The organism is Caulobacter sp. SRI_008 (assembly GCF_057586355.1).
In genome coordinates this window covers 1-51,022 of the sequence record NZ_JBYCZS010000035.1, presented here as the reverse complement: position 1 = coordinate 51,022, position 51,022 = coordinate 1, and the positions used below count along the sequence as shown (strand labels likewise).

Here is a 51,022-nt window from a genome sequence, read left to right as displayed (position 1 = left end):
GGTGACGATCCGCAGCCCGATCGCCGGCGTGGTGCTGGCCCTGCCGGTCGCGCCGGGCGGCTTCGTCGCCCAGGGCGGAGCGGTCGCCGAGGTCGCCGATCCCGGCCAGGTCGAGGCGGTGTTCAACGCGCCCGCAGAGGCGCTAGCCGCGCTGAGGGTCGGAACGTCGCTAAGGATCCTCGGCCCCGACGGAACCGAGACCGAGGCCGTGATCGTCGGCGTCGCCCCCATGGCCCAGGACGCCACCGGGGCCGCCGTAGTTCGCGCCCGGCCGCGCACCGGCAGGCTGGCGGCGGGCGCGGCGGTCAGCGCCGCCTTCGCCACCGGAAGCGGCGGCGCCCTCGCCGTGCCGTCCGAAGCCGTCCAGACCCTGGAAGGCGCGCCGGTGGTGTTCGTCGCCGAGGCCAAGGGCTTCCGCGCCCGGCCGGTGACGGTGGGCAAGTCGGGCGCCGGCCTGACCCAGATCCTGTCGGGCCTGAAGGCCGGGGAGCGGGTCGCCGGCCGCGGGGCTTTCGTGCTGAAGGCCGAACTGGCCAAGGGCGAAGCCGGGCATGGGGATCACTGAGCCATGCTGAGCAAACTTGTAGCCTTTTCGGTCCGCCACCGCTTCGCCGTGGTGGCCGCGACCCTCGCCGTCGCCGCGTTCGGGGTCGTTGAGCTGTTCAAGCTGCCGATCGACGCCACGCCCGACATCACCAACAAGCAGGTGCAGGTGACGACGGTCGCCCCCGCCCTTTCGCCCGAGGAGATCGAGCAGCGGGTGACGACGCCGGTCGAGACGGGCCTCGGCGGCGTGCCCGGCCTGGTCGAGACCCGCTCGATCTCGCGCAACGGCTTCAGCCAGATCACCGCCGTCTTCGAGGAAGGCGTCGACATCTATTTCGCCCGCCAGCAGGTGGCCGAACGGCTGGAGGCGGTGCGCGCCGACCTGCCGGCCGACGCCAAGCCCGCCATCGCCCCGGTGACCACCGGCCTGGGCGAGGTGATGATGTGGACCGTCGAATACCGGCCGGTGAAGTCGCCGCGCGCCGGCGTTCCTGGTCCGCAGCCCGACGGCAGCTACCTGACGCCCGAGGGCGAACGGCTGGTCGGCGAGAAGGACAAGGCCACCTATCTGCGCACCGTGCAGGACTGGATCGTGACGCCGCAGCTGCGCACGACCAAGGGCCTGGCCGGGGTCGACGCCATCGGCGGCTACGTCAAGGAGTACGCCGTGCGGCCCGATCCGGCGCGGCTGGCGGCCTATGGCGTGGGCCTGAACGAACTGGTCGAGGCTGTCGAGCACGCCAACACCGTGGCGGGCGCGGGCTATGTCTCGCGCGGCGGCGAGGCCTTCGTGGTGCGGGCCGACGCGCGGGTGACCTCGCTGGCGGACCTGGCCTCGGCGCCGGTGACCAGCCGGGGCGGCCTGGTGGTGCGCGTCGCCGACGTCGCGGCGGTCGAGATCGGCCAGGCCGCGCGTCTGGGCGCGGCCCAGGAGAACGGCGAGGAGGTGGTGATCGGCACGGCCCTGATGCGGGCCGGCGAGAACAGCCGCACGGTGGCCAAGGCGGTCGGCGAGCGGCTGAAGGCCATCGCCCCGTCCCTGCCGGCGGGTGTGGCGGTCAAGACGGTGCTGGACCGCACCGATCTGGTCGACCGCACCATCGCCACCGTGCGTCGGAACCTGGCCGAAGGCGCCCTGCTGGTCGTGGTGGTGCTGTTCCTGCTGCTGGGCAATGTGCGGGCGGCGATCATCACCGCCCTGGTCATCCCGCTGGCCTTCCTGGTCGGGGTGATCGGCATGAACCGCTTCGGGGTCAGCGGAAACCTGATGAGCCTGGGGGCGCTGGACTTCGGCCTGCTGGTCGACGGGGCCGTGGTGGTGGTCGAGAGCACCCTGACCCGCATGGGCGCGCGGCGCGCGCTGGAAAGCCGCGACCTGACCCTGGCCGAGCGGCTGGAGGAAGCCGCCGGCGCCGCCGCGAAGATGGCCAAGCCGGCCGCCTTCGGCCAGGCGGTGATCCTGCTGGTCTACGCCCCGCTGCTGGCGCTGGAGGGCGTCGAGGGCAAGATGTTCCAGCCGATGGCGGCGACGGTGATGCTGGCCCTGGCCGGCGCCTTCGTGCTGACCTTCACCTTCGTGCCGGCGATGACCGCGCTGCTGGTGAAGGCGCCCAAGACCGCGCACCAGGAGACCAAGGTCGAGAGCCTGGCGCGACGGCTGGTCGAGCCCGCCACCCGCTGGGCGGTCGATCGGCCGCTGGTGGTCGGACTGGGCGCGGCCGGCGCGGTGCTGGTCGGCCTGCTGACCTTCCTGTCGCTGGGGCGGGAGTTCATGCCCACCCTGGATGAGAAGGACGTGCTGGTTCAGGCCCTGCGCACGCCCAGCGCCTCGCTCGAGCAGTCGATCGAGATGCAGGGAAGGCTGGAGAAGGCGCTGCTGAAGGTTCCCGAGGTGGCCTTCGTGTTCTCCAAGACCGGCACGGCCGAGATCTCCACCGACCCGATGCCGCCGTCGATCAGCGACACCTTCGTGGTGCTGAAGCCGACGCGCGACTGGCCCGACCGCGGCCTGAAGAAGGCCCAGGTGGTCGAGAAGATCGAGCAGGCGGCCGCCGGCCAGATCGGCTCGGCCTACGAGATCACCCAGCCGATCCAGATGCGGTTCAACGAACTGATCTCGGGCGTGCGCTCGGACGTGGCGGTGAAGATCCATGGCGACGACCTGGCCGCCATGGAACGGACGGCCGGCGAGGTGGCCGCCGCCCTGGGCAAGATCCGGGGCGCGGCCGACGTGCGGGTCGAGCAGGTCTCGGGCCTGCCGATGATCACCGCCGAGGTCGATCGCGCGGCGGCCGCTCTATACGGCCTGCACGCGGCCGACGCCGCCGACGCCGTGCAGATCGCCCTGGCCGGACGCGAGGCCGGCCGGGTGTTCGAGGGTGACCGGCGCTTCGACGTGGTGGTGCGGCTGCCCGACGCCGCCCGCAACGACCTGGCCGTGGTCGCCCAGACCCCGCTGGCGATCAACGACGGGGCGGGCTTCGCGCCGCTGGGCTCGGTGATCCGCTTCAAGGAGGGCGAAGGCCCCAACCAGATCAGCCGCGAGAACGGCAAGCGCCGCATCGTGGTGCAGGCCAATGTGCGCGGCCGCGACCTGGGCGGTTTCGTCGACGAGGCGCGTGCGGCGATCGGTCGCGAGGTCGAGTTGCCGCCCGGGTCCTGGGCGAGCTGGGGCGGGCAGTTCGAGAACCTGCAACGGGCCGAGGCGCGGCTTGGCCTGCTGGTTCCGGCCGTGGCCCTGCTGATCGGCGGGCTGCTCTATCTGGCGCTGGGCTCGGCCCGGCAGGCGGCGCTGGTGTTCGCCTGCGCGCCCCTGGCGCTGGTGGGTGGAACCCTGGCCCTGGCGGCCCGGGGCATGCCGTTCTCGGTGTCGGCCGCCGTCGGCTTCATCGCCGTATCGGGAATCTCGACCCTGAACGGCCTCGTGCTGCTGCAGGCCATCGGCGAGCGGCTGGAAGCTGGCCTGGCCCCAGCTGTCGCCGCCGTCGAGGGGGCGATGTCACGGCTGCGGGCGGTGCTGACCACCGCCCTGGTGGCCATGCTGGGCTTCCTGCCGATGGCCCTGGCCCACGGCGCGGGCGCGGAGGTGCAGAAGCCCCTGGCCACGGCGGTGATCGGCGGCCTGGCCGTGGCCACCCTGCTGACGCTGGTGGCCCTGCCGAGCCTGGCGGCCCGGCTGGCGCGCCCGACGGCGGCTCGCGACGTCTGACGCCCGGTCGCGGCGTCCGGGGAAAGTCGGCGCGCCGACAACCCTGCGACGCCGCGACCAGCTACACACGTAGAGATGTATTCACCCGAGACGCGACCATTACCCCTCCAGTACTGCAAAATAGTGCGCATCACATACGCGCCCCAGAAAACCGTAGCGCTTTTTAATTAGGCCGATCGGTGTATTTACTTACCAATCCATTAAGATCTTAATTGCATGCGAAGGGGGAAACCTCTTCTTCGCCCGTAACAAAAGAAGCTCGGGCAGGACATTAAGAGGAGGAAATGCGAATGAATACTCTGCGCAATCTGATCTTGGAGGAAGACGGCGCCGCGGCTGCGGAATACGCCCTCATCCTGGCGATCATCGGCAGCGCCATCGCCGTGGCGGCCGTGCTGCTGGGCACCAACATCGGCACCGCCATCACCGACGCCGCCACCTGCGTGGCCAATCCGTCGGCCGCCAACTGCTGAACCAAGTCGTCGGCGACGCGGGCGGCAAGCCGTGTCGCCGACCCATGGCGAAGGGCTAGGACAGGCCCGACGTCGACGTGGGGAGGGGGTCGAACCATGCAGACCAAGACCATCATATCCCTGGGCGCAGCCGCGGTGCTGGGCCTGGGCGCCGTGCTCGCCGCGCGTGTCTACATGAGCGCCGGGCGCGATGACGCCCCGGCCCTGAAGGAAACCGGCTCGACGCCTGTCGTCGTCGCCTCGCAACCCCTCGCCAGGGGCTTCAAGCTGCAAGGCGCGGTGCTGAAGGTCGCGCACTATCCGGCCGACGCCGTGCCCCAAGGCGCGTTTCGCACCATTCCCGAGGCCGCTTCCGGCCCCGGCGGCGCCCGCATCGCGCTGAAGGACATCGCCGCCAACGAGCCGATCCTGGCCGACCGGGTCTCCGGTTCGGGCGGACGCTCCAACCTCGCCAGTTCGCTGGGCGAAGGCATGCGGGCGGTGTCGCTGCGCGCCAACGACGTGGCCGGCGTCGGCGGCTTCGTGCTGCCCGGCGACCGGGTGGACGTCATGCTGACCCGCAGCAAAGACAACAACCAGCCCGAGACCAGCCTGACCCAGGTGCTGGCCGAGAACGTGCGGGTCGTGGGCGTCGACCAGTCCGACGACCAGAGCGCCGACAAGCCCGTGGTGGTCAAGGCGATCACCGTCGAGGTGACGCCCGACCAGGCCCAGGCCATTACCCTGGCCCAGGCCGTGGGCGCGCTGTCGCTGGCCCTGCGCCAGATCTCCGACCAGTCGCCGCTGGGTCGCCGGACCATGACCCTGGCCGACCTGTCGCGTGGCATGGGCCCAACGCCCGTCTCCAGCCCGGCCGCGGCCGCGCCGGTGCGGGCCTCGGCGCCGCGCCGTCCGCCCGTCCGCCGTCCCGCGACGACGACCATGCCGCCGATGTCGACCGAGGTCCGCGTGACGCGCGGCGTCGAGACCACCGGCTATCGGGTGGGGCTGTGACCATGGCCGCGCCCGCTCCTCACCCCTCCAGCCGCGGCGCCAGGACGGCGCGCGGCGCAGGATCCGCTCACATGACCCTGAAACACACGCTGCTGGCCGCGGCGGCCTGGTTGCTGCCGCTGATGGCGGTCGCCCTGCCGACCACCGTAAAGGCCCAGCCCGCCGCCCTCTCCGACGCCGCCATCCGCAAGGTCGAGGTCAATGTCGCGGTCGGCAAGGCCCAGGTGCTGGAGCTGCCCGCTCCGTACACGGACATCATGATCGGCAACCCCGACACCGCCGACGTTCTGCCGCTGACCTCACGGTCGGTCTATGTGGTCGGCAAGAAGCTGGGGGGCACGACCCTCACGGCCTACGGCCCGGGCCGCCGGCTGGTGGCCGCCGCCAATGTGGTGGTCGGCGCCGACGTCGAGACCCTTCGCCAGCGGATGCGCGAGGCCCTGCCCGACGAGGACGGCCTGAAGGTCGCCTCGGGCAACCAGTCGATCGTGCTGTCGGGCACGGCCAGCAGCGGCGCGATCGCCGGCCGGGCCGCGGCCCTGGCCGAGAGCTACGCCCCCGGCCAGGTGGTCAACATGCTGTCGGTGCAGGGCAGCCAGCAGGTCACGCTTTCCGTGCGCATCGTCGAGATGGAACGCGCCACGGCCAAGGCCCTGCGGCTGAACATGAACACCGCCAACCCGGCCTCGGCGAACTACCACAACTTCGTCATCGGCACCGGTGACACCGGGGTGGCCAGCACCCTGACCGACACCTTCGGCCTGCTGAAGTTCCCGCTGCGGGCCGGCGACGTCGATCTGGACGTGCTGTTCGACGCCCTGGAGACCAAGGGCCTGGTCAAGACCCTGGCCGAGCCGAACCTGACGGCCATGTCGGGCGACACCGCCAACTTCCTGGCCGGCGGCGAGTTCCCCGTCCCCGTGGCCCAGAACCAGAGCGGCGGCCAGACGACGATCACGGTCGAGTTCAAGCAGTTCGGCATCGGCCTGGCCTTCACCCCCACCGTCCTGCAGGACGGGCTGGTGAACCTGGTGGTCAATCCCGAGGTCTCGAGCATCGACCCGAACGCCTCGTTCGTCAGCAACGGTCTGCGGATCCCCGGCATCAAGGTGCGGCGGGCCAAGACCACGGTCGAGCTGCGCGACGGCGAGTCCTTCACGATCGCGGGCCTGATCCGCGACGACTACCAGGACCAGATCCGCCAGTTCCCGATGCTGGGCGACCTGCCGATCCTGGGCTCGCTGTTCCGCTCGACCAGCTACCAGCGCAATCAGACCGAGCTGGTGATCCTGGTCACTCCGCATCTCGTGCGGCCGACGCGAGCCCGGCAGGCGACGCCCGCCGACCGCTTCGTTCCGCCGTCCGACACCGAGCTGTTCCTGCTGGGCAAGACCCAGTCGAGCCAGCCGTCCACGTCCAAGGGAGGGGCCGATGCGCCTCAAGGCCATGTCCTTCAATAGGATCCTGCTCGCCGCGGCGTCGCTCGCCGCTTCCGGGGCCGCCCTCGCCGGCTGCGCCGACGCCCGCAAGGACCTGTCGCCCGACTTCGGCGTGGCGCTGCGGTCCAACCTCGCCGCCCAGATCGCCGATCCGGAGGCCCGCTACGAGGGCGTGCTGCAGCCGGGCGGCGACGGGGTCCGCGCGGCCCTGGCGGCCACCCGCTACGGCAAGAACCAGGTGATCCAGCCAGTCCAGGCCAGCACCTCCAGCATCGACAACAAGGGAGCGGCCAAGAGTCCGGCCAACTGACCATGTCGCGCGCTTCTTCCCTTCTCCGGCGTTTTGTCCAGGACCGTTCGGGCACGGTGGCCACCCTCACCGGCGTGGCGCTGATCGGGCTGGTGGCGATCGGGGGCCTGGCCTTCGACGTCAGCCGCGCCCTGGCGCTGCGGGCGGAACTGGAGAACGCCGTCGACGCCGCCGCCCTGGCCGGCGCCAGCCAGCTGGACGGCGCCAGCGGCGCCATGGGTCGGGCCCAGACGGCGGCCATGGGCAGCCTGGTCAGCAACCGTCAGGCCCTGGGCGACACCTACGAGAGCAACGTCGCCGTCGCCGCCAGCGACATCACCTTCCTGTCCAGCCGCGATCCAGACGTCACGGCGAGCACCGACGCCACCGCCAAGTTCATCCGCATCAACCTGGCCCCCAGGTCCCGGGGCCTGGTGTTCGGGGCGCTGACCGGCGCGTCCGGCTTCAACGCCACGGCGCGGGCGGTGGCCGGCTACGGCACGGCGATCTGCAAGTCGCCGCCGCTGATGATCTGCAATCCGAACGAGGCCGCCAGCCTGACGTTCGACGGCGACAACTACATCGGCAAGAACTTCGTCCTGACCCCGCCGCCCGGCGGCAACGGGGCCTGGGGACCGGGGAACTTCGGCTTCCTGTCGGTCGGCTCGGGCGCAGCCGACGTCAAGAACGCCATGGGCCGCAGCCCGCCCCTGACCGAGTGCTTCGGCACCACGGTGCAGACTCAGACCGGCAACATCGCCTCGGCCGACGACTACTTCAACGTCCGCTTCGACATCTACAAGTCCTCGGCCGGCGGGCTGAAGAGCGACCCGCTGTACCTGCCGGCGATGAACACCATGGTCGGGTCCAAGACCGCGGCCGGCAACAGCGCCTGCACGCCCAGCGTCTCCGTGCCCAGCAACAGCTGCTCCAGCAGCGCGGCGGTCAGCACCGGCATGGGCCTGCCCCGCGACTGCAACCAGTCGAGCGTGGTGGGCAGCGGTATCTGGAACGTCGCCCAGTACTTCGCCACCAACCACTCGGGCATCAACCCGACCACCTACACGCCGCAGGTTCCCGCGGGCGCGACCGGCACGGGCTGGAACGCCTTTGGCCCCGCGCCGGTCGCCGGCGCCACCAGCCCCACGCGCTACCAGGTCTACAAGTGGGAGCTGGCGATGCTGAACGGGACGATCTCCAAGCCCGCCGGCGCCTTCTCCGACAGCCAGACCGCGACCAGCGGCTCGCACGACTACGCCGCGCCCCAGTGCAACAAGACCGGCGCCCAGATCACCCCCGACCGCCGCACGATCTCGGCCGTCATCGTCAACTGCAACGCCGACAACGTCCACGGCAGCTCGACGGTGCACGTCATCGCCTATGTCGACCTGTTCCTGATCGGCCCGGCCGTCAGCAACTCGATCTACGGCGAGGTCATCGGCGCGACGACGGACGTCTCGGCCGTCGGCGCGGAGACCAAGCTCTATTCGGTGAGGCTCTATGACTAGCCGCCCCGCCCTCTTCCGCCGGCTACTGGCCGGGCGCAGCGGCTCGGCGGCGGTCGAGTTCGCCCTGGTGCTGCCGTTCATGGTGCTGCTGTGCTTCGCCTTCGTCGGCGCGGGACGGCTGTTCTGGAACTACCACATCGCCGTCTCGGCGGTGCGCGACGCGGCCCGCTACGCCGCCCGCCTGCCGATGGACTGCGCGGGCTTCACCGGAACGAGCGCCGCCCAGAACCTGACCAACACCCAGAACCTCACCCGCACCGGCACGGTCGACGCCTCGGGCACGCCCCTGATCGCCACCTGGACCAGCAACGCCACGGTCACGGTCAGCTTCTCCTGCGTCGCCAACAGCGGCGCCTATCTGGGGCGCTACGAGGACATGACCGGCGTGCCGCGCGTGCAGGTCTCCGCCACCCCGCCCTACATCGAGTCCTTCGGCCCGCTGACGGGCGTCACCCTCACCTCGTTCACGGTCAGCGCCCAGGAGGCGTGGACAGAATGACCCGCCTCCAACCCCTCATCCAGCGGCTGGCCCGCGACGACGGCGCCGCCACGGCGGCCGAGTTCGGCCTGGTCTGCTTCGCCTTCGTCTCGATGCTGCTGGCCGTGATCGACATGGGCCGGCTGGGCTGGACCATCAACACCGCCAAGACCGCCACCCGCGAAGGCGTGCGCCTGGCCGTGGTCAGCCCGATGATCGCCTCGGCGATGGCCAACTACGACGGGCTGACCCAGAACATCGCCGGCGGCGGAACCGCGCCGAACGTGACCTTCAGCTGCGCCGGCTCCTCGTCCAGCTGCACCCAGACGGCCGGGACCACCCTGTCGGGCAACACCTTCGACAACAGCACCTTCAACGCCGTCGTGACGAAGATGCAGCACTACGATCCCGAGATCACGGCCGCCAAGGTCACCGTCACCTACCGCCATGTCGGGATCGGCCGGGTGGGCAACCCCTACGCCCCGGACATGGAGCCGCTGGTCAGCGTCAGCGTGACCGGCCTGACCTTCCAGAGCGCCGCCCTGCAGATCTTCGGCGTCGCGCCTTTCACCCTTCCCACCATGACGTCGACACTCAGCGGAGAGAGCCTGTCATGAGCCTGCTCCATTTCGGTCGCCCGAAATCCGTCGCCCCACCGCCCCCGCCCAGCCGCCCCACAGCCTGGCGCGTAGGGCTGTGCGGCGTGGGCCTCGGCGCGGATCCGCCGGTGGCCATGCTGTCGGCGATGTTCCCGGCCGTGACCTTCCGGTTGCTCGATTGCGCCTGGCCCGAACGCGCCGCCCACACCTTCGACCTGCTGATCGTGGGGCTGAACGGCGCCGATCCGGCCGAGGTCGAGCGGATGACCCAGCGCATCGCCAGCAGCGCCGCCCGCATCGAGGTGCTGGTCGCCATGCGCGGCGCCGAGATCGACGCCACCCGCCGGCTGCTGCACCAGGGCGCGGCCGACGTGCTGCCGGCCCCGGTCAGCGACACGACCCTGGCCATCGCCCTGGAGCGGATCTTCTGCCGGCTCGACACCGGCCGGGCCCACAAGCGCAGCGGCGAGATCATCAGCGTACTGAAGGCGGGCGGCGGGGTCGGCGCGACCTCGCTGGCGGCCCAGACGGCGGTCATGCTGGCCGGGCGTTCCGGCGGCTCCGGCGTCTGCCTGGCCGATCTGGACGTGCAGATGGGCGTGGCCGCCCTCTATCTGGATGTCGGCGACGCGGTGACGGTGGGCCAGGTGCTGGCGGCCGGCGGCGCGGTGGAGGAAATGCCGTTCGCGACGTCCCTGCCCTGCCACCGCAGCGGCGTGGCCGTGCTGGGCGCGCCACAGGAGATGATGCCGGTCGAGGCGCTGAGCCCGACCGTCGTCGACGGCCTGATCGCCGCCCTGCGTCGCGACTTCGAAACCACCCTGGTCGATCTGCCCACGGTCTGGACGGCCTGGACCAACCGCCTCCTGCGCCAGTCGCAGCGCATCGTCCTGGTCACTCACCTGTCGGTGCCGCACGTGCACCTGGTGCGCCGACAGCTGCACATGCTGGCCGCCCAGCGCCTGGACGACGTGCCGCTGACGCTGGTCTGCAACCAGGTCGAGCCCGACAACGCCAGCGGCCTGTCGCTGAAGGCCGCCGAGCAGGCCATCGGCCGCCCCTTCGACCTCGTGGTTCCCGAGGACCGCAAGCTGATGCACCAGGCGATCAACCAGGGCGTGGCGCTGAGCGCCGTGCGCCGGGGGACCAAGCTGGAGGCGGCGATCACCCGTCTGGCCGACACGCTGGTGACCACCCAGCCCGTCGCGCTCGCCCAGGCTGGGAGATAGCCATGCTGTGGAGTGAAGAAACCCACCGGATCGAAAGCCAGGCCGCCGCGGCCGAATTCGCCCAGGCCCCGCCGATCGACGACGCTCTTGGCCTGAAGGTGCGACTGCACCAGCGGCTGATCGACCTCTTGAACCTCAGCCTGCTGGACCGCACCCCGCGCGAGACCCTGCGCCAGGAGATCCGCGGCGCGGTCAGCGGCCTGCTGGCCGACGAGAAGCGCCTGCTGACGCCGGCCCAGACCGACCAGTTGGTCGACGAGATCCTGGACGAGCTGCTGGGCCTGGGCCCGCTCGAGCCCCTCCTGAAGGACGACACCGTCACCGATATCCTGATCAACACCCACGAGATGGTCTATGTGGAGCGGGCCGGCCGCCTGCAGCGCACCAATGTGCGCTTCCAGGACACCCGCCACCTGGTGCGGATCATCAACAAGATCGTCGCGGCCGTGGGCCGGCGGATCGACGAGAGCCAGCCTATGGTCGACGCCCGTCTGGCCGACGGTTCGCGCGTCAACGCCATCATCCCGCCGCTGGCCGTGGACGGCCCCCTGGTCTCGATCCGCAAGTTCTCGCGCGTGCCCCTGGCCATGGACCGTCTGGTCGAGCTGGGCAGCATCACCCGTGAGATGGCCCTGGTGCTGGAGGCCGTGGTCCAGGCCCGGCGCAACGTGCTGATCTCGGGCGGCACCGGCTCGGGCAAGACCACCCTGCTCAACGCCATGTCGGCCTATATCGACGACCACGAGCGGATCATCACCATCGAGGACTCCGCCGAGCTTCAGCTCCAGCAGTCGCATGTCGGCCGGCTGGAGACCCGCCCCGCCAACATCGAAGGCCAGGGCGAGATCCAGCAGCGCGAGCTGGTGCGCAACGCCCTGCGCATGCGGCCCGACCGCATCATCGTCGGCGAAGTCCGCTCGGGCGAGGCCTTCGACATGCTGCAGGCGATGAACACCGGCCACGACGGCTCGATGACCACGGTGCACGCCAACACCCCGCGCGACGCCCTTTCACGGGTCGAGCAGATGGTCGGCATGGCCGGGCTCGACATCCCCGCCCGCTCGGTGCGCGGCCAGATCGCCTCGGCCATCCACGTGGTGGTGCAGGCCGAGCGGATGGAGGACGGCGCCCGCCGCATCGTGTCGGTCTCGGAGATCACCGGCATGGAGGAGGACGTCATCTGCATGCAGGAGATCTTCCGCTTCCGCCGCGCCGGACGGACGATCGACGGCAAGGTCGCGGGCGCCTACGAGGCCACCGGCGTGCGGCCGCGGTTCATGGAGGTTCTGCACGCCCGCGGCGTGGACCTGCCGTCGAACCTGTTCTCGCCTGGCCGGATCTCGGGGTGAAGCCATGGACAGCCTACTTTTTCCGATGGCGCTGGTGCTGGCCTTCGTGGCCGCCGTGCTGGCCGGCCAGACCATCTTCGACCTGCTGCTATCGGCCCGCGAGCACACCCAGAGGGTCAATCGCCGCCTGACGCTGATGGCCGGCGGCATGAGCCAGGACAAGGTCTATGAGGCCCTGGTGCGCGACCCGCGCGGCAGCTGGATCGACCGCTCGTCGTTCGGCGCCCTCTACGGCAAGGCCGTGCTCTATCTGCGCCAGTCGGGGATCACCGCCGGGCCGCTGCAGGTGATGGGCGCCACGGCGGCCGTCGCCGGCGGCCTGTGGCTGCTGGCGCTGGTGTTCCTGCGCAGCCAGCCGGTGGAGACGCCCGTCTCGCAGGTGCTGGTGACGGCGATCGGCGCGGCGGCCATCAGCATGGCGGTCGCGGCCATGTGGATCATCAATCGACACGCCACACGCCTGGCCAAGCTGGAGGAACAGCTGCCGCTGTCGCTGGACGTCATGATCCGGGCCCTGCGCGCCGGCCACCCGGTGATCTCGGCCGTCGGCCTGGTGACCCAGGAGATGCCCGACCCGATCGGCAGCGAGTTCGGCCTGGTGCTGGACGAGACGACCTACGGCGTGGAGTTCCGTGACGCCCTGGCCAACCTGGCCCGGCGCACCGGCTCGCCGGACGTGGCCTTCTTCTCGGTCAGCATCGCCATCCAGAGCGAGACCGGCGGCAATCTGGCCGAGATCCTGGCGGGCCTGGCCACCGTGATCCGGGGCCGCGCCTCGCTGGCCAAGCGGATCCGGGCCCTGGCCAGCGAAGGCCGGATGTCGGCCCTGATCCTCAGCCTGCTGCCGGTGTTCTGCGTCGGCGTGGTCAGCGTCTTCCGGCCTGAGTTCTACACCAGCAAGTTCTCCGATCCCGCCTTCTGGCCCGTCGTGGCCGGCGTGATCGGCCTCTATTTCATCGGCCAGCTGATGATCCGCCGGATCGTCAACTTCAAATACTGAGGCCGCGACATGGACGCTCTCTTCTCCATCGCTCTGCAATTTGGGGTCTTCCTGGCCGTCGCGGCCATGGCCCTGCTGGCCTTCCGCCAGGTCGAGGCCGGCTCGGCCCTGCGACGGCGCATGCGCGAGCGGGCCGTCAGCGGGGCGTCCCTCGCCGCCGGTCCGGCCGGGGGCCTGCTCAAGGACACCAAGCCCAAGGCCTCGTGGCTGGGCTGGCTGCAGTCCAGGACCACGAGCGGCGACGAGAAGAAGCGCTCGCGCCTGGCCAAGACCCTGGCCGAGGCCGGCTTCGACCAGCCCGCGGCCGTGCCGCTCTACTTCCTGGCCCGGGTGATCGGCGCCGTGGGCCTGCCCGCCGCCCTGCTGATCGCCCAGAAGCTGTCGCCCAATCCGGTCGTCGGCCTGCCGGTGATCGCCGGGGCGCTGCTGCTGTGCGGCCTGGGCCTCGTGGTTCCGGCCATCTTCATCGACCTGCGCGCGGTGGGTCGCCGCGAGCGGCTGGAGCACCAGTTCCCCGACGCCCTGGACCTGATGGTGGTCTGCGTCGAGGCGGGCCTGGGCGTGGACGCGGCCTTCATCCGCGTCAGCCACGAGATCGCGCCCTCACACCCGGAGATCTCGGGCGAGTTCGGCCGCGTGTCGCAGGAGCTTCGGGCCGGCCGCAGCCGCGCCGACGCCCTGCGGCGGATGGCCGACCGGGTCAATGTCGACGCCCTGCGCGCCTTCGCGGCGCTGATGATCCAGACCGACAGCCTGGGGGCCAGCATCACCCAGACCCTGCGCTCCTATTCGGGCGAGCTGCGCGAGCGGCGGTTCCTGCGCGGCGAGGAGAAGGCGATGCGCATCCCCGTGCTGCTGACCCTGCCGCTGGTGGCCTGCATCCTGCCGGTGATCATCACCGCCCTGCTGCTGCCGGCCGGGCTCGACGTCGTCCACAACCTGATGCCCGCCCTCAAGAGGCACTAGAGGAGAAGCCAAGATGCGACGCTTGCTGATCGCCCTGCTGCTGATCCCGCTTTCCGGCTGCGCGACGCTGTCGCGCCTGGCGGCCCTGGTCACGCCGCACCGCCAGCCCCCGCTGGAGATCCGCGCCCTGGCCGCCCTGCCCGCGCCCGACCCCGCCGCGGCGGTCGATCGCCTGTACGGCCGGGCCGCCGAGGCCATCAACGCCCGCGACTACGCCCTGGCGCTGGAGCTGCTGCAACTGGCGGCGACCCGCGCGCCGGCCGACGTTCGGGTGCTGAACGCCCAGGGCGTGGTCTACGACAAGCTGGGCCGCTTCGACCTCAGCGCGCGCTACTACGAGCGGGCGCTGGCGGTCGATCCGAGCTCGCGCATCGTGCTCAGCAACATCGCCTATTCCGCCCGGCTGCAAGGCCGCGAGGTCGCGCCGGGCGTGCTGCAGGCCGCCGCGTCGCCGGCGCCCGCGCCCCAAGCCACCCCCTTGGCCGGCGGGCCGCCCGACGACGTCGCGCCGCTTCCCGGCGGCGGGTCCTGAGACTGATCCAGGAGACCTGGGATGGAAATCGACTTCGTCCGTCTGGCTGGTTCGATCGCCTATGCCGGCTTCTTCGTCGTCGCGGCGCTGTGGGACATGTGGAGCCGCAAGATCCCCAACTGGATCCCCGCCGCCCTGCTGGCCCTGTTCCTGACGGCGCAGTTCCTGTTCTGGCCGGCGCCGAGCTGGCTCTCCAGCCTGATGGCCTTCGGCCTCGTCATGCTGGCCGGCGTGCCGATGTTCGCGCGCCGTCTGGTCGGGGCCGGCGACGTCAAGCTGATGGCGGTCGCGGCCCTGTTCGCCGGCATGGAGAACCTGCTGCTGCTGACCATCGCGACGGCGATCGCCGGCGGGGCCCTGGCCCTGGTCGCCCTGGTCGCCCGCCCCTACGCCGTGGCCATGCCCGGCTGGATCAGGACCCGGGCCGGCGTGCCCTATGGCGTGGCCATCGCGGTCGGCGCCCTGCAGGTCGGGGTGGACTCGGGCCTGCTGGCCGTCAGCCACCGCCTGGTCGACCTTCAACTCTGAAAGTAGTGAAACTGCATTTCACTGCATTTACAGAGATATCGCGCGCCAGGAGAAACCGCGACGACGCGCCTCATCTTGATAGCGTTGTCTTCTCCACATAGTCTTTTTGACTACCCAATGCAGGGTATGCGACGCCCCACGAAATAATATCAAATCAATTACACAAGCCTTCAGTGTCGAAATTAAACAAATCTGTTTTTGAATTGCAGCAGCTACAATCCGTGGATGCAACGCAGACTTAAAGCAAGATCTTGTTGTCGGGGACTGGAAGGCGACCAGACGGGGCGTCGCACATGGGACTGATCAAGATGATCGAGGTGGTGGATTCGGAAGTCGAACGCGGCGTGTTCGAACCGCACGTCGCCAACGCCATCCTCAACCTGCTGAATTTCGGAGTCATCGTCTCCGACAGCGAAGGCTGCGTCTACGCGGCCAATGACCTGGCCTGGAGCTACGTCGCCCACGGCGACGGGCTGTCGGAAAAGGGCGGACTGCTGACGGCCGAGAACGGCTTCGAGGCCGAGGCCCTGCACAACCGCATCGCCGCGGCCGTGCGCCAGGGCCGATCCGGCGCCATGCTGATCCACCGCTCGCGCAGCCAGAAACCCCTGGTCGTGCTGGTCGAACCGTTCAGCACCGACGACAGCGGCTTCCGCTGCGCCCTGGTCACGGTCCGTGAGGTCGGCCGAGCCTCTCCCCGCATCGCCGAGCGCGCGCGGATGATGTTCAACTTCTCGCCGGCGGAAGCGGAGATCGTCGCCCGCGTGGCCCAAGGCCTCGAGCCGGCCGAGATCGCCGCCGAGCGCAAGGTCAGCATCAACACCCTGCGCGTCCAGATGGCCTCGGCCATGGTCAAGGTTGGCGTGCACCGCCAGGCCGAACTGGTCTCGGTTATTTCTTCCGCCGATATCATCGAATGAGATAAATTCTCGGCTCTATTCTTGCCATTAGTAAGGCTGCGTTATTGTGGAGCGACCTGTATATGTTAATATTTACAGGTCGCGAGGGCAAATCCCCCCGTTTTGTCACCGCCGCGACGATGACCGGTTCGTCGGGGCTGTCCGCAACGCCTCGACGCTCCTCGGCGGAGCCGCCCCGCCCGTCGAGCGCCGGATCAGGACATCAGCACCCCCTCGTCCTGATCCGGCGTCGGTCGATCGCCGCCACTCGCGCACGCCAGACAACACAACCCAGCATTCACAACGCCCCTCACGGGGTTTTTTATTGTCCAGATCAGACGTAGTAAGAATGCATTACGCATGCATCATTAGATGCTACGTCTAACGAATATTCTATTGCGACAGTCTGTCATTCTTACTAATGGTTTTGTTTACCATGTTTTAGGGTGCGGTGCTTAACCCTCACCCGGGATGATCCTCCCATCATCCTCACTCCTGGGGTTTTAAATGCGCTTTCCGATGATCATGGCCGCCGCCTTCACCGTCCTGGCCGCCACCACCGCTTCCGCCGCGCCGGCCAGCTACGAGCTTCGCCTCGAAGGGCACGTGCCGGTCATCTGCCGCGTCAGCCTCGACGCCTCGACGGCCTCGAGCACCGAAGCGACCGACCTCGGCCGCATGACCGAGTTCTGCAACAGCGCCGCCGGCTACGAAGTGCGCCTGACTCACGCCCAGGGCCTGAGCGACGCCGCGGTCTATGTCGACGGCGAGAAGATCCAGCTGTCGTCGACCGGCGTCACCCTGATCAGCCGCTCGAGCACCGCCGCCTCGCAGAGCCACGCCCTGCGCCTGGATCCGGGCGCGGACGCCGGCCAGGTCGGCGACCTGTCGGTGAACATCACCGCCCTCTGATCCTTCGCGCCCGCCCCTCTCGGGCGCGCGGATAAAAGAAAGCCCCGTCGGCTCGCGCCGGCGGGGCTTTTTCAGGCTGGGCCGAGGTCACATGCAGGAGACGGGAGTCGTGCCGGTCGGTACCGCCAGAGGAGTCACGGTCACCGTCAGGATGTCCTGGTAGTTGGGCGCGGGAACCTTGCCCGCCCCGCCTTCCAGCAGGGTCGGCGTCACCGCCAGGTACTGTCCCGAAAGGCCGGCCCGCGCACAGGTCACGGTGCTGAAGGTCGGCGAGGCCGTGGTCTTGGTCTGGCCCAGGAAGGCCAGCTGGTACGGGATGCGCTGGTTGGTCGTGGCCAGGTTGCCGCCCGGATAGGTCATCCGGAACTGGTTGGCCGAGGTCAGCGCCACCGAATACGGACCCGAGCTGGCGACGCGGACATTGCCCGTGCGCTGCTTCACCGAATTGGGCGTGGTCGGCAGGTCGGCCGTGGCCAGCGTTCCGATTTCGCCGAAATCCAGCGCCGGACCGACGAAGCTGGCCTGCAAAGCGCTGAGCACGTTGATGCGGATGTCGAGCGAGTTGGCGATCACCCCCTGCTCGTCGGCCGCGCCGCCGGTGCGCTTGCAGTAGTATTTCTGGTCCAGATAGAGATCGGTGGTTCCGGCCGGCAGGTCGGCGCCGCTGGGCACGGTGATGGTGACCATGAAGGTCTGCACGTCCGGCTGCCCCACCCCGCCGAAGTTCAGCTCGACCTCGTTGGGATTGACGTTGTTGGGGTCGAGCACGTGCCCGGGCGGGTTTTCCAGGATCTGGCCGCCGGTCGAGGTCTGGATGATCGTCAGGCTCGACGGCGTGTCCGGCCGGCGCAGGTAGATGAAGTTCACCTCCTGCGTCTTCTTGCCGCCCACCGCCGGCGGGCGCCGGGCGGTGATGGACAGGGTCTGGACCGTCGTGCCGCTCGGATTGAACGGGTCGAAGGTGCCCGACAGGACGACGGGATCGAAGGTCACGCACTGGGCCAGGGCCGAGCCCGAGGCCAGCAGCGATCCGCCGAGGCCGGCGGCCAGGCCGAGAAGCAGGATATGCGATCGGCGTTTCATGTCAGCCTCCGGACGCGGCGGGCTTGAGGTCCCCGGCCTTGACAAAGCCCTCGGCGCTTTCCGGCACGTCGAGGTAGTAGACGGTTGGGGGCGAGGTCCCCATTTCGAGCCGCCAGCGGCCGGGCCTCAGGCCCGAGGCGCCGAAGCGGCCCACGCGGTTGGTGAAGATGGTGATCGGCTCGGCGCCCTCGCCGCTCTTGGCCATTTCGACGGCGCGGCCGGACACCAGGGCCAGCGGCTGGCCGTCGGCGTCGACCAGGCGGCCGATGGCGGTGACCGAGTAGTCCGACCCCACCACCAGGCGGTAGCCCGAGCGATACGGCGGGAAGACCCGGAACGAGCCGGAGCCGAGATCGTAGCCGGCCGGGGCGTTGGGCGCATCGACGGTGATCGTGCGCTCGGCGTAGGCGGCCAGGCCCGTCTCCAGCGCCGTGCCCATCTGGCCGGAATTGGAACTGTAGCCGAAAGGCGTGGGGTTCACGACGATGTCCGCGCCCTTCAGGCTCTTGTGGCCCTGGATGATGGCGAAGCTGTCGTAGATCGGCCGTCCGACAGACACCGCGCCATCGGCGAAGCCGATCGAGGTGCCGACCCGCATCGAGGTGCGGCCGTTGTCGGGCCCCTCGAAGGCCTGGAAGTGGGACAGGCCCAGCTCCGCCCGGTTGGCGATGTAGTTGACGCTGCCGTTGAAGGCGGAGTCGTCGGGCGAGCGCGAGACCTCGGCGAAGGCGTTGTAGGAGCCCACGCCCTGGCCGTGGATCGTCTGGTAGGCGATCCGCGCGCGGTCTTCGCGGCCGTCGTACTCGGCCCGCAGGCTGGAGTTGCTCGAGAACTGCCAGGACAACGAGATCAGAGCCGAGGTTTCACGGCGTCCGGGCACGTCGTCGTACATGAGGTTGGCCGTGACCGCGAGGCTCGAGGTCAGGCGGTAGCCCATGCCCAGGCGATAGGCGCTGGCGTCCGGGAACGCGTCGCGTCCGGCCGAATAGCGCCCGTCGAAGCTGGCGTAGATCGCGTCGCTGAAGGCGTGCGAATAGCCGACCCCGACCTCGTAGGCGTAGCGGTTGTCCGGAATGAAGGTCCCGACCGGACCGAAGTCGCGGCTGCGGGTCTCGAACGACAGGTTCAGGGCGTCGGCGCGGCCGCCGGAGAACTGGAACAGCCGCTGGAAGCTGACGATCGCCGCATAGCCCGAGCCGTAGACGTCGATGTGCGACAGGGCGAAGTCGACGCCCAGCGTGCCGATCTTGGTGCCGAACAGACCTTCGGCGCCCATCATGACGGTGGTGTCGTCGGCCTGGCCGTTGACGCCCAGGGTGACCCGGTCGGTGATGCCGCGGCGATAGAAGGCGCTGACCGTCCATTCCTCGGTGTAGTCGGGGCCGTCGAGCAGCAGCGGCGCCTTGACCCCGGCGAACAGACCGAATTCCGACAGGCCCGGATCGAGCTGGGCGCGGTCGAAGAAGACGTTGAACTGCAAGGTCTCGCGCCGGCCGGTGTCGTCCTCGATGACCAGACGGACGTCGTTGGACCCCTGCGCGAACGGGAAGTCGCGCACATTGTAGCGTCCGGGATCCAGGCGCAGGCGCCGGGTCAGCTGGTTGTTGAGGATCACGCTGACGTCGGAGGGCCGGGCCAGGGTGAAGCTTTCGCGGCCGCGCGGGCGGGCGATCGTCTGCGGCTGCAGCACGCTGTAGGAGCGGAAGATCGAGATCCCCGCCATGTCTGGCGCGGACTGGAAGCCGCGGCCGACGGGCTGCAGGTCGCCGGCGGTCCAGCGCAGCACGTTCTTGACGTCGTCATAGACGAAGCGCGTGCCCAGACGCTGGAAGTCGTTGTCGGCTCCCGGCTGCCAGACGGCCTCGTTCTCGAACACCAGCCCGTTCATGCGCAGCGCGCTGTCGAGCAGGAAGGTCGGGTCGCCGAAGCCCTCGTCGAAGCCTTGCTCGACATAGTCGACGGAGCCGCGGATGTTCATGTAGCCGCTGAAGCCGGCCGGCGGGAGGTAGGTCCCCACGCCCGTGCGGTCCATCGGCGCGACCTGCAGGCTGCGCACCACCTTCAGCTCGGCGGGGATCACGATCCGCAGCTCGAGCGCCCGGGGGTCGTAGGTCATGCTCATGTTGGCGGCGGTCACAGCCTCGGGCGAGACCGTGCTGCGGCCGGCCAGCGACGAGCGCAGAGCCGCGATCGCCGGGGTGTCCAGCAGCGGAGCCAGCAGGCTCAGCAGCCGGTCGGACGGCATCGACAGCTGGCCGTCGGCCGAGATCGCCAGCGGCATGTCGCCCAGATAGTAGTCGCCGGTCTTCAGCGGCACCGTCAGGTTGACGTCGCGGCCGGTCGGATTGAGCTGGCGGCGAGCGTCGGCGGCGGTGGCCGCACCGGGGGAAGGCGCGCTGGTCGGCTCCTGAGCCGCGGCCAGCATGGCGTAGGGGATCGGCTCGGCCAGGGCTGCCAGGGGCGCGACGAGGGGCGTCGCGCCAGCCAGGCATCCCGCCAGCAGCCAGCGGCGGTAGGTCAAGGACCTAGCGCCCTTCGTCGGACGAGAATTGAGCCTCAAGGGAGCCTCCTGCTGCCGCCGTTAAGGGCAGTTCGATGGGAACGGCGATCCGCCGCGTCTGGCCGGGGGCGATCAGGCCGAAGCCGATCGTCTGTTGGATCTCCGGACCGGGAATGGTCCGCGTGAAGACCGCCTTGCCCGCGGCGTCCTTCTCGATGATCCGCAGCTTTCCGCGGGACAGGTATCCGTGCGTGTTGGACGTGTTGGCCACGTAGACGATCGGCACCGGCTTGCCTTCGGCGTCGGTTCCGATCTCGCTCTTGGACAGGGCCAGGGACGGCTTGCCGCCGGCGGGGCCGACGCTGGCCAGGACCTGGAAGTTGTAGAGGATCTGGATGGCCGACTGGCCCTCCGGCAGCTTCACCGGCATCTGCGCCACGGTGACGTAGTAGTGCTTGCTCTGCGCCAGGGCCGGATCGCCCACCCACTGGATCCGGAACGACTGCGTCTCGCCCGGCTGGATCACCGCCTGCGGCGGGAAGATCAGCAGGTCGTTGGTCGGCGCGTCGCTGGGATGGGCGCCCTTGTCGTCGAAGGACAGCTCCTCGGCGTGCAGCTCGACCGGCAGCGGGTTGGCGAAGGTGTTCTGCACCGTGACGATCTGGGACATGCCCCGACCGGTCGGCTTGAGGTCGATGACGACGGGCTGGACGGTCATGGCCAGGGCGCTTCCGCCCAGGCCTGGCGTCCCCTGCGCCGCGAGGGCCGAGAGACAGAGGGCGGCGACCGCCCCCAGCCAACGTCCCCGGTAGTTTTTCGAACGAGTCATTCGGTGTCCGCTCCTCATGGGTGTTCGAGAGTTCAGTTCTGGGCTTCCAGTTCGACGACGAGGGTCCCGGCATAGTCGCCGGCCACCATCGGCGCTCCGCCGCCAGCCACGGCGACGACGAGGTTCATCTGTCCGGCCGCGCCGTTGGCGGTGGCCAGGTCGATCGGGGTCAGGGTCGTGCTCGAGCCCGACGCGCTGGCGCCGGCCCAGTAGGCCGTGACCTGGAAGTCGAGGCTGTCGCGGAAGCCCGCGGCCGGCGCGGCGCCGGCGGTGCGCGACAGGCCCGTGCCGTCGGTGCGCACCACCAGGCGGTGGGCCGAGTTGCAGACCACCGGGAAGGCCAGGCTGATCGAGGCGTCGCGCGGCTGGGCCGTCTGGGGATCGACGAACTCGGTGAAGCGCACGACGCCGGCCTGGCCGCCCTGGGCGGTGAAGCTGGTGTTGGCGCCGCTGGCCGCCGAGGGCGGCGACAGCACGCAGGCGCTGGGCGCCTGGGCGATCAGCTCCAGCTGGCTGGCGGCCTGGTCGCCCGTGGTGTTCACGGTCTGGGCCGAAGCGATTGGAGCCAAGGGGGCGACGACGCCCAGCGTCGCGGCGGTGGCGAGGATGAGGACGGTCTTCATTGGGGTTCCACCGTCAGTCGCAGGGTGTCGCGGTAGACGCCGGACACCAGCGGAGCATTGGTCTGCAGGTTCGTGGCGCCCGGCTGGATATCCAGGCGCAGGGTCACGTCGCCGACGACCGGCTGGTCGACCGCCTGGGCGCTGTCGCGGATCTGGCGGGCGCTGGCGTCGGCCTCGAAGCGGTTGTTGATCGGGCCCCAGGCCAGGGTCGCGGTGTAGGGCACCGCGTCGCTGAAGCCGGTCGGGGCCGGGGTCAGGCCCAGCTCCGAGCGCCACAGGCCGTTGTTCTGGCTTTCCAGCACGATCTGGTGGGCGTAGTTGCACACCGCCGCGAAGGTCACCTGAGCCGAGGCGGCGCGGGTCGACAGGGTGACCGGATCGGTCAGTTGGTCGACCTGCAGCGTGCCGCCGGTCAGGGTGAGGAAGTTGACCAGCTGGCTCGCGCCGAGCGTCGGCGAGGCGATCGTGCAGACCTTGGGCACCTGGCCCTGGACCACGAAGTCGCGGGTGTTGTCGTCGGTCTGAGCGCGGGCGATCTGGCCCAGCAGCAGCAGGGTGACGGCCGAGGCCCCGGCGAGAACGGCGGCCTTCATGCGATTGGTGCTGGTCATGGCGCCCTCCCCGCTCAACTGATCGCCGCCAGGGTGACGACGATCGCCCCCTGATAGGTGTCGTCGGCGACCGGCCTCAGGCTGGGACCGCCGGCGGTGGCGAAGTCCGACAGGCTGATGGTGATCTGGCCCGATCCGCCGGTGTCGCGGGTCTGGGTGGCGGCCGCGTTAGCGGCGTCGCCCGTGGCGTAGCTGGCGTCCACCGTGGTCCAGCCCGAGGCGGTGGCCGTGTAGTCGACCCCGCGCGAGAAGCCGTTCGGCGGCGTCGTCGTGAAGGCCTGGGCCGTCATCTGGGTGGCGGAGATGGTCAGCTGGCTCGGCGCGCCGCACTGGGTTCCGGTCAGCACCTTGGGCGGCGCCGACAGCGTCGACAGCAGCAGGCCCGTGGTGGTGTCGATCATCACCCCGACGTCGAACAGGTTGTCGCCGTCGGAGAGGTCGCCGATCGTGCAGATGTTGTCAGGCACGGTGGCGGTGATCTGGATCGGCCCGGCGCTGTCGGACGGTCCGTAGGTCTGGGCCGAGGCGGCGCCCGTCACTGCAAAGGGGGCGATAGCCAGAGGCGCCAGGGCGAGGATGAGAAAGGTGCGCCGCATGGTTCAGCTCCCCGAAGCGGCCAGGCCCGCATCGGGCCCGAGGGTGATGGTCACGAGCGCGAGGTACGCGCCCGGCTGCAGCAGATCGTCGCTGCTCACGGCGAAGTCCGAGACCACCAGGGTCAGGTCGGTTTCCTGCGGCGCGGGATTGGTCGCGCTGGAGCCCGTGCCCGAACTGCTGCCGGCGCTGGTGCGGACCGTCGCCGCCGTCGCGCCCCAGGCGCTGATCGTGCAGGTGTAGTCCACGGAGCCGACGAAGCCGGTCTGGGTGGTGGCGGTCACCGCCAGCGGCGAGGCCGAGATGGCCAGGGCCGCGCCGGCGTAGTTGCAGAAGGTGCCGGGCAGCTGGATGGACTGGCTGGCGATGGTCGTCAGCCGGCCCACCCGCGCTCCCGAGGCTTCGGAGATCTGGCCCAGGGCCAGGGTCCCGGGATTGGGCGTCCCCAGCACGCAGACCTGGGCCACCTGGGCGTCCAGGCCGACGGTTCCCTGGACGGGATCCTGGGCGTGGGCGCCGGTCGCGACGGACAGCGAGCCGAGGGCCGCGAGAGCCGCCGCAAAGCTCGTAACGCCCTTGGCGAAACAGGTCCGGTGCTGGATCATGACGACCTTCCTCCCCTTCAGGTGGCCGGAGCCAGCGTCACGGCCACCGAGCCCGAATAGGACCCGGAGATCAGCCGGCCGCCGGCGGGCGTGGCCGCGTCGGCGAAGCTGACGACGATGTCGCTGGCGAAGATGCCGGTGGTGCTGGCCGAGCCGCCGCCGGACGTGACGGTGGTGTCGGACGCCGACACCGAACCGCTGGCCGGAGCGGCCGAGGCGGTGGCGGTGTAGTCGATCCGGCGTTCGAACCCGGTCGGCGCCGTGGCGGTGAAGCTGGTGTTGAGGATCGGCTGGGCCTCGACCGCCATGGTCGCCGACACGCCGTTGCACCAGCCATTCAACGTCGCCGTCCGGCTCGTCAGCTTGGCCTGGTCGAGGCGGCCGATGGCCGCAACGTCGCCGGTCTGCAGCGACAACTCGCCCAGGTCGAGCACGACGTTGTCGGTGACGAACAGGCAGCGGTTGGCCACCGTTCCATTCACCTGCACCGTGCCGGTGACGCTCTGGGCCTGGGCCTGCCCCCCGGCCGCGACGAGCGTGAAGCTCGCCGCGGCGGCGGTCAGGAGAAGGGCGCTACGCATGGCGTTTCTCCCCTTTCCCGCGCGATCACGAAGGCTCGATGGTGATCGAGATCGTGCTGGCGTAGTTGCCGGCCATCAGCAGCGCGCCCGAGGCGGTGTTCAGCGCGTAGGCCTTGACCGTCAGGTTGCCGGCGCTGTTGGCCAGGCTGGTCGACAGGTTCTGGACCGTGGCGGCCGGCAGGGCGGCGGCGGTCACGTAGCTGACCGTCTGGGTCGTGCTGTTGGCCAGGGCGGCGTCGAGCGCGGCGGTGTAGTCGATCACGCCGGTGTAGCCGGTCGGGGCCGAGGCGCTGGGGGTCAGGGCCAGGCGGGTCGAACTCAGGGTCACCTTGGGGGCGGCGCTGTTGCAGTTGACCCGGAACTGAGTGGAGCCGCCGGGGCTGGCGTTGGTCGAGCCCGACAGGCTGGTCGACAGGGTGCCGTCGGCCTGGGCCAGTTCGCCCAGCGGGATCGAGCCCGAGAAGGTGCCGCCGCTGCCGCCGGTGATGACCACGCACTTGGCCGCGACGCTGCCGGTGACGTTGACCGTGCCGGTCACCGTCTGGGCCATGGCGGCCGGGGCGATCGCCAGGCCCAGAAGGGCGGCGGCGCCGATGAGGATCGTCTTGTTCATGTCTTCACTCCCAAATGTCGCGCCGGCGGACCGGCTTCTCTCTGTTGTTCGGGCCGAGGCCCCCTCCCCCTGAAAGGACGCCGGATCCGCCGGGGGAGCGGACCCGTAAGCGCGGTCACGGCGAGACGCTGAGCGTCACCGTGAGCGAGTCCGAATAGGTGTTGGCGGCCGCCAGGATCTGGGCGCCGGCATAGGCGCCGCGATGAACCCGCACGTAGGAGCCGCTGGTGTCGTAGGACGAACCGTTCAGGCGCAGGCCCTGGCTGGCCGAGGCCGGCCCCTTGAAGCCGCACGTCGCGCCCGAGGTCGTCTTCAGGTCGCCGGTGTCGCAGGTGGCGTTGACCGTGCCGACGCCGACGTCGCCCACCAGGTTCAGGTCGACCAGATAAGGCGCCAGGTTGGTGTAGCCGGTCGCCGGGGTGACGCTGGAGGCCAGCAGGCCGCCGTTGCTCGAGATCACCGCCGCCCGGAACGGCACCGTGCACTGCAGAGTGAACGGGAAGTCGGCGGTGAAGGCGTTGTTGACCTCGCCGACGTCCTTCGTGCCGCTCGGCGCGGCGCCAGGCGAGAAGCCGCAGCGGCCGCCCACCGAAGCCGTCACAGGAATGGACAGCACGATGTTGGGGGGCGAACCGCCGGCGTAGGCGGTGACCTGGGCGCGGCTTTCACCAACGCTCGCAACGAATAGAGCGCCCGCGAGCAAGCTCCCGCCAAGTATCCAGTCCTTCAAGGACGGCTTGCGCTGGCTGCGCAGAGCGCGAGGAAGCGTCGATAGCTTGTCGGCCATGTTCCGATCCCCGTTTCTCTTAACAAGTTCTTAATGAACGATTGCAGAGAACGGAGGGCCTGAAATCCCCCACCTTGGGTACAGAATACAGTTTCACCCACAGGGGGAATTGATGTGAATTGAGGAGAATATTGGAAAACTAAATTGATCTTAGTAATGCAGATCGATGATCTGAATTTGGATGATAATCATTATCAGCGACTAATGCGTCAAACTGACGCGAAAGCGCCCCCATTTATCCTAGGTTGTGGATAACTCGGCCGTAACTCGATTTAAGTAAGGCATAAAAATGGCGCGCCCTAAGTAGCCGCGCCGCAAGGGAGGGAATAGGCCGATGGATGGTTCCCACGCTTCGCTCATCGACATCAGCGCGATACGCTTTTGCCTGGATGAAGACGAGATCGCCCGCATCGTCATCGACTCCCACGGGACCGTGCTGTGGCGCTCTCGCGCCGCGGCCGTGATGCTGTCGGGCGCGAGCCCGCTGGTCGATCGCGGCGGCAAGGTCGGCGGCGTCGACCGCCGGGCCCACCAGTTCCTGGTCGAGCGCATGGCCGAGGCCCTGGCCGGCCAGGAGGTCTGCCAGATCATCGACTGCGACCAGGACGAACGCTACCTGATGCGCATGCGCGTGGTGCGGGACGGCGACGACCGCGCCCTGGTCATTGTGCTCAAGGATTTCGACGCCCCGGCCCACATCCCCCGCCTGGAGGCGATGTTCGGGCTGAGCACGATGGAGGCCCGGATCCTGGCCGAGATCATCGCCGGCAACAGCGCCGAAAAGATCGCCGACCAGAAGGGCGTCTCGATCCTGACCGTCCGCACCCACATCAAACACATTCACGGCAAGATGGGCGTGCGCTCGAAGGAAGAGATCCTCGCCTCGGTGATCAAGATCTTCGCCTGACGGCGCCTAAAATAATCGATCCTGGAGCCAGAGAATGGCGGGGTAAGCCGCCAGCCAGGTCCAGAAGAAGCGGTTGAGGCCGAACAGGCAGGCGTTGGCCAGGTGGAAGGCCGCCGCCACGACCAGGCCCGCGATCAGCGCCGGCCGCGACAGCAGGGTCAGCGGAAAGGCCAGCTCGAAGGCCATCACCGCCCACGACATGACCAGCAGCAGGCGCGGCCGCGCCGCCCAGCCGCGCAGGCTCTCAGCGACCGGATAGGCCGAGAACTGAAACACCTGCCGCAGCGCCACGCCCGAGCGCCAGTCGGGGTTGATGATCTTCACCCAGCCCGACACGACGTAGGACAGCATCAGCTGCGCGCCGAGATAGCCGAAGAACAGCTCCTTCAGGCGCGGCGCGGGCATGAGCGCCGTCAGCGTCAGGCACCACAGGGCCAGCAGGCCCATGCGATCGCTGCCGCCGTTGTAGGGCCCCTGGAAGCGCCGCAGCACCATCAGCGACACCAGCGCCAGGCCGACCAGCGGCCAGGGCGAAGCCAGCCCCGCCACGACCAGCAGGCACAGCACGATGCGCGCGGCGAACAGCGGGCGGTCCGGGCGCGAGACGGACAGGTGCTCCAAGCTCTGCTGGATCAGGGCCAGGGCCAGCAGGACCTGGCTCAGGCGGGCGGCGGCCTCCAGGGTCATGCCGCGTCCTTCCACCGGCGCGGCGCGGCGGTGAACAGCACCTCGCCGACGACCGCCCCGTCCTCCCAGGCCAGGAACAGCAGCCGAAAGCACAGCCAGCCGCCCGTCTCCGGACCGAAATCGGCGGCGATCCGGCGGTAGATTTCATCCTCACTGTGGGCGGTGGGCTGATCGACCAGGCGCTCGGCGCAGCTGACCAGGAACAGGTCCTCGTTGCGGCGTGGGTTCCAGAACAGGCGCGACAGCATGGCGGTCGCCGAGACACGCTGGGGACGAGGCCGAAACTCCCGCCATTCGGGAGCTGCGTCGGGCGAGGCCAGCAGCGCGTACTCGATCCGCGGCGACGGCGCGATCACGTCGAAGAAGTTCCACGACGGGATCAGGGCCGGCAGGAGGAGCTTCAGCGACTGCAGCATGGCTCCAGCAGGACGATGGATGGAAGGCCCGAGTTACGCGCCCCGCGCCGTCGTGTCGAGCGCCCGGCTAGCGCCGGGTCGCTCGCGGCTCGGTGGGCGTCGTGACCGCCAGCGGGCGCTCGACCGGCGGCGCGGCCGGCGCGAAGTCGGCCTGTCCGCCGCCCGCCCGGGTCAAAGGCAGCGGATCGAGCCCGCCGCGTCCCGCGCGATCCAGCGCCACCAGCAAGCCCTCCCACGGCACGGCGCCCTTGCCCCGCACCTCGCGCAGGTGGGCCGACGGATCGTAGAGCCGCACGCCGGTGGTCAGCACGCCCATCTCCAGCAGTCCCAGCTGACGCAGCAGAGCCGCCTCGGCGACAAAGGCGTCGCGGCGCGACCCCAGCAGGGCCAGTTGCGCCTCGCGCAGGGTCTGCTCGGCCACCAGCACGTCGAGCGTCGAGCGCTGGCCGACCCTGAACTCCTCGCTCATGCCGTCGAAGGCGATCTCGGCGGCCCGCACCTGGGCGAGCTGGACCTTGATGTTGGCCCGACCGGCCGCGGCCTGGTTCCAGGCCGACAGCACGTTCTGGATCACCTGCCGGCGCGCGGCCTCGACCCGCAGCAGGTCGGCGCCGTTGCGGTTCAGCGCCTCACGGTACGAGGCCTGGTAGGCCCCGCCGGCGAACAGCGGCTTGCTGACCGCGATGGTGGCGGTCCAGGCGCTGTCCTGGTCCTGACTATAGAACGGAGCGAACTCGCCGGACGTGCCATAGGCGGTCCGCGCGGTCACGGTCGGCCGGGCGGCGGTCTTGGCCAATTGGGCCTGCAAACGGCTTTCGCGTTCGGTCAGGCGGACCTGCTCGAGATCGGGATTGTCGCGCTCGGCGCGGTCGAAAGCCTCGTCCAGCGTGCCCGGCAGCAGCGGCAGCGGGGTCTCGGGATCGAGCTCGCCGGGGTTCTCGCCGACCAGGGCGGCGTAGTTGGCCCGGCTGGCCTCCAGCTGCACCTGGGCGGCCATGATCTGGGCCAGGGCGGCCTCGCGCTGGGCCTGGGCCTGGGCGACGTCGGTTCGGGTCACCTCGCCCGCCTCCTGGCGGGCCTTGGTGATGTCCAGCTGCCGCTCCAGGGCCGCCAGGTTGTTGCGCCGAACCTCGAGGCTCTGGCGGTCGCGGCGGACGTCGGCGTAGGCGGCGATCACTTGCAGCAGCAGATCGCTCTCGGCGATCCGCAGGGCCGCGCGGCCGCCGCGGATGCGCAGGGCGGCCGCGTCGATCGCGCCGCTGGCCTGGCCGCCACTGTAGAGCTGCTGCTCCAGGATCACCGTGGCCTCGCCCTGGTTGGTCTCCAGGCGGCGGCCGACCGTGGGATCGGCCACCAGGCGCAGGGCCTGGGCCGCGTCGCCGAACCGGTTGTCGGCATAGTCGCCGGTCAGTCGCAACTCGGCCGACGGTCGCACGCCCGCATGGGCGCGGACATAGACCTCGTCGAGCGCGCGCAGTTCATAGCGCTGGCTCTGCAGGGAGGGATTGCTCTGGTAGGCCCGCGCCAGGGCGTCGGCGAGGTCTTCGGCCCGGCCGGCGGCGGGCGTGGTCGCGGTCAGGCAAAGAGCGAGCGCGGCGAGGCTGGTCCGCCTCACGGCGTCAGGGCGTCGCGCTGGAACGCGTCGCTCCCCGCTTCGCCGCCCGCCGCGCCGCAACCATTGGCCCGCGCCGCCGCCAGGGCCCGCTCGAACCCTTTCAGGCGAAAGCGCTTGGGCGTCTGGTCGCGACCGGCGCGGATGGTCACGGTGCGCGCGCCGTCCAGCTTGTCGTGCGGGATCAGCACGACGCCGCCGGTCGGGTTGAACAGGTTGTCGGTCGACAGCGGCTCGCGCCGAGCGGCCAGGGTCGGGAAGTCGTCGCGCCAGGCGACCGGCGGCTTGTCGTCGATGCTGTACCAGGCCTCGCCCACGTCGACGTCATCGCCCAGATGGAAGCCGAGCACGTCGCGGGCATAGGTGATGCGCCCCTGAAGAACGGTCGAGGGCGCATAGAGGCGACAGCGGGTCAGACCCGTGAAGCCGTCGCGCTCGATGCGCATCTCCCAGCCCTTGAGGTGGTAGGCCTTGGTCTTGACCTTGTAGCCGGCGCGCCGATGCATCCCTTCGGTCGGGAACGGGATGGAATGCGGCAGGCTGGGCCAGGAAAGGCCCAGGGCGCTCGCCGCGACGAAGGAAGCGATCAGCACGACGACACGAACTCAGGCTTGGGCTTGCGGGGGATAGGAGACGACCACGCGCTGGCCGTCGGGGTCGACGGTGTGGAACTTGAAGGTCTTGCCGGGGAAGACGTTGGCGGCGAGGTCGGCGAGGATCTCGTCCTGGCCGCCGAAGGGCGCGACGAGCTCGATCAGCCAGGGACGATCGCCGGCCTGCCACTCGTCGGCCCGCAGCTTCTTGGCGCCGGCCACCAGGCGCTCTTCGGTCTCCTCGGAGACGAAGGCCCAGAAGGCCACGGCGGCGGGGCTGTTGGGACCATTCCAGATGCGGAACTGCTCGAGCAGCACGGCCGGCATGGCGAACCATTCCAGGTCGCCGATGAACAGCTGCTTGTGCACCGGCGACTGGGTCAAGAGCCAGGTGATCTCGCCCAGAACCTGGGACACCGTCTTCTGGGGAGCGGTCGCGGAAGCAGCGCCGTCGGCCATGATCGAAACTCCGTTGGGTCGGCCGGCTCTCCGCGATGGAGAGCCGGCGCTTGTACTCAGGGTGGTAGCAGCTGGGTCCTAGGCCGTCAGCAGCGACTGGGTCGCCTTGAGGCCGGCCGAGGCCGCCAGCGGCGTTTCGCGCGAAGCCCCATCGCGGCTCCAGACCGCCGCCCCGCCGCCGGCCTGGCCGCCGAAGCCGGCCATGGCTTGGCGCAGCAGCGCCTGGTTCTGGACCAGCGACGCATCCAGCGCGCCGGAGGCGGCCAGACCCGAGCCTTGGCCGGGCCCTGCGTCCATCGCCGCCAGCCGCGCGGCCAGCGAGCCGCCGCCCAGCAGGTCCGAACCAGCCTCCTGACGCCACCAGGCGCTGGCGGACTGGCTGGAACCGCCATAGGCCGAGCCGGCGTCCAGCGGCTCGCCGCCGGCCAGCGACAGGCCAAGGCCCTGCGAGCCGAAGCTCACGCCCAGGCCCGAAGCGTCAGCGGCCGAAGCCCCCCGCCCGCCGGGTTGGCCCAGACCCGTGACGCTCACCGACCGGGCCGCCTGGGCGTAGCCCTGGTCGACCACGTCCTGACGCGCCTTGGCCGCGGCGTTGAGGTCGTTGGCCAGCGCCTGCTGGGTGGAGATCAGCCGCACCTTGCCCTCCGGCTGCTGGCCGGTCAGCCAGCTGGCCTTTTCCGAGGCGCTCATCTTCGTCCACCGCGCCGCGATCGTGGCATCGACGCGGTCGTGGTCGCTGAAGTCCAGCTGGGCGGCGGCCTTGACCTCGCCATAGCTGGCCCCGAGCTGGTCGAGCAGCGCCTTCTTGACCTTGATCCGGGCGGCCTGGGCGGCCGTCTTGGCGTCATTGGTCAGCTGGCCAAGCTCGCCGTCCTCGTCGGCCGCGCCCCACTCGGCCTGGTAGGCGCCGCCGTCGAGGCCGTTCGAGCCCAGCACCCGCCGCGCCAAGGCCACGTCATAGCCCTCGCCCGTGCGGCCGTCGGCCCAGATGAAGCTGATCGTGTTCTGCACGAAGCTTTCGGTGGTCTGGTCGCGGGTCTGGCCGGTGGCCAGGCCGCCCAGGTTGATGGCCGCGATCCCGGCCTGTTCCAGCGTGCGCAGCTCCTTGGCCGTCGAGCGGCCGTTCTGGTTGGCGTCGACGAACAGCAGGATCTTGGAGAAGTCCTTGTCGTTCTTGTCGAGCAGACCGTCGCCGTTGGTGTCCCAGGTGCGCAGGCCTTCCAGGTCGCTGGTCGCGCCCGGCTTGTCCTGCACGAACGACAGTTCCGACAGCTGGTTGATCGCCCCGTCGCCGTTGCGGTCGACCGCCAGGAAGCCGTCGGTGGGACCCACCCAGCCGATCTGCGAGATCCCGCCGCCGGCCGTCTTGACCACCACGCTGGAGCTTTCCACCGTCGACAGGTCCAGCCCGTCGCCGTCCAGGTCCAGGGCGATCGGATAGGCGTAGTCGTAGTTGTAGGTGATGCTCTGGGTCCAGGCGATGTCGAGCTTGCGCAGGTCGATCGAGGTCCCGCCGGCCAGCACGTATTCGACCGTGTTGAAGCTCTCGTAGAGGACGGTGTTGGAGTAGCCGTCCATGGTCACGTACTTGACCCCGCCGCCGACGATCTGCACCCGGTCGGCGACCTGGCTGGCCGTCAGCGCCGTGTTGGAAAGGTTGCGCGCGCCGATGTAGAGGTCGTTGCCGACCACCTGGTAGATCACGTCCTCGGCCGCCACCGAGGCCCCCAGGGCCAGGGTGTCCTCGCCGCCGGTGTCCCAGATGATGTCCAGCCCCTCGCCGCGGTCGTAGCCGAACTGATCATCGCCGTTGGAGGTGTGGATCTGGTCGTTGCCCAGCCCGCCGACCACGACGTTGCCGTTGCTCTCGACGTGGTTGCTGGCCGCCCCCCAGACGATGTCGTCGCCGTTCATCGCCAGGATCAGGTCGGCCGTGTCGCGGCTGCCCACCAGGGTGGTGGAAGCGTCGTTGCTGGCCACGCCGAAGGTGATGGCGCCGATATCCAGCTGCGAAGCCCCGCCCATGTCGATCGACTTGACCTTGTTGTTGCCCGCCGTCGGGTAGGCCCCGAAGTTGGACACCACCCGCACCTGGGCGTCGCCCCGAATGCCAAGGTCCAGCCAGCCGCTCGAGCCACCCGCCGTGCCGCCCCAGATGTCGGAGAACTTCACGTTCGAGCCGAACGAGATCACGTTCCAACCGGTGTTGTCCTCGTAGACCGTGTCGGCGCCGTCGCCGCGGTTGATCACATAGGTGTCGGCTCCGGCCCCGCCCTGAAGCACGTCGTTGCCAGCCCCGCCGATGAAGGTGTGGTCCCCATCGCCCGCCGACAGGTTGTCGCCGTAGGCCGAGCCGACCACGCCCTCGACGCCGATATAGGCGTGGCCGGCCGCCAGACCCGCCGACCCGTAGCCCGTGGCCGCGCCATTGGCCGCGCCCAGGTTCAGCGTGACGCCGCTGGTTCCCACCGAATAATCGACGAAGTCCCTGCCCTCGCCGCCGACGAAGACGTCGTTGCCGGTGGTCGCCACCAGCCAGTCGTCGCCCGCGCCGCCTTCCAGCCAGTTGTCTCCGCCATCATAGCCCTTGAGCTGGTCAGCCGCCCTCGAACCGCGCACGGCCTCGAAGCCGCTGAACACATCGCCGTCCGCATCGCCGCCTATGGCTTTGCCAGTGGAAAGATCAACATAGACGCCGGTCGAAGACCTGGCATAGCTCAGCCAGTCATAGCCGCCGCCGCCGTCCATGGTGTCGGCGCCGACGCCGCCCTCGATGGTGTCGTTGCCGTCGCGGCCCCACAACTGGTCGGCGCCGTCCAGCCCCTTGAGGACATTGTCGCCCGTCGTGCCGTAGAGCCGGTCGGCATAGTCCGAGCCGGTGGCGTTCTCGATGCTCAGCAGGCCTTCACTGGTCACCCAGGCGCCGGTGACCGCATTGGTGACGATCGCCGCTCGCGTGATCGGATTGCCGGCGGTGGCGTCGGGATTGCCGTTCCATTCCGGCGGTCTGTAATCCAGATCGAAGGCCACGCCGAAGGTAAGGCGCTCGGCGCTGATCGTGTCCTGGCCGTAGGGATCGCTGTTGGGGTCGCCGTAGCCGCCCCAGAACCAGTTGAAGGTAGCGTCCTCGGCGATCAGGAAGACGTCGTCCCCCTCGCCGCCCTGCAGGACTTCCGAGCCCGCGCCGTCAGCCAGGATGTCGTTGCCGACGCCGCCGTCCATACTATCGGTCCCGCCGCCGCCCGACAGATAGTCGTCGCCGGCCCCGCCGATCAGCGTGTCCTCGCCGTCACGCCCGATCAGGGTGTCGTTGCCATCGCCGCCGTCGATGTAGTCGTTGCCGGCCTGGCCATCGAGCCAGTCCCAGCCGCTGCGGCCGTAAAGCTGGTCGCCGTACTGGCTGCCGATGAAGATGTCGTCGCCGCCGTCACCCGAGGTCCAGTAGGAGGTGTCGATCCACTCGTAGGAATCCCAGCCGTCCCAGCGGTAGTAGCCGTCCTCGACATAGACGGCGTGATTGTCGTCGAGGACGACCCCGCCGCCGTTCCAGCGGTATTCCATGTAGTCGTTGCCGGAGGTCGCCGCATCGGCGTTGACCCAGGTGTAGCCGATCTTGTCGAGGCCGTTGATCGTCACCGTGCGCCCGTCGGCGGACGCCGTTGGCAGGATGGTGAACAGACCCGCGGTCCCGCCGGCCACGGAGACGATGAAGTCACCGCCGCCGTTCCATTGGAAATTGGCGTTTTCATAGGCCACGCCCTGACCGTGCAGGTCGAAGCTGTCGAGGAACCCGCGCAGGCCGCCGTAGAAGTCGGAGGTCGTGAACTTGTCGAGGCCCAGTTCCAGAGCGCGCTGGAGGGTGATGATCCAGGGCGAGGCCTGGGTCTGGTTCTCAAGCGCGGCAATGATCTTATCGATGCTGGGCTTGTAGGCGTCGTAGAAGCTTCTCTCGTCGCTGGTCAAAGCGGCAAGACCCTGAGCGCGCGCCTTATCGATCAGCGCCTTGTGCGGCGGGTGATCATAGAAATCCTTCTCCCACTGCGTCAGACTGGCGAAGGCGCCACCGATCAACGCGTTCACCACGCCTCGGTTGTTGGCGTAGAACCGGTAGTCGTTGACCACCTGCAAATCGCCGAGCAACGAGGTCAAATCCGTCGCCGGCGACCTGACGATCACGCGCTTGGCGAAGATGTCGCCGCCGACGATCTTGGTGTTGCGGATCGCCGTCAGCGTTCCGTATTCTACCGCCGCGTCGGCCGAGGCGAAGTTCGTCTGGACGCCGTTGATCTTCACCCAGATCTGGCTGGAGGTATGGCCGTAGATCTGGGTCGTGCCGACGCCGTTCAGGTTGCTGACATAGGCCGTCGTGTTGGTATAGGCGATCGTGTTGATCAGGCCGTTCAGCGTATCTCGGGCCGCTGTCGCCATAGACGTGACCAGCGAGCGATTGCCATTGTTGACGACCGTCACGGTTCCCAGTTCGTATTTCGCATAGGGTACCTGCAGCACCGTCTCGGCGTTGGCGCTGGGGATCTTGGGCTTCTTCCTGCCGAACAGGTTGCCGATCAGCGCCCCCAGCACGAACCCGACGAAGGCGCCTATGCCAGGCGCCACGACATTGAGCGCCAGCCACGAATTGCCAAGACCAAGCTGCCCGATGATGAAGGCGCCGGCCGTCGAGGTGGCGCCAGCCGAGGTCACCGTCAGGGTCGTCGTCGTCATCGCCCAGGCGCCGACCGCCGAGCCGATCGACGACAGGGCGACGGCCGCTTGGGTCTGGGGCTGGACGACCATGGCGCCAAGCTTGGCGCCGATGAACGACCCGATGGCGTTGGCCATCAAGGTTCCGGCGCCGCCGGACTTGAACAGCTCCTTCGAATTGAGGCCGTCGAAAATCTTCGACGGACCCTTTTCGATGATGTTGGTTAGGGCCTTGTTGGTGAAGCTGGATCCGGCGGTGTTGAACAGCTCCGCGCCGAACCCTTGCAGACCAAGGGCCTGGCCCAGCTCCATCGTCAGCAACGAACTGACCGAACCGACGGCGGCCGACTGCAACCGATTCCAAGCGTCGGCGCCGAACGCGGTCATGTTCGCGCTCGACATCACGGATTCCAGGCTGGCGCCCGTGGCGATGGCCGCGCCGATCTGCGCGCCGATCGCACCGAGGATCGAGGAAAAGGCGACGCCCTTGAGCTTGTCACCGCCGGCCAGATAGCCGCCCAGCGTCGATCCGATGATCGATCCCATTTGGGCCGCGCCCTTGGCGCTGAGCGACACCTTGGTCACCCCGCCGCCCGGCGCGCCTTCGAGAAGATAGTAGGGCCGCTTAGGTGAGGTCAGCTCCTCGACCGCCTTTCCGTCTCCTCTCTTCTGAGCTTCAATTGCGGCAGCTCTATTCTTCACATGCTGCTTGAAGATTATGTTGCCCAACACCTTGGAGAAGGTGGCCTGGTCGACCACCATGATCTCGTCGTCAGTCCCAGCCCCGACGATCGTTCCGACGGACTTGTTCTGGGCGGCCGGGGTTCCAGCCAGGACGATCTGACCGACCCACGCGGTATTGCCCACCGTTACGGTATCGAGCGCAAAGCCTATCCGCCCCTGCTGAGCGAAGGTTTCGAAATCCCGGGCATAGGAGGTATCGCCGGTAATGTCGTTCACCGACAAGGCGAACCGGTCAACAGGATTGGCCGCCTTCTCCCACAGGTGATCGCCTGCAAACGGGTGCCAAAGTTCGTGCACCGTAACTTGCACCAGCTTCTGGAACTGAATGGACGCCGCAGACGGCGTACCGCCTGTGGTGGCGTTATCCAGGTTCAACGTCAGACTAACGCCGTAGGGCAGCGTCGAGTTGGCCGCGTAAATCGGATCGCCGTCGGCGTCCTTGCTTGTGTGAAACCAGTTCGCGACACCCGAGAGACCGTTCATGTCGGCCGCGCCAAAGCCGAATTCCCCGGAAATCGTACCGCTGCCTTGAACAAGCAAGATCTGGATACCGGAGGTCATGGCGGCGTGTTGCCCCAATATATCCCGCAAAGACTGGACCTTGGTGTAGTCGGCGTTGATTTGCGCGACGAAAAGGTCAGCGATCTCCTTACTACCGGACACCACGTATAGGTTAGGAAGCCCCGCCGTCGAGTACTGATACGTCGCCCCGCCGCCCCAAGTTTGCGAACTCGAGACAAATTGATAGTTACTCATTTGGCCACCTGCCCCTACGCGAAGCAAAAATCACATTCATTCTGAGTTCGGCTTGCGGATAACCTGCGCGAAGCGCCCGCGCGTAATGCGAGATCGCAGCGCCATCACTGATACACATTTCGGCCAAGTAGCCGCGCACGAACGAAATCTCACGAATAGAAGACGCGCCGCCTTCAGCCGCGAGCTCCAACGCTTTCAGCTCGGCATCGTAGACGTCGTACCCTCGACAAATGTCATTGGCCGCCCCCAGCTTGGCCCAGGTCCGCACATAACGCGCCACGACGTCATCGCCGCCTTTCAATACAGTCGAGCAATCAAGATCGACCGTATGGTCAGCGCTGGCGCCCGACAAAATGTCGCGATTCTTCATCGCGCTATTGATCTGCTCCGCAGTGCACTGCCGCGCGACTTCAGGAAGCTGGTAGCGACAAACGCCGTTGCTCAAGGGCACAGGTGGAACCTGCATTTCACGCCCCACCGTTCCATCACGTCGCGTGTACTGGACAATTCGATCGGCGAGGGGCGGCGATGCTGGCTGGCTCGGAGTATAGATCAAACTCGCTTCGAGCGCTTCCGGAGCACATGCTCCCGACTTGGTCGCCGTCGGAACAGGTTGACCGACCGCGCCGGACGAACACGCAACCAAGCCGGCGCTGCACATCAGCGCCGTCGCCAAGATCGATCTAGCGCCGGCAAACCAACGCTTCGGGACATTCCTCACCGCTCCCTCCCCGCTTCGCTGACGGTCTTGGCGACCGGTGACCAGATGAAGTCGATCACCCGGCGCTTGCCGGTGACGATCTCGACCGAGGCGCTCATGCCGGCCGACAGCAGGGCCCGGCGGCCCTCCACGCTGAGCTGGGTGGTCGCGAGCTTCACGCGCACCGGAAAGACCAGGCCGCGCTTCTCGTCGACGATGGCGTCGGGGGAGATCTGCACGACCTCGCCCTTCAGCGTGCCATAGCGGGTGAAGGGATAGGCCTCGAGCTTGACGATGGCGTGGTCGCCGGTGCGCACGAAGCCGGCGTCCTTGTTGAGGACCAGGGCCTCGACCACCAGGGCCTCGCCGTCGGGAACGATGGTGACCAGGGCCTTGCCGGTCTCGGCCACCTCGCCCAGCGTGGTCACCGACACCGCCTGGATGACGCCGCCGACGGGGGCGGTCAGGGTCTGGAGCTGGCGCTTCTGCTCGGCCTTGCGCAGGGAGTCGGCGCGGGTGGCCGCAAGGCCTTCGGCCTCGGCGCGCTCCTGGGCGGCCTGGCCGACGAACTGCTCGCGCAGCTCGGCGGCGTCGCGGGCCAGCGAGGCGACCTGGGCGCGGGCCTCGTCGAGGCGGCCGCGCTGGGAGATCAGATCCTGCTCGGCGGCGACCATGGCCTGCTCCTGCTGGAGAAGCTTCTGGCGGGCGCCGTAGCCCTTGGCCTCCAGGCCCTTCTGGTCGTCGAGCTGGCGCTGCAGGATCGGCAGGGTGCGCTGCAGCTTGACGATCTCGGACTCGGCCTGGCGGGCGCTGGCCTCGGCGCCGATGCGGCGCTCGCCCAGGGAGGCCCGCTTGGCCTCGTAGGCCTGGATGCGGGCGGCCACCAGCTGGCGCTCGGCCTCGACGGCGGTCGGCTCGGAGTCGGGCGGCGCGATCACGGCCCCGCCGCGACCGGCGGCGTAGCCCAGCAAGGCGTTGGCGCGGGCCAGGGTCAGGCCGGCGGTGGAAAGCTCGGTCACCGCGCTTTCGGCGTCGGCGTCGGCCACGGTGGGGTCGAGAGCGATCAGCAGCTGGCCCGGCCGCACCCGCTCGCCCTCACGCACGGCGATGGCGCGGACCACGCCGGGGTCGGAGGGCTCGACGCTGCGCAGGCGCCCCGTGGGCACCAGGCGGCCTTCGGCGACGGCGACCATGTCGACCTTGGCCCAGCACGACCAGGCCAACGCCCCGAAGGCGGCGGCGACGATGGTCCAGCTGATGGCGCGGCCGATCGGCGACGGCGGGCTTTCGACGATCTCCAGCGCCGCCGGCAGGAAAGCGGTCTCTACCCGCTGGCGGGCGGCGCCGGCGCGACGGCGGCGGCTTTCCTCGCCCCAGGCCTGGGTGAAGACACGGACGTGGGCGGCGAGACTCATGCCTCCACTCCGTGATGGCCATGCATCTGAGCGCGCCAGAGCTGGGCGTAGCGGCCGCCGGCGGCCATCAGCGTGTCATGGGTGCCGGTCTCGGTGACCTGGCCGTTCTCCATGGTGACGATGCGGCTGGCCATGCGGATGGCGCTGAGCCGGTGGGCGATGACGATCACCGTCCGGCCACGGACGATCTGGCGCATATTGGCCTGCAGGATGGCCTCGCTCTCGGCGTCCAGCGCGCTGGTGGCCTCGTCGAGGATCAGGATGCGGGGATTGGTGATCAGCGCCCGGGCGATGGCGACGCGCTGGCGCTGACCGCCCGAGAGGTTGGAGCCGCGCTCCTCCAGCACTGTGTCGTAGCCTTCGGGCAGTTCCAGGATGAAGTCGTGAGCGCCGGCCATGCTGGCGGCCGCCATCACCGCCTCCATCGACAGCGACGGGTCGGCCAGGGCGATGTTCTCGCGCACCGAGCGGTTGAACAGCAGGTTCTCCTGCAGCACCACGCCGACCTGCCGGCGCAGCCAGGCCGGATCGACTTGGGCCAAGTCGACGCCGTCGACCAGCACCCGGCCGCTCTCGGGCACGTAGAGGCGCTGGACCAGCTTGGTCAGGGTGGACTTGCCCGAGCCCGAGGGCCCGACCACGCCGATCACCTCGCCCGGCTCGACCGCCAGGCTGACGCGACGGATAGCCTCGCGGCCGCCCGGCTTGTAGCGGAAGGTGACGTCGTCGAAGGCGATGCGCCCCTCGATGCGCGGCAAAGCCGCCCGCGACGGCGAGAACTGGGCCTCGGTCGGGCTGTTGAGCACGTCGCCCAGGCGCGCGATGCCCACGCGGGCTTCCTGGAACTGCTGCCACAGACCAGCCAGCCGCAGCACCGGCTCGGCGACACGGCCGGCCAGCATGTTGAAGGCCACCAGTTCGCCGACGGTCATCTGACCGGTCAGGGCCAGGCGCGCGCCGATATAGAGGATCAGGACGGTCGAGGCCTTGTTGATCAGCTGGATCGCCTGGCCGCCCCAGATGTTCAGCCGCGCGGCCTTGAAGCCGGCGGCGACGTAGCCGGCCAGCAGGCGCTCCCAGCGGGTCTGCATCTGCGGCTCGACGGCGGCGGCCTTGAGGGTCTGCATGCCGGCGACGCTCTCGACCAGGAAGGCCTGGCTTTCGGCGCCGCGCTGGAAGCGCTCCTCGATCCGCCGGCGCAGCGGGCCGGTGATCAGGCCCGCCGTCAGGGCGTAGAGGGCGATGGCGATCAGCACGATCAGCATCAGCCACGGCGAGTAGAACCACATCACCACGAGGAAGATGATCGTGAACAGCAGGTCGATGACCAGGGTGACCGACGACGAGGTCAGGAACTCGCGGATGGTCTCCAGTTCGCGAACCCGAGCGATGGTGTCGCCCACCCGCCGGCTCTCGAAATAGGCCATCGGCAGGGCCAGCAGGTGGCGATAGAGCCGCGCGCCGAGCTCGACGTCGACCCGGCTGGTGGTGTGGGTGAACAGCGCCGCGCGCAGGCCGCCCAGCAGGGTCTCCAGCAGGATCACCGAGCCCAGGCCGATGGCCAGCACGTCCAGCGTGGTCAGGCCGCGGTGCACCAGCACCTTGTCGATCACCACCTGGAAGATCAGCGGCGTGGCCAGGGCGAAGAGCTGCAGGGTCAGGGACGCGGCCAGCACCTCGCCCAACAGGCCACGATACTTGACCAGCGCCGGAATGAACCAGGTGACGTCGAACTTGCCGCCGCCGGGGACCTCCGAGCGCGAGGTGACGAGCACCGCCTCGCCGTCCCAGACCGCGAACAGGTCGTCCATCGACAGCGTCTTGGGCGGCTGGCCGGGCCACTGCACCAGCACCTCGCCCGCGACCGCGCGCGCCACGATGAAGAAGTCGCCGGCGCGGCCCTTGGCGATCGCCGGCAGGGGCGCATCTTCCAGCCGTCGCAACGGCAGGCGGGTCATCTTGGCCTTGGCGCCCATGCGGCGGGCGAGGCGGACTAGGTCGCCAGTATCCGCTGGCGCGCCCTTGCCCAGAGCGTGGCGGAGCTGCTGAGGATCAGCGCCGATCTGATGAAACCCCAGGATGAGAACAAGGCACTCAAGGCCTTCGTCCCCCTCCGCACGCGAACTGGTCACCCTACGCCCCACCACAACCGACGCGGGCAGATTACGCTTGTCACGCTAAACTTTGCAATTGCGAAACAGCATCGCAAACGCGAAAATTGTGTGTCAGCTCACGACGTACTCAACCCCCCTTCGTTTCAGGGTGGAAGCATAGAGTTCGCATCCGCGAAAAGCCCTTCCCGCGCACAACAACCAAGGTCGATGGAGGGGCGGCGATCGCGAACGGGACAGCACCATAAAACCCCGCAACGCCAAGTTTCAAAGGCGGTTGACCATGGCCGTCGGCGAGCGGAAGGCGGCGACCGCAAGTTCAGGAAGCCGCGGGGGTGTCCCGCAATTTTCGGCCGGAGAGGAGCCCGGCCGCAGATCCTCGAGGCGTTTTAGGACTGATTGGTCACCAGGCGAACAACCCGTTTCCAGGGCTACTCCCCCATAGCTAGAGTCGACCAGCCGCCATATCGGCGCCACCCGCCGATCGGGTCGCAACCGGAGGAACAGTCGGCAGAAGCCGGTCAGCCCGCGACGGGCTGACCGGCTTTTCCACCTTAGAAGCGCTTGGTGAACGACAGGGCCACTTCGCGGCCGCGGTTGTAGGCCACCTCGGCATAGCCGGAGCTGGTGCTGAGCGAGGAGTTGCCCGCCACCGGGTAGATCTCCTTGGTCAGGTTGTTGACCGACAGCTGCGCCTTCCAGTCGGCGACCTTGTTCTCCAGCACCACGCCGACATTCAGCTTGGTGATGGCGTCGAGCTGGGCGATTTCCTTGGTGTTGCCCGCGTCGAAGAACTGGCTGTCGGTGTAGACGATCTCGCCGCGCGGGATCAGGGTCAGGTCGCCCGACAGGTCGACGGTGTAGGCCACCGAGACGTTGCCCTGCCACTTGGGCGTATAGGGCAGCTGGCTGTTGGTGGTGACGGCCGTGGTCGCGCCGACGATGGTGGAGACCTCGTCGATGCTGTCGTCGAGATAGCTGAAGCCCCCCTCGATCACGAGCTTGTTGGTCGGCACGTAGGTGTACTCGACCTCCAGGCCCTTGATCGTCGCCTTGCCGGCGTTGAACAGGTAGGGCGCGGTGCCGACGCGGTAGGTGAACTGCAGGTCCTCGTAGGCGGTCGAGAAGATGTCGGCGTTGATCCGCAGCTTGCCGCCGAGATCGAGCTTGGCGCCGATTTCGGTGGTCTCGGCCGTTTCCGGCTCGAACGACGGCGGCTGGCCCGAGGCGACGACGCCGTTGAAACGGCTGTTGAAGCCGCCGCCCTTGAAGCCCTGCGACCAGCTGGCATAGGTCATCAGCGCCGAGTTCCAGCGGTACTGCGCCTGGAACGAGCCCGTGGTCGCCGAGAACTTCCGCTCATAGAGCTTGTAGGGCACGTAGAGCACGGTCGGGGTCGAGTAGTTGAACTGGTAGGGCCGCGAGCCCTTGGTCTCGTCGGTGTAGCGCAGGCCGGCGGTGACGCTCAGGGCGTCCGTCGCCTTGAAGGTCCACTGTGTGAAGGCCGCCCAGTTCTTGTTGCGGACCTCGTTGTTGTTGCTGTCGCGGGTGCCGGTCGGGGCGGTCGGCGGCGACAGGGTGACGGTCAGGATGTCGTCCACCGCCTGGCGGAACAGGAACAGGCCGGCCACGCCGGTCAGGCGCGAGCCCGAATAGAGGGCCTGGAACTCCTGGCTGGCCTGGAAGCCCTTGCTTGAGTAGTCGGTCGCCAGGATCGGGAACGGGGTGTTGTCGGCGTCGCGGCTGCCGGCCCATTCCAGGGTGCGATAGGCGGTGATCGACTTCAGGGTCAGGGCGTCGGCCAGCTTGTATTCCAGCAGCAGCGAGGCGCCGAGATTCTCCAGGTCGCTGTTGACCGGATGCGTGCCGTTGTTGGCGTACTTGCCGGCGTTGTAGAAATCGTTGGCGCAGCGGGCGTCCTTGACCATGGGCACGGTCGTTCCGACCGAGGCCATGCCCGGGCAGCCGGCGGCGTAGCTGACCGCCCGCGGGAAGGCCGAGGTCTCGTTGATGGCGGCGAACACCAGCGGCGCGCCGTTCTCGTCGGACTTGGTGTAGTCGCCGCGCAGTTCGGCGGTGAACTTTTCGGTCGGCGTCCAGCGGACCTTGCCGGTTATGGTGAAGGTGTTGACGTCGCCCAACTTCTTGCCGTCGTAGAGGCGGGTGACGTAGCCGTCCTGCACGCGCGTGCCGTAGGTGAAGCGGGTCTTGACGGTGTCGGAGATCGGCACGTTCAGCGCCAGGATCCCTTCGCGCAGATTGTCGGTCCCGAAGCCGGCCTTGAAGCTGCCGCCGAAGTCCTCGCCCGGCGCGGCCGTGGTCAGCAGGATGGCGCCGCCGATGGTGTTGCGGCCGAACAGCGTGCCCTGCGGGCCGCGCAGCACCTGCACCCCGGCGATGTCGCGGAAGTCCATGACCCCGCCGACCGCCGAACCCATATAGACGTCGTCGATATAGAGGCCGACGCCAGGATCGACCCCGGCGGTGGCGTCGGTCTGGCCGACGCCCCGGATGAAGATCTGGGCCGCCGACGAATTGCCGGTCAGCGGCGAGACGGGGGCGAACTGCAGGCTGGGCGTGGCGTCGTCGAGATCGGCCGTGCTGTTGATCTGGCGGCGCTCCAGCATGTCGCCGGTGAAGGCCGACACCGAGACCGGCGTGTCCTGGAGGTTTTCGGTGACGCGGCGGGCGGTGACGACCACCTCCTCGATGACGAAGCCGCCCTGATCGGCCGGCGGCGTCGCCGTCTGGGCAAGAGCCCCCTGCCCCGCCCCGATGGCTCCCGTGAACGCCGCCGTCGCGGCCAGGAGCATAGTCTTCCTACGCATCGCACCCCTCCTCCCTAGAGACCTTCGCCTTCGGCCTCCTCGTGGGAGACTTCTCAAGGACGGACCGAGATTTCGGCCAAGGTCAGCTAACAGCGTTCCGGGGATGCGGCGGTTATAGATAAACGCGGGAACCTATAACCAAGCCCGGAGCCATCGCCCGGATCGATAGAACCCCCGCCAGGACAAGGAAAAGCCCGGCGCGAGAACGCGCCGGGCTCGAAGGTTTCGGAAGGAAAGCGGCTCGTCAGTTACGCGAGACGGAATAGGTGATCTGGGCGTTGCGGGTGGCCAGGAAGGCTTCGAGCGTAAGTCCCTTCATGGACGCGTAGATCTGCGGGTTGGGCACGCCCAGCACCGCCCCCAGCTTCTCCAGCACGAAGAAGATGAAGCCGTAGCGGATCATGCCGCCCCAGTCGCGGCGGCGGATCAGGTCGCGCTCCTCGTCGCTGAGGCCCGCCGCTTCGAACTCGGCCTCGGGATCGGCCAGGAACCGCTTGCGGGCGGCGGGATCGACGAGGTTCTGCAGGAAACGGTTGGCGCGATAGGCCTTGGCGCTGACCTCCAGGGTGAAGGGATAGGTGCCTTCGAGGTCCTCGACGCCTTCCAGCTGCCGGCTCGTCTCGCGGTGCACGCGATCGCGCTCGGGCGCGGCGGTGTCCTCGCCCTGGTCCTCGTAGCGGACGGTGGCGATGGCGGTCATCGACGGCAGGTAATAGGTGCGGTGGTGGCAGGCGACCTTGTCCGACATCGTCCCGCGCATGATCAGCCACATGATCACCTCGGCGCTCTCGAAGCCCCCCAGCTTGGCGTATTCGGCATGCGTCATGCCGGCCAGCCGATCTGGATCGTTCTGCAGCATGTCGAGGAAGGCCTCGTCCCAGGCGGTGTTGTTGAATCCCGCCCGCTCGCCGTGCACCTGGTGCGACAGGCCGCCGGTGGCGACGATCACCACCCGCTTGTCTTCCGGCCAGGCGTCGATCGCCTTGCGAAGGGCCTTGCCGAGGTCGAGGCAACGGCGGGCCGAGGGTGCGGGGAACTGCAGCACGCCGCATTGCAGCGGCACGATCGGGATCGGCCAGGTCTCTTCCGGCGGCGTCAGCAGGCACAGCGGCGAGAGGCAGCCGTGGTCCAGCGGCTTGTGCTGGAACAGCGACAGGTCGAAGTCCTGGGCCATGACGGCGCGGGCCAGGTAGCGAGCGAACTCCGCATGGCCCGGCACCGCCGGCAGGTCGCGCGGCCCACCGCCCTCATCGGCCACGGCGTACTGGTCGCCCACGCCCAGGGCGAAGGCCGAGTAGTGGTCGAACGAGAACGAGGTGACGTGGTCGTTGTAGATCATCACCAGGGCGTCGGGCTTCTGCTCGGCCAGCCAGTCCTTCAGCGGCTCGAAGGCCTCGAAGATCGGTGCCCAGACCGGATCCTGCGCCAGCTTGCGGTCGCGCGCGTAGCCGATGGTGGGGGTGTGGGAGACGCCGATCGCGCCGATGAGCTTGGCCATGGGTGCTCTCCTCAGGGCTTGGACGGCGCGCAGACCAGGGCGCCGGCCTCGACGCGGCAGTCCTGGTGGAAGCGCGGTGCGATGAACCGGGCGGCGTAGGCGTCGCGGACGGCGGGCTCGGCGCTCGGGGTCTTGGGCGCGAAGTTCTCCGGCGCGTCGATCGAACCCGAGCCCGTATAGGCCGCGACCTGCGGATAGGCGTAGACCGGCCGCACGCGACTGGGCTTCAGGGCCGAGGCGTCGGGCATCAGCGCCTGGCGAACGTCCGCGCCAGCCGGCGGCGGACCCGTCATGGCCGGCATGTCGACCTTGGCGGCCTCGACCGCGTTCGGCGCGGCGCCGGCCTCGACCCAGGCCATCAGCGGGCTGACGATGTCGAACTGCGAGAGGCCGTCGCCGCCGAAGCAGTGATAGAGGCCGGGGAACAGGAACAGCCGCATCATGGCGTCGGCCTTGGCCTGGCCGAGCTCCGCCACGACGCCGTTGCGATAGGCGATAGTGTTCAGCGGCGAGATGTGCGGGTCCGACCAGCCGTGCCACAGGATCAGCTTGCCGCCCTTGGCCGCGAAGGCCGACAGGTCGGTGTCGGTGGCGTCGTAGAGGCCGTGGGCCCAGCTCAGGCCGGCAAACTGCTCGGGCGTGAACTTGAAGTCGGCCAGGCTGTAGTCGGCCGGCGGATTGATCTCCGACAACACGTACTTCACCGGCTGCTCGGCCATGCCCCAGCTGCCCGGGACCTGGTCGGCCGAGCGGGGCACGAAGACGCCGGCCCAGGACAGTTCCGAGCCGACCTGCGGCTGGCCCAGGGTGAAGGGCTTGCCTGTCACGTCGCGCGGGCCGTCATAGAGCTTGCGGGCGGTCTCGACCTCGGCGGCGGTCAGGCAGGCGTCGGTCGCCTGCCCCGGCTTGCACTGGGCCACGGCCGGGTCGAAGCGGCAGGCGCGGGGATCGTCGATCTGGCCGTCCTTGAGGCCGTCCACGGCGTCGCACGAGGCCAGGGCGGCGGCGTGCAGGATCGGCAGGCGCGAGGCGATCAGGATCGCTTTGCCGGCCGCGTCCATGTTCGAGCGGGCCTGCCAGGCGTGGTAGAAGCTGTTCTGGACGGTGAAGACCATGGCCGGCGCGCCGGCGGCGACGCCGTCGAAGTCGCCGGGGAAGCGCTGGGCCTCCATCAGCGCCTCGCGGCCGCCGTCAGAGCAGCCCGAGAAGTAGCTGTAGCGCGGCGCCTGGCCGTAGAATTTCGCGATCAGGGCCTTGGAGGCGACCGAGGTCAGGTGCACGCCGCGATAGGCGAAGTCGATGCGGGCCTGCGGATCGGCGCCGAACGCGCCGTCGCCCATGGCGGCCATGCCGCCCTTGCCCTCATGGCCCATGTCGGTCGAGGCCAGGGCGATGGCGCCGTCCTTGACCGGAGTGCAGCCGTCGGCGTGCTCGGTGCGGATGCTCAGCACGCCGCACAGGCCGCCGCAGCCGACCTGGAGGTAGCGCTGGGTCCAGCCCGCCGTCGGCAGACGCAGTTCGAAGCGGATCTTCGGAGCGATGACGCCCTGCACGGCGCAGAACGCCTTGTCGCCCGAACCGGAAAGCTTGGCGGAGGTGATGGTGGTCTTGGCGCCCACCGCATCGCTGACATCGGCCGAGGCCAGGCCGGCGCAGTCGATCACCGGCTTTACGGCGGCGAGGTTGGCCAGGGCCGGCGCCGGACGCGCGACGGCGCCGGACGCGCCGAACAGAGCCAGGAGGCCGGCCAGAACCGCCGACATGCCGAAGGAACGCAACGAAATCACCAACATCTCCGGTCTCTTCGGGTCATCTCCTCGACGCCGGTAGCAAGCCTTGCGGCCCACCGCGCTATAACAAAATTCCAGGGGCTATAACGTTCTTGCCCGCGCCGTGGAGGCTTCGGCCGTGACCGGCGATTTTGGTTATAGCCGCCGCCCAAATTGCATAGCCGCTCCCCCGGGACCGGGTGCTAGCCAAGCCTCGGCCCGGCGCTTCTCGCTCCGGCGCCCCAGAGATTTTCGGCTTCGGAGCGCTTGCCTTGAACAAGGTCGTCACCAACCCGCCGCGGGCGTCGAAGGAAGCGGTCGAGGGCCTGGCGGCCTTCGGCGTCGCCACCATCCACGAGGCCCAGGGGCGCATCGGCCTGCTGTCGCCCAAGCTGCGGCCGATCTGGCCGGGCGCGCACGTCGCGGGCACGGCGGTGACGGTGTCCTCGCCGCCCTGCGACAACTGGATGCTGCACGTAGCCATCGAGCAGTGCCGGCCGGGCGACATTCTTGTCGTCGCCCCGACCTCGTTCAGCGACGCGGGCTATTTCGGCGACCTGCTGGCCACCTCGCTGATCGCGCGCGGCGTGCGCGCCCTGGTCATCGACGCCGGGGTGCGCGACGTGGCCGTGCTGAAGGAGATGGGCTTTCCCGTCTGGTCCAGCGCCATCTCGGCCCAGGGCACGGTCAAGGCGGTGCTGGGCGACGTCAACGTGCCGGTGGTCTGCGGCGGCGCCCTGATCCGGCCGGGCGATGTGATCGTGGCCGACGACGACGGCGTGGTCGTAGTGGCCCGTAAGGACGCCGACGCGGTGCTGGCCGCCTCGGCCAAGCGCGAGGCCGCCGAGATCGACAAGCGCGCCCAGCTGGCGTCCGGTGTGCTGGGCCTGGATCTCTACAAGATGCGCGAAAGGCTCGCCGCCGCCGGCCTCGTCTATGTCGAGCATACCGAGAACGGGGACGCCTGAGCCCATGCAGACGGCCATTCCCTGCGCCGTCCTGCGCGGCGGCACCTCCAAGGGTCTCTATTTCCGCGCCGAGGACCTGCCGACCGACGAGGCCCTGCGTGACAAGGTGCTGCTGGCGGCCATGGGCTCGCCCGACGCGCGCCAGATCGACGGCATGGGCGGCGCCGACAGCCTGACCAGCAAGGTCGCGATCGTCTCGGCCTCGCAGCGACCGGACACCGATGTCGACTATCTGTTCCTGCAAGTCTCGGTCGCCGAGGCCAAGGTCAGCGACCGCCAGAACTGCGGCAATATCCTCGCCGGGATCGGCCCCTACGCCATCGAGCAGGGCCTGGTCCCGGCCCAGGACGGCCAGACGCCGGTGCGCATCTTCATGCGTAACACGCAGGGCTTGGCGACCGCCCGTATCGAGACCCCCGGCGGACAAGTGAACTACGAGGGCGGCTGCCGGATCGACGGCGCGCCCGGCTCGGCCGCGCCGATCCCGATCGCCTTCGCCGACGTCGCGGGATCCTCCTGCGGGGCCCTGCTGCCGACGGGAAACGTCGTCGACGTTATCGAGGGCGTCGAGGTCACCCTGATCGACAACGGCATGCCGGTGGTGGTGGTCCGCGCCGCCGACCTGGGTGTGACGGGGAACGAGCCCCCGGCCGAACTGGAAGCCTACGCCGTGCTGCGCGCCAAGGTCGAAGCGATCCGCCTGGAGGCCGGACGGCGCATGAATCTCGGCGACGTCACCGACGCCACCGTGCCGAAGATCACCCTGGTCTCGCCCCCGACGGCGGGCGGCGCGCTGTCGACCCGCAGCTTCATCCCGCACACGGTGCACAAGGCCATCGGCGTGTTCGGCGCGGTCAGCGTCGCCACGGCCGCCTGCCTGAAGGGCTCGGTCGCCGCCTCGGTCGCCAGCCTGCCGGACCTGGCGGGCGAGGTCGCCGTCAGCGTCGAGCACCCCACCGGCGAGTTCACCGCCCTGCTGACCCTGTCGGACGGGGGCGAGGTGGTCTCGGCCGCCCTGCTGCGCACCGCCCGCCTGCTGATGACCGGCCAGGTCTTCGTGCCGGCCAGCGTCTGGGACGGCCGCCGTTGAGCCCGCGCCTCGCCCTGATCGGCTTCGGCGAAGTCGGCCAGACCCTGCACGCCGACCTCGCGGCGGCGGGATTTATGGACATCGTCGTTCACGACCGCCTGCTTGCCGATCCGACGTCGGGACCATCCAAGGCGGCGATCGGCGTACGCACGGCGGGCGACATCGCCTCGGCCTGCGCGGACCGCGACCTCGTCATCAGCGCCGTCACCGCCGGCGAGGCGGTCAACGTCGCCCAGGCCGCCGCGCCGCATCTGGGCGAGGCCTTCTTCCTCGATCTCAATTCCGTCGCGCCCCAGACCCGCCAGGCGCAGGCGGCGCTGATCGACCGCTATGTCGAGGCCGCCGTCATGGCCCCGATCGCGCCCAGGCGGATCAGGACCCCCATCCTGCTCGGCGGACCGCACGCGGCGGCGCTGGCGCCTCTGCTCGAGCGCCTGGGTTTCGCCGCCGAGGTGTTCGGCGACGCCGTCGGGGGACCGTCGGCCGTGAAGCTGTCGCGCAGCGTCTTCGTCAAGGGACTGGAGGCGATCGTCACCGAGAGCCTGGCCAGCGCCCGCCACTACGGCGTCGAGGCGCAGGTGCTGGCCTCGCTGAGCAACACCATCCCCCATCCGGACTGGCCGGCCCTGGCGCGTTATCTCCTCACCCGCCCCCTGGTGCACGGCCAGCGCCGCAGCGAAGAGATGACCGAGGCGGCGGTGATGCTGGAGGCGGCCGGCCTGCCCTCGCCCATGGCCCGCGCCACGGTCGAGGTCCACGCCCGCCAGGGATCGCTCGGTCTCGCCGCGCCCGCCGACCAGGCGGCCGAGCTTGGGGACTTGCTCGACGCGATCGAGCGGCGGACAAAGTCCCTCGCCAGCCAACGGGAAACCTAGTGCGACGCTACCTGCAACAGCGCCTGAAGTTCCGGCACCTGCGCGTGATCGACGCGATCGCCACGCATGACAGCATCCTGCAGGCGGCGCGGACGCTGGGCCTCAGCCAGCCGGCCCTGACCAAGAGCCTGCAGGAGATCGAGGAGATCGTCGGCGCGCGGCTGTTCGATCGCCATGCGCGCGGCGTCGATCCGACGCCCTTCGGCCTGACGGTGGCGGCCGCCGCGCGCCGGCTGCTGGCCGAGATCGGCCGGCTGGAGGACGAGCTCGACGCCCTGGAAGGCGGCGACGGCGGCCCGGTGGTGGTCGGCGCCCTGCCGGTGGCGGCGGCCGGCGTGCTGCCCGGAACCCTGGCTCGCCTGAAGATCGCCCGGCCCGACATCGAGGTGCGGGTCATCCAGGGCCGCACCGAGGAGCTGATCTCGCAGCTGTCGCGGCGGGAGCTCGATCTGGTCATTGGCCGCCTCTACACCCTGGCCGAGCCCGACGGCCTGGTGCGCACCCCGTTCTATTCCGAGCCGATCTCGGTGGTGGCCCGGGCCGATCACCCGATCTTCGATCGCCGGGATGCGACGGCGGCGGTGCTGGCCGACTATTCGCTGGTGCTGCCGACGGTCTCGCAGCGGGTGGGCCAGGAAATCGACGTGCTGCTCTCCGAAATGGGCGTCGCGCCGCACCAGCCGCTGCGCTCCAGCTCGGTCGCGATGATCCGCGAGATCCTCTACGCCACCGACGGGGTGGCGGTGATCCCGCACATGATGCTGGCCGGCGACCTGCTGCGCGGGGCGCTGCGCCTGCTGCCGCTGCCGGCCACCGGACGTCCGCGCCCGGCCGGGCTGATCCGGCGCGGCGACACGGCCCTGCTGCGCAACACCCAGGCCTTCGTCGACGCCGCCCGGGCCTATGTCGGCGAGATCGAGAGCCGGCTGGCCGGACCGCCCGGCTAGCCGGACGCGCCAACGAGAAAAGAACCAGGCAGGGGCGAGGAAACAACGAGAATGCAACGACCAACGGCTCCCGCGCCATCCGAGAAGATCGGTCGCTATCGCTGGGTGATCGTCAGCCTGCTGTTCGCGGCGATGGTCATCAACTATGTGGACCGGCAGACGATCGGGCTGC

Annotated in this window: 46 protein-coding genes; 24 read left to right on the top strand and 22 right to left on the bottom strand. The window is 69.1% G+C overall.

Translation table 11 applies throughout. The features are described from left to right. The 17 genes from AC2YHT_RS23695 to AC2YHT_RS23615 all read left to right on the top strand — a co-directional run. Window positions 1–565 (top strand): efflux RND transporter periplasmic adaptor subunit (locus AC2YHT_RS23695; protein WP_487292292.1); only part of this gene is annotated, 565 nt, incomplete at its 5' end. Window positions 566–568: 3 nt separating this feature from the next. Next, entirely contained in the window at window positions 569–3,754 is a 3,186-nt protein-coding gene (locus AC2YHT_RS23690) for an efflux RND transporter permease subunit (RefSeq protein WP_487292291.1), read from the top strand. 284 nt (window positions 3,755–4,038) lie between these two features. Further along, window positions 4,039–4,227, top strand: a complete 189-nt coding sequence (locus AC2YHT_RS23685) for a Flp family type IVb pilin (protein ID WP_199228579.1) — start codon at window positions 4,039–4,041, stop codon at window positions 4,225–4,227. A 96-nt stretch (window positions 4,228–4,323) separates the two neighbouring features. Next, a complete protein-coding gene (gene cpaB, locus AC2YHT_RS23680) occupies window positions 4,324–5,220 on the top strand; it encodes a Flp pilus assembly protein CpaB (protein ID WP_487292290.1) in 897 nt (298 codons plus the stop codon). 71 nt (window positions 5,221–5,291) lie between these two features. Further along, window positions 5,292–6,680: a type II and III secretion system protein family protein gene (locus AC2YHT_RS23675; protein ID WP_487292289.1), complete on the top strand. Its 1,389-nt coding sequence runs from the start codon at window positions 5,292–5,294 to the stop codon at window positions 6,678–6,680. Continuing rightward, window positions 6,652–6,969, top strand: coding sequence for a hypothetical protein (locus tag AC2YHT_RS23670; RefSeq protein WP_110119366.1), 318 nt, complete (start codon window positions 6,652–6,654; stop codon window positions 6,967–6,969). Before AC2YHT_RS23675 ends, AC2YHT_RS23670 begins: the two co-directional genes overlap by 29 nt. Window positions 6,970–7,025: 56 nt before the next feature. Continuing rightward, on the top strand, window positions 7,026–8,456 hold the full coding sequence (locus AC2YHT_RS23665) for a pilus assembly protein TadG-related protein (protein WP_487292288.1): 1,431 nt from the start codon (window positions 7,026–7,028) through the stop codon (window positions 8,454–8,456). Continuing rightward, window positions 8,449–8,955 (top strand): TadE/TadG family type IV pilus assembly protein, encoded by a 507-nt coding sequence (locus AC2YHT_RS23660; protein ID WP_487292287.1) that lies wholly within the window; start codon window positions 8,449–8,451, stop codon window positions 8,953–8,955. The genes AC2YHT_RS23665 and AC2YHT_RS23660 overlap by 8 nt, the downstream gene beginning before the upstream one ends. Beyond that, complete coding sequence (locus AC2YHT_RS23655) at window positions 8,952–9,551, top strand: TadE/TadG family type IV pilus assembly protein (protein WP_487292286.1); 600 nt, start codon at window positions 8,952–8,954, stop codon at window positions 9,549–9,551. The genes AC2YHT_RS23660 and AC2YHT_RS23655 overlap by 4 nt, the downstream gene beginning before the upstream one ends. Beyond that, a complete protein-coding gene (locus tag AC2YHT_RS23650) occupies window positions 9,548–10,762 on the top strand; it encodes a CpaE/TadZ family protein (RefSeq protein ID WP_487292285.1) in 1,215 nt (404 codons plus the stop codon). The genes AC2YHT_RS23655 and AC2YHT_RS23650 overlap by 4 nt, the downstream gene beginning before the upstream one ends. Window positions 10,763–10,764: 2 nt before the next feature. Further along, window positions 10,765–12,111: a TadA family conjugal transfer-associated ATPase gene (locus tag AC2YHT_RS23645; protein WP_487292284.1), complete on the top strand. Its 1,347-nt coding sequence runs from the start codon at window positions 10,765–10,767 to the stop codon at window positions 12,109–12,111. Window positions 12,112–12,115: 4 nt separating this feature from the next. After that, the gene (locus AC2YHT_RS23640; protein WP_487292283.1) at window positions 12,116–13,111 is read left to right on the top strand and encodes a type II secretion system F family protein; all 996 of its coding nucleotides are present in this window, start codon (window positions 12,116–12,118) and stop codon (window positions 13,109–13,111) included. 9 nt (window positions 13,112–13,120) lie between these two features. Next, on the top strand, window positions 13,121–14,077 hold the full coding sequence (locus AC2YHT_RS23635; RefSeq protein ID WP_487292282.1) for a type II secretion system F family protein: 957 nt from the start codon (window positions 13,121–13,123) through the stop codon (window positions 14,075–14,077). Window positions 14,078–14,090: 13 nt separating this feature from the next. Further along, window positions 14,091–14,609, top strand: a complete 519-nt coding sequence (locus AC2YHT_RS23630; protein ID WP_487292281.1) for a tetratricopeptide repeat protein — start codon at window positions 14,091–14,093, stop codon at window positions 14,607–14,609. Between the two features lie 21 nt (window positions 14,610–14,630). Beyond that, the gene (locus AC2YHT_RS23625) at window positions 14,631–15,137 is read left to right on the top strand and encodes an A24 family peptidase (protein WP_487292280.1); all 507 of its coding nucleotides are present in this window, start codon (window positions 14,631–14,633) and stop codon (window positions 15,135–15,137) included. A 293-nt stretch (window positions 15,138–15,430) separates the two neighbouring features. Further along, the gene (locus AC2YHT_RS23620; RefSeq protein WP_487292279.1) at window positions 15,431–16,057 is read left to right on the top strand and encodes a helix-turn-helix transcriptional regulator; all 627 of its coding nucleotides are present in this window, start codon (window positions 15,431–15,433) and stop codon (window positions 16,055–16,057) included. Window positions 16,058–16,543: 486 nt separating this feature from the next. Beyond that, window positions 16,544–16,948, top strand: coding sequence for a hypothetical protein (locus AC2YHT_RS23615; RefSeq protein ID WP_487292278.1), 405 nt, complete (start codon window positions 16,544–16,546; stop codon window positions 16,946–16,948). An 87-nt stretch (window positions 16,949–17,035) separates the two neighbouring features. Here AC2YHT_RS23615 and AC2YHT_RS23610 read toward each other — a convergent pair whose 3' ends face one another. The 10 genes from AC2YHT_RS23610 to AC2YHT_RS23565 all read right to left on the bottom strand — a co-directional run bounded on the left by AC2YHT_RS23610 (window position 17,036) and on the right by AC2YHT_RS23565 (window position 25,774). Then, window positions 17,036–18,031: a hypothetical protein gene (locus AC2YHT_RS23610; protein ID WP_487292277.1), complete on the bottom strand. Its 996-nt coding sequence runs from the start codon at window positions 18,029–18,031 to the stop codon at window positions 17,036–17,038. Window position 18,032: 1 nt separating this feature from the next. After that, window positions 18,033–20,552 carry a fimbria/pilus outer membrane usher protein gene (locus AC2YHT_RS23605; protein WP_487292276.1) on the bottom strand — a complete coding sequence of 840 codons (2,520 nt, stop codon included), beginning with the start codon at window positions 20,550–20,552 and terminating at the stop codon, window positions 18,033–18,035. Between the two features lie 4 nt (window positions 20,553–20,556). After that, window positions 20,557–21,360, bottom strand: coding sequence for a fimbrial biogenesis chaperone (locus AC2YHT_RS23600; protein ID WP_110119377.1), 804 nt, complete (start codon window positions 21,358–21,360; stop codon window positions 20,557–20,559). 32 nt (window positions 21,361–21,392) lie between these two features. After that, the gene (locus tag AC2YHT_RS23595) at window positions 21,393–21,983 is read right to left on the bottom strand and encodes a hypothetical protein (RefSeq protein ID WP_487292275.1); all 591 of its coding nucleotides are present in this window, start codon (window positions 21,981–21,983) and stop codon (window positions 21,393–21,395) included. Further along, on the bottom strand, window positions 21,980–22,594 hold the full coding sequence (locus AC2YHT_RS23590) for a hypothetical protein (protein WP_110119379.1): 615 nt from the start codon (window positions 22,592–22,594) through the stop codon (window positions 21,980–21,982). The genes AC2YHT_RS23595 and AC2YHT_RS23590 overlap by 4 nt, the downstream gene beginning before the upstream one ends. Window positions 22,595–22,608: 14 nt before the next feature. Then, a complete protein-coding gene (locus AC2YHT_RS23585) occupies window positions 22,609–23,190 on the bottom strand; it encodes a hypothetical protein (RefSeq protein ID WP_487292274.1) in 582 nt (193 codons plus the stop codon). A gap of 3 nt (window positions 23,191–23,193) precedes the next feature. Further along, complete coding sequence (locus tag AC2YHT_RS23580) at window positions 23,194–23,793, bottom strand: hypothetical protein (RefSeq protein ID WP_487292273.1); 600 nt, start codon at window positions 23,791–23,793, stop codon at window positions 23,194–23,196. A gap of 17 nt (window positions 23,794–23,810) precedes the next feature. Continuing rightward, complete coding sequence (locus AC2YHT_RS23575) at window positions 23,811–24,374, bottom strand: hypothetical protein (protein WP_487292272.1); 564 nt, start codon at window positions 24,372–24,374, stop codon at window positions 23,811–23,813. Window positions 24,375–24,399: 25 nt separating this feature from the next. After that, complete coding sequence (locus AC2YHT_RS23570; protein ID WP_487292271.1) at window positions 24,400–24,987, bottom strand: hypothetical protein; 588 nt, start codon at window positions 24,985–24,987, stop codon at window positions 24,400–24,402. Window positions 24,988–25,102: 115 nt separating this feature from the next. Beyond that, on the bottom strand, window positions 25,103–25,774 hold the full coding sequence (locus AC2YHT_RS23565; protein WP_146217979.1) for a hypothetical protein: 672 nt from the start codon (window positions 25,772–25,774) through the stop codon (window positions 25,103–25,105). Window positions 25,775–26,108: 334 nt separating this feature from the next. Here AC2YHT_RS23565 and AC2YHT_RS23560 point away from each other — a divergent pair, with 334 nt between their 5' ends. After that, a complete protein-coding gene (locus tag AC2YHT_RS23560; protein ID WP_487292270.1) occupies window positions 26,109–26,681 on the top strand; it encodes a helix-turn-helix transcriptional regulator in 573 nt (190 codons plus the stop codon). A gap of 6 nt (window positions 26,682–26,687) precedes the next feature. Here AC2YHT_RS23560 and AC2YHT_RS23555 read toward each other — a convergent pair whose 3' ends face one another. The 6 genes from AC2YHT_RS23555 to AC2YHT_RS23530 form a co-directional block, all read right to left on the bottom strand. Then, on the bottom strand, window positions 26,688–27,368 hold the full coding sequence (locus AC2YHT_RS23555; RefSeq protein ID WP_487292269.1) for an HTTM domain-containing protein: 681 nt from the start codon (window positions 27,366–27,368) through the stop codon (window positions 26,688–26,690). After that, window positions 27,365–27,784: a hypothetical protein gene (locus AC2YHT_RS23550; protein ID WP_487292268.1), complete on the bottom strand. Its 420-nt coding sequence runs from the start codon at window positions 27,782–27,784 to the stop codon at window positions 27,365–27,367. The genes AC2YHT_RS23555 and AC2YHT_RS23550 overlap by 4 nt, the downstream gene beginning before the upstream one ends. Before the next feature lie 67 nt (window positions 27,785–27,851). Next, complete coding sequence (locus AC2YHT_RS23545) at window positions 27,852–29,399, bottom strand: TolC family outer membrane protein (protein ID WP_487292267.1); 1,548 nt, start codon at window positions 29,397–29,399, stop codon at window positions 27,852–27,854. After that, entirely contained in the window at window positions 29,396–29,989 is a 594-nt protein-coding gene (locus AC2YHT_RS23540) for a hypothetical protein (protein ID WP_487292266.1), read from the bottom strand. Before AC2YHT_RS23540 ends, AC2YHT_RS23545 begins: the two co-directional genes overlap by 4 nt. A 12-nt stretch (window positions 29,990–30,001) precedes the next feature. Continuing rightward, window positions 30,002–30,448 carry a toxin-activating lysine-acyltransferase gene (locus AC2YHT_RS23535; RefSeq protein WP_487288833.1) on the bottom strand — a complete coding sequence of 149 codons (447 nt, stop codon included), beginning with the start codon at window positions 30,446–30,448 and terminating at the stop codon, window positions 30,002–30,004. Window positions 30,449–30,526: 78 nt separating this feature from the next. After that, on the bottom strand, window positions 30,527–35,734 hold the full coding sequence (locus AC2YHT_RS23530) for a calcium-binding protein (RefSeq protein WP_487292265.1): 5,208 nt from the start codon (window positions 35,732–35,734) through the stop codon (window positions 30,527–30,529). A 117-nt stretch (window positions 35,735–35,851) separates the two neighbouring features. Here AC2YHT_RS23530 and AC2YHT_RS23525 point away from each other — a divergent pair, with 117 nt between their 5' ends. Beyond that, window positions 35,852–36,565 carry a hypothetical protein gene (locus AC2YHT_RS23525; RefSeq protein ID WP_487292264.1) on the top strand — a complete coding sequence of 238 codons (714 nt, stop codon included), beginning with the start codon at window positions 35,852–35,854 and terminating at the stop codon, window positions 36,563–36,565. Window positions 36,566–36,641: 76 nt separating this feature from the next. Here the strand turns inward: AC2YHT_RS23525 and AC2YHT_RS23520 are convergent, their stop codons facing one another. From AC2YHT_RS23520 to AC2YHT_RS23495, 6 genes are all read right to left on the bottom strand, one after another. Beyond that, a complete protein-coding gene (locus AC2YHT_RS23520) occupies window positions 36,642–37,325 on the bottom strand; it encodes a hypothetical protein (protein ID WP_487292263.1) in 684 nt (227 codons plus the stop codon). 41 nt (window positions 37,326–37,366) lie between these two features. Beyond that, window positions 37,367–38,764: an HlyD family type I secretion periplasmic adaptor subunit gene (locus tag AC2YHT_RS23515; protein WP_487292262.1), complete on the bottom strand. Its 1,398-nt coding sequence runs from the start codon at window positions 38,762–38,764 to the stop codon at window positions 37,367–37,369. After that, window positions 38,761–40,896: a type I secretion system permease/ATPase gene (locus AC2YHT_RS23510; RefSeq protein ID WP_487292261.1), complete on the bottom strand. Its 2,136-nt coding sequence runs from the start codon at window positions 40,894–40,896 to the stop codon at window positions 38,761–38,763. The genes AC2YHT_RS23515 and AC2YHT_RS23510 overlap by 4 nt, the downstream gene beginning before the upstream one ends. Before the next feature lie 533 nt (window positions 40,897–41,429). Then, a complete protein-coding gene (locus tag AC2YHT_RS23505; protein ID WP_487292260.1) occupies window positions 41,430–43,703 on the bottom strand; it encodes a TonB-dependent receptor in 2,274 nt (757 codons plus the stop codon). 244 nt (window positions 43,704–43,947) lie between these two features. Further along, a complete protein-coding gene (locus AC2YHT_RS23500; protein ID WP_487292259.1) occupies window positions 43,948–45,201 on the bottom strand; it encodes a gallate dioxygenase in 1,254 nt (417 codons plus the stop codon). Between the two features lie 11 nt (window positions 45,202–45,212). Further along, complete coding sequence (locus tag AC2YHT_RS23495; protein ID WP_487292258.1) at window positions 45,213–46,994, bottom strand: tannase/feruloyl esterase family alpha/beta hydrolase; 1,782 nt, start codon at window positions 46,992–46,994, stop codon at window positions 45,213–45,215. A gap of 248 nt (window positions 46,995–47,242) precedes the next feature. On the opposite strand from AC2YHT_RS23495, the gene AC2YHT_RS23490 reads away from it, so the two are divergent. From AC2YHT_RS23490 to AC2YHT_RS23470, 5 genes are all read left to right on the top strand, one after another. Then, window positions 47,243–47,938, top strand: a complete 696-nt coding sequence (locus tag AC2YHT_RS23490) for a 4-carboxy-4-hydroxy-2-oxoadipate aldolase/oxaloacetate decarboxylase (RefSeq protein ID WP_487292257.1) — start codon at window positions 47,243–47,245, stop codon at window positions 47,936–47,938. A gap of 4 nt (window positions 47,939–47,942) precedes the next feature. Further along, window positions 47,943–49,028 carry a 4-oxalomesaconate tautomerase gene (locus AC2YHT_RS23485; protein WP_487292256.1) on the top strand — a complete coding sequence of 362 codons (1,086 nt, stop codon included), beginning with the start codon at window positions 47,943–47,945 and terminating at the stop codon, window positions 49,026–49,028. After that, the gene (locus AC2YHT_RS23480; protein WP_487292255.1) at window positions 49,025–49,903 is read left to right on the top strand and encodes a DUF1932 domain-containing protein; all 879 of its coding nucleotides are present in this window, start codon (window positions 49,025–49,027) and stop codon (window positions 49,901–49,903) included. The genes AC2YHT_RS23485 and AC2YHT_RS23480 overlap by 4 nt, the downstream gene beginning before the upstream one ends. Continuing rightward, entirely contained in the window at window positions 49,903–50,850 is a 948-nt protein-coding gene (locus tag AC2YHT_RS23475; protein WP_487292254.1) for a LysR substrate-binding domain-containing protein, read from the top strand. Before AC2YHT_RS23480 ends, AC2YHT_RS23475 begins: the two co-directional genes overlap by 1 nt. Before the next feature lie 51 nt (window positions 50,851–50,901). Continuing rightward, on the top strand, window positions 50,902–51,022 hold a 121-nt coding region (locus AC2YHT_RS23470; protein WP_487292293.1), incomplete at its 3' end, for a hypothetical protein.

Bases quoted from the DNA above. Each gene is read 5' to 3' on its own strand.
- AC2YHT_RS23690 (WP_487292291.1), top strand. From the start codon at position 569: ATGCTGAGCAAACTTGTAGCCTTTTCGGTCCGCCACCGCTTCGCCGTG.
- AC2YHT_RS23685 (WP_199228579.1), top strand. From the start codon at position 4,039: ATGCGAATGAATACTCTGCGCAATCTGATCTTGGAGGAAGACGGCGCC.
- cpaB (WP_487292290.1), top strand. From the start codon at position 4,324: ATGCAGACCAAGACCATCATATCCCTGGGCGCAGCCGCGGTGCTGGGC.
- AC2YHT_RS23675 (WP_487292289.1), top strand. From the start codon at position 5,292: ATGACCCTGAAACACACGCTGCTGGCCGCGGCGGCCTGGTTGCTGCCG.
- AC2YHT_RS23670 (WP_110119366.1), top strand. From the start codon at position 6,652: ATGCGCCTCAAGGCCATGTCCTTCAATAGGATCCTGCTCGCCGCGGCG.
- AC2YHT_RS23660 (WP_487292287.1), top strand. From the start codon at position 8,449: ATGACTAGCCGCCCCGCCCTCTTCCGCCGGCTACTGGCCGGGCGCAGC.
- AC2YHT_RS23655 (WP_487292286.1), top strand. From the start codon at position 8,952: ATGACCCGCCTCCAACCCCTCATCCAGCGGCTGGCCCGCGACGACGGC.
- AC2YHT_RS23650 (WP_487292285.1), top strand. From the start codon at position 9,548: ATGAGCCTGCTCCATTTCGGTCGCCCGAAATCCGTCGCCCCACCGCCC.
- AC2YHT_RS23645 (WP_487292284.1), top strand. From the start codon at position 10,765: ATGCTGTGGAGTGAAGAAACCCACCGGATCGAAAGCCAGGCCGCCGCG.
- AC2YHT_RS23640 (WP_487292283.1), top strand. From the start codon at position 12,116: ATGGACAGCCTACTTTTTCCGATGGCGCTGGTGCTGGCCTTCGTGGCC.
- AC2YHT_RS23635 (WP_487292282.1), top strand. From the start codon at position 13,121: ATGGACGCTCTCTTCTCCATCGCTCTGCAATTTGGGGTCTTCCTGGCC.
- AC2YHT_RS23630 (WP_487292281.1), top strand. From the start codon at position 14,091: ATGCGACGCTTGCTGATCGCCCTGCTGCTGATCCCGCTTTCCGGCTGC.
- AC2YHT_RS23625 (WP_487292280.1), top strand. From the start codon at position 14,631: ATGGAAATCGACTTCGTCCGTCTGGCTGGTTCGATCGCCTATGCCGGC.
- AC2YHT_RS23620 (WP_487292279.1), top strand. From the start codon at position 15,431: ATGGGACTGATCAAGATGATCGAGGTGGTGGATTCGGAAGTCGAACGC.
- AC2YHT_RS23615 (WP_487292278.1), top strand. From the start codon at position 16,544: ATGCGCTTTCCGATGATCATGGCCGCCGCCTTCACCGTCCTGGCCGCC.
- AC2YHT_RS23610 (WP_487292277.1), bottom strand. From the start codon at position 18,031: ATGAAACGCCGATCGCATATCCTGCTTCTCGGCCTGGCCGCCGGCCTC.
- AC2YHT_RS23600 (WP_110119377.1), bottom strand. From the start codon at position 21,360: ATGACTCGTTCGAAAAACTACCGGGGACGTTGGCTGGGGGCGGTCGCC.
- AC2YHT_RS23595 (WP_487292275.1), bottom strand. From the start codon at position 21,983: ATGAAGACCGTCCTCATCCTCGCCACCGCCGCGACGCTGGGCGTCGTC.
- AC2YHT_RS23590 (WP_110119379.1), bottom strand. From the start codon at position 22,594: ATGACCAGCACCAATCGCATGAAGGCCGCCGTTCTCGCCGGGGCCTCG.
- AC2YHT_RS23585 (WP_487292274.1), bottom strand. From the start codon at position 23,190: ATGCGGCGCACCTTTCTCATCCTCGCCCTGGCGCCTCTGGCTATCGCC.
- AC2YHT_RS23580 (WP_487292273.1), bottom strand. From the start codon at position 23,793: ATGATCCAGCACCGGACCTGTTTCGCCAAGGGCGTTACGAGCTTTGCG.
- AC2YHT_RS23575 (WP_487292272.1), bottom strand. From the start codon at position 24,374: ATGCGTAGCGCCCTTCTCCTGACCGCCGCCGCGGCGAGCTTCACGCTC.
- AC2YHT_RS23570 (WP_487292271.1), bottom strand. From the start codon at position 24,987: ATGAACAAGACGATCCTCATCGGCGCCGCCGCCCTTCTGGGCCTGGCG.
- AC2YHT_RS23565 (WP_146217979.1), bottom strand. From the start codon at position 25,774: ATGGCCGACAAGCTATCGACGCTTCCTCGCGCTCTGCGCAGCCAGCGC.
- AC2YHT_RS23560 (WP_487292270.1), top strand. From the start codon at position 26,109: ATGGATGGTTCCCACGCTTCGCTCATCGACATCAGCGCGATACGCTTT.
- AC2YHT_RS23555 (WP_487292269.1), bottom strand. From the start codon at position 27,368: ATGACCCTGGAGGCCGCCGCCCGCCTGAGCCAGGTCCTGCTGGCCCTG.
- AC2YHT_RS23550 (WP_487292268.1), bottom strand. From the start codon at position 27,784: ATGCTGCAGTCGCTGAAGCTCCTCCTGCCGGCCCTGATCCCGTCGTGG.
- AC2YHT_RS23535 (WP_487288833.1), bottom strand. From the start codon at position 30,448: ATGGCCGACGGCGCTGCTTCCGCGACCGCTCCCCAGAAGACGGTGTCC.
- AC2YHT_RS23525 (WP_487292264.1), top strand. From the start codon at position 35,852: ATGCTGCTTGAAGATTATGTTGCCCAACACCTTGGAGAAGGTGGCCTG.
- AC2YHT_RS23515 (WP_487292262.1), bottom strand. From the start codon at position 38,764: ATGAGTCTCGCCGCCCACGTCCGTGTCTTCACCCAGGCCTGGGGCGAG.
- AC2YHT_RS23505 (WP_487292260.1), bottom strand. From the start codon at position 43,703: ATGCGTAGGAAGACTATGCTCCTGGCCGCGACGGCGGCGTTCACGGGA.
- AC2YHT_RS23500 (WP_487292259.1), bottom strand. From the start codon at position 45,201: ATGGCCAAGCTCATCGGCGCGATCGGCGTCTCCCACACCCCCACCATC.
- AC2YHT_RS23495 (WP_487292258.1), bottom strand. From the start codon at position 46,994: ATGTTGGTGATTTCGTTGCGTTCCTTCGGCATGTCGGCGGTTCTGGCC.
- AC2YHT_RS23485 (WP_487292256.1), top strand. From the start codon at position 47,943: ATGCAGACGGCCATTCCCTGCGCCGTCCTGCGCGGCGGCACCTCCAAG.